This window comes from Paenibacillus sp. CCS19 (assembly GCF_033239625.1).
In the GTDB taxonomy this organism is placed as follows: Bacteria; Bacillota; Bacilli; order Paenibacillales; family Paenibacillaceae; genus Paenibacillus_T.
Map to the genome: position 1 here is coordinate 1 of NZ_BTCK01000033.1, position 57,671 is coordinate 57,671.

The 57,671-nt window shown below is 52.3% G+C and carries 50 protein-coding genes and 1 riboswitch (1 of these 51 running past the window's edge); of the genes, 37 read left to right on the forward strand and 13 right to left on the reverse strand.

The annotated features are described in order from the left end of the window. Nucleotides 1–216 precede the first annotated feature (216 nt). From SBI19_RS20310 to zapA, 4 genes are all read left to right on the forward strand, one after another. Entirely contained in the window at nucleotides 217–861 is a 645-nt protein-coding gene (locus SBI19_RS20310) for a YcnI family copper-binding membrane protein (RefSeq protein ID WP_317971341.1), read from the forward strand. Nucleotides 862–1,276: 415 nt separating this feature from the next. Continuing rightward, nucleotides 1,277–2,311 carry a phenylalanine--tRNA ligase subunit alpha gene (gene pheS / locus SBI19_RS20315; protein WP_317971342.1) on the forward strand — a complete coding sequence of 345 codons (1,035 nt, stop codon included), beginning with the start codon at nucleotides 1,277–1,279 and terminating at the stop codon, nucleotides 2,309–2,311. A 144-nt stretch (nucleotides 2,312–2,455) separates the two neighbouring features. Continuing rightward, nucleotides 2,456–4,897, forward strand: coding sequence for a phenylalanine--tRNA ligase subunit beta (pheT, locus tag SBI19_RS20320; RefSeq protein WP_317971343.1), 2,442 nt, complete (start codon nucleotides 2,456–2,458; stop codon nucleotides 4,895–4,897). 218 nt (nucleotides 4,898–5,115) lie between these two features. Then, entirely contained in the window at nucleotides 5,116–7,881 is a 2,766-nt protein-coding gene (gene zapA, locus SBI19_RS20325; protein ID WP_317971401.1) for a cell division protein ZapA, read from the forward strand. A gap of 164 nt (nucleotides 7,882–8,045) precedes the next feature. On the opposite strand, the gene SBI19_RS20330 is transcribed toward zapA, so the two are convergent. Beyond that, nucleotides 8,046–8,429 carry a cupredoxin domain-containing protein gene (locus tag SBI19_RS20330; RefSeq protein ID WP_317971344.1) on the reverse strand — a complete coding sequence of 128 codons (384 nt, stop codon included), beginning with the start codon at nucleotides 8,427–8,429 and terminating at the stop codon, nucleotides 8,046–8,048. A 251-nt stretch (nucleotides 8,430–8,680) separates the two neighbouring features. Then, nucleotides 8,681–9,046 carry a phage holin family protein gene (locus SBI19_RS20335; protein WP_317971345.1) on the reverse strand — a complete coding sequence of 122 codons (366 nt, stop codon included), beginning with the start codon at nucleotides 9,044–9,046 and terminating at the stop codon, nucleotides 8,681–8,683. A gap of 164 nt (nucleotides 9,047–9,210) precedes the next feature. Between SBI19_RS20335 and SBI19_RS20340 the strand changes: the two genes are divergently transcribed. The 5 genes from SBI19_RS20340 to cysK all read left to right on the forward strand — a co-directional run bounded on the left by SBI19_RS20340 (nucleotide 9,211) and on the right by cysK (nucleotide 14,999). Continuing rightward, nucleotides 9,211–11,580: an endonuclease MutS2 gene (locus SBI19_RS20340; RefSeq protein WP_317971346.1), complete on the forward strand. Its 2,370-nt coding sequence runs from the start codon at nucleotides 9,211–9,213 to the stop codon at nucleotides 11,578–11,580. 13 nt (nucleotides 11,581–11,593) lie between these two features. After that, entirely contained in the window at nucleotides 11,594–12,013 is a 420-nt protein-coding gene (locus tag SBI19_RS20345) for a DUF350 domain-containing protein (RefSeq protein ID WP_317971347.1), read from the forward strand. Nucleotides 12,014–12,128: 115 nt separating this feature from the next. Next, nucleotides 12,129–12,689, forward strand: coding sequence for a hypothetical protein (locus tag SBI19_RS20350; RefSeq protein ID WP_317971348.1), 561 nt, complete (start codon nucleotides 12,129–12,131; stop codon nucleotides 12,687–12,689). 125 nt (nucleotides 12,690–12,814) lie between these two features. Continuing rightward, the gene (locus tag SBI19_RS20355) at nucleotides 12,815–14,188 is read left to right on the forward strand and encodes an MFS transporter (RefSeq protein WP_317971349.1); all 1,374 of its coding nucleotides are present in this window, start codon (nucleotides 12,815–12,817) and stop codon (nucleotides 14,186–14,188) included. Beyond that, complete coding sequence (gene cysK, locus SBI19_RS20360) at nucleotides 14,082–14,999, forward strand: cysteine synthase A (protein ID WP_317971350.1); 918 nt, start codon at nucleotides 14,082–14,084, stop codon at nucleotides 14,997–14,999. Before SBI19_RS20355 ends, cysK begins: the two co-directional genes overlap by 107 nt. A gap of 47 nt (nucleotides 15,000–15,046) precedes the next feature. On the opposite strand, the gene SBI19_RS20365 is transcribed toward cysK, so the two are convergent. Both SBI19_RS20365 and SBI19_RS20370 read right to left on the reverse strand, forming a co-directional pair. Next, nucleotides 15,047–16,138 carry a CotH kinase family protein gene (locus tag SBI19_RS20365; protein WP_317971351.1) on the reverse strand — a complete coding sequence of 364 codons (1,092 nt, stop codon included), beginning with the start codon at nucleotides 16,136–16,138 and terminating at the stop codon, nucleotides 15,047–15,049. A gap of 157 nt (nucleotides 16,139–16,295) precedes the next feature. Further along, nucleotides 16,296–16,439, reverse strand: coding sequence for a hypothetical protein (locus SBI19_RS20370; protein WP_317971352.1), 144 nt, complete (start codon nucleotides 16,437–16,439; stop codon nucleotides 16,296–16,298). A 307-nt stretch (nucleotides 16,440–16,746) separates the two neighbouring features. On the opposite strand from SBI19_RS20370, the gene SBI19_RS20375 reads away from it, so the two are divergent. From SBI19_RS20375 to SBI19_RS20445, 15 genes are all read left to right on the forward strand, one after another. Then, nucleotides 16,747–17,415 carry a hypothetical protein gene (locus SBI19_RS20375; protein ID WP_317971353.1) on the forward strand — a complete coding sequence of 223 codons (669 nt, stop codon included), beginning with the start codon at nucleotides 16,747–16,749 and terminating at the stop codon, nucleotides 17,413–17,415. A 173-nt stretch (nucleotides 17,416–17,588) separates the two neighbouring features. Then, a complete protein-coding gene (locus tag SBI19_RS20380) occupies nucleotides 17,589–18,266 on the forward strand; it encodes a DUF2642 domain-containing protein (RefSeq protein ID WP_317971354.1) in 678 nt (225 codons plus the stop codon). A gap of 129 nt (nucleotides 18,267–18,395) precedes the next feature. Then, a complete protein-coding gene (locus SBI19_RS20385) occupies nucleotides 18,396–18,620 on the forward strand; it encodes a hypothetical protein (RefSeq protein WP_317971355.1) in 225 nt (74 codons plus the stop codon). Nucleotides 18,621–18,651: 31 nt separating this feature from the next. Then, nucleotides 18,652–19,056, forward strand: coding sequence for a spore coat protein (locus SBI19_RS20390; RefSeq protein WP_317971356.1), 405 nt, complete (start codon nucleotides 18,652–18,654; stop codon nucleotides 19,054–19,056). A 131-nt stretch (nucleotides 19,057–19,187) separates the two neighbouring features. Continuing rightward, a complete protein-coding gene (locus tag SBI19_RS20395) occupies nucleotides 19,188–19,679 on the forward strand; it encodes an Lrp/AsnC family transcriptional regulator (protein WP_110042649.1) in 492 nt (163 codons plus the stop codon). Nucleotides 19,680–19,692: 13 nt separating this feature from the next. Beyond that, nucleotides 19,693–20,907 (forward strand): aminotransferase class I/II-fold pyridoxal phosphate-dependent enzyme, encoded by a 1,215-nt coding sequence (locus tag SBI19_RS20400; RefSeq protein ID WP_317971357.1) that lies wholly within the window; start codon nucleotides 19,693–19,695, stop codon nucleotides 20,905–20,907. Nucleotides 20,908–21,032: 125 nt separating this feature from the next. Then, on the forward strand, nucleotides 21,033–21,293 hold the full coding sequence (locus tag SBI19_RS20405) for an aspartyl-phosphate phosphatase Spo0E family protein (protein ID WP_317971358.1): 261 nt from the start codon (nucleotides 21,033–21,035) through the stop codon (nucleotides 21,291–21,293). Nucleotides 21,294–21,414: 121 nt separating this feature from the next. Continuing rightward, the gene (locus tag SBI19_RS20410; RefSeq protein WP_317971359.1) at nucleotides 21,415–21,966 is read left to right on the forward strand and encodes a hypothetical protein; all 552 of its coding nucleotides are present in this window, start codon (nucleotides 21,415–21,417) and stop codon (nucleotides 21,964–21,966) included. Next, nucleotides 21,963–22,541 (forward strand): cob(I)yrinic acid a,c-diamide adenosyltransferase, encoded by a 579-nt coding sequence (locus tag SBI19_RS20415; RefSeq protein WP_317971360.1) that lies wholly within the window; start codon nucleotides 21,963–21,965, stop codon nucleotides 22,539–22,541. The genes SBI19_RS20410 and SBI19_RS20415 overlap by 4 nt, the downstream gene beginning before the upstream one ends. After that, complete coding sequence (locus SBI19_RS20420; RefSeq protein ID WP_317971361.1) at nucleotides 22,538–23,482, forward strand: RluA family pseudouridine synthase; 945 nt, start codon at nucleotides 22,538–22,540, stop codon at nucleotides 23,480–23,482. Before SBI19_RS20415 ends, SBI19_RS20420 begins: the two co-directional genes overlap by 4 nt. 3 nt (nucleotides 23,483–23,485) lie before the next feature. After that, entirely contained in the window at nucleotides 23,486–23,857 is a 372-nt protein-coding gene (locus tag SBI19_RS20425) for an arsenate reductase family protein (RefSeq protein WP_317971362.1), read from the forward strand. Between the two features lie 5 nt (nucleotides 23,858–23,862). Continuing rightward, a complete protein-coding gene (locus SBI19_RS20430; protein WP_317971363.1) occupies nucleotides 23,863–25,077 on the forward strand; it encodes an aminotransferase class I/II-fold pyridoxal phosphate-dependent enzyme in 1,215 nt (404 codons plus the stop codon). A 647-nt stretch (nucleotides 25,078–25,724) separates the two neighbouring features. Further along, a complete protein-coding gene (locus SBI19_RS20435; protein ID WP_317971402.1) occupies nucleotides 25,725–26,579 on the forward strand; it encodes a 5'-3' exonuclease in 855 nt (284 codons plus the stop codon). A 380-nt stretch (nucleotides 26,580–26,959) separates the two neighbouring features. Further along, complete coding sequence (locus SBI19_RS20440; RefSeq protein WP_317971364.1) at nucleotides 26,960–27,265, forward strand: DUF4432 family protein; 306 nt, start codon at nucleotides 26,960–26,962, stop codon at nucleotides 27,263–27,265. A gap of 202 nt (nucleotides 27,266–27,467) precedes the next feature. Then, on the forward strand, nucleotides 27,468–29,897 hold the full coding sequence (locus SBI19_RS20445) for a hypothetical protein (protein WP_317971365.1): 2,430 nt from the start codon (nucleotides 27,468–27,470) through the stop codon (nucleotides 29,895–29,897). Nucleotides 29,898–29,966: 69 nt separating this feature from the next. On the opposite strand, the gene SBI19_RS20450 is transcribed toward SBI19_RS20445, so the two are convergent. After that, the gene (locus SBI19_RS20450) at nucleotides 29,967–30,881 is read right to left on the reverse strand and encodes a helix-turn-helix transcriptional regulator (RefSeq protein WP_317971366.1); all 915 of its coding nucleotides are present in this window, start codon (nucleotides 30,879–30,881) and stop codon (nucleotides 29,967–29,969) included. 489 nt (nucleotides 30,882–31,370) lie between these two features. Between SBI19_RS20450 and SBI19_RS20455 the strand changes: the two genes are divergently transcribed. From SBI19_RS20455 to SBI19_RS20480, 6 genes are all read left to right on the forward strand, one after another. Beyond that, a complete protein-coding gene (locus tag SBI19_RS20455) occupies nucleotides 31,371–32,786 on the forward strand; it encodes an ABC transporter substrate-binding protein (protein ID WP_317971367.1) in 1,416 nt (471 codons plus the stop codon). 69 nt (nucleotides 32,787–32,855) lie between these two features. Continuing rightward, the gene (locus SBI19_RS20460; protein WP_317971368.1) at nucleotides 32,856–33,779 is read left to right on the forward strand and encodes a carbohydrate ABC transporter permease; all 924 of its coding nucleotides are present in this window, start codon (nucleotides 32,856–32,858) and stop codon (nucleotides 33,777–33,779) included. Next, complete coding sequence (locus SBI19_RS20465) at nucleotides 33,776–34,645, forward strand: carbohydrate ABC transporter permease (RefSeq protein ID WP_317971369.1); 870 nt, start codon at nucleotides 33,776–33,778, stop codon at nucleotides 34,643–34,645. The genes SBI19_RS20460 and SBI19_RS20465 overlap by 4 nt, the downstream gene beginning before the upstream one ends. Before the next feature lie 144 nt (nucleotides 34,646–34,789). Then, nucleotides 34,790–34,970, forward strand: a riboswitch (Lysine riboswitch). 150 nt (nucleotides 34,971–35,120) lie between these two features. Then, complete coding sequence (locus SBI19_RS20470; protein WP_317971403.1) at nucleotides 35,121–36,512, forward strand: amino acid permease; 1,392 nt, start codon at nucleotides 35,121–35,123, stop codon at nucleotides 36,510–36,512. An 87-nt stretch (nucleotides 36,513–36,599) separates the two neighbouring features. Then, nucleotides 36,600–37,769, forward strand: a complete 1,170-nt coding sequence (locus tag SBI19_RS20475; RefSeq protein ID WP_317971370.1) for a phosphodiester glycosidase family protein — start codon at nucleotides 36,600–36,602, stop codon at nucleotides 37,767–37,769. Nucleotides 37,770–38,068: 299 nt separating this feature from the next. Further along, nucleotides 38,069–39,049, forward strand: a complete 981-nt coding sequence (locus SBI19_RS20480; RefSeq protein WP_317971371.1) for a Gfo/Idh/MocA family protein — start codon at nucleotides 38,069–38,071, stop codon at nucleotides 39,047–39,049. A 68-nt stretch (nucleotides 39,050–39,117) separates the two neighbouring features. Here SBI19_RS20480 and SBI19_RS20485 read toward each other — a convergent pair whose 3' ends face one another. Continuing rightward, the gene (locus tag SBI19_RS20485) at nucleotides 39,118–39,387 is read right to left on the reverse strand and encodes a hypothetical protein (protein WP_317971372.1); all 270 of its coding nucleotides are present in this window, start codon (nucleotides 39,385–39,387) and stop codon (nucleotides 39,118–39,120) included. 78 nt (nucleotides 39,388–39,465) lie between these two features. Continuing rightward, a complete protein-coding gene (locus tag SBI19_RS20490; RefSeq protein WP_317971373.1) occupies nucleotides 39,466–39,759 on the reverse strand; it encodes a DUF3055 domain-containing protein in 294 nt (97 codons plus the stop codon). Nucleotides 39,760–40,010: 251 nt separating this feature from the next. Here SBI19_RS20490 and SBI19_RS20495 point away from each other — a divergent pair, with 251 nt between their 5' ends. After that, entirely contained in the window at nucleotides 40,011–40,997 is a 987-nt protein-coding gene (locus tag SBI19_RS20495) for an HRDC domain-containing protein (RefSeq protein ID WP_317971374.1), read from the forward strand. A gap of 483 nt (nucleotides 40,998–41,480) precedes the next feature. On the opposite strand, the gene SBI19_RS20500 is transcribed toward SBI19_RS20495, so the two are convergent. Beyond that, a complete protein-coding gene (locus SBI19_RS20500) occupies nucleotides 41,481–42,518 on the reverse strand; it encodes a zinc dependent phospholipase C family protein (RefSeq protein WP_317971375.1) in 1,038 nt (345 codons plus the stop codon). 131 nt (nucleotides 42,519–42,649) lie between these two features. On the opposite strand from SBI19_RS20500, the gene SBI19_RS20505 reads away from it, so the two are divergent. From SBI19_RS20505 to SBI19_RS20520, 4 genes are all read left to right on the forward strand, one after another. Next, nucleotides 42,650–43,108 (forward strand): chemotaxis protein CheX, encoded by a 459-nt coding sequence (locus tag SBI19_RS20505; RefSeq protein WP_317971376.1) that lies wholly within the window; start codon nucleotides 42,650–42,652, stop codon nucleotides 43,106–43,108. Nucleotides 43,109–43,280: 172 nt separating this feature from the next. Next, complete coding sequence (locus SBI19_RS20510) at nucleotides 43,281–44,060, forward strand: SDR family NAD(P)-dependent oxidoreductase (protein WP_317971377.1); 780 nt, start codon at nucleotides 43,281–43,283, stop codon at nucleotides 44,058–44,060. A 51-nt stretch (nucleotides 44,061–44,111) separates the two neighbouring features. Beyond that, nucleotides 44,112–45,716, forward strand: a complete 1,605-nt coding sequence (locus SBI19_RS20515) for a DEAD/DEAH box helicase (RefSeq protein ID WP_317971378.1) — start codon at nucleotides 44,112–44,114, stop codon at nucleotides 45,714–45,716. A gap of 121 nt (nucleotides 45,717–45,837) precedes the next feature. Continuing rightward, entirely contained in the window at nucleotides 45,838–48,183 is a 2,346-nt protein-coding gene (locus SBI19_RS20520) for an S-layer homology domain-containing protein (RefSeq protein WP_317971379.1), read from the forward strand. A 375-nt stretch (nucleotides 48,184–48,558) separates the two neighbouring features. Here the strand turns inward: SBI19_RS20520 and SBI19_RS20525 are convergent, their stop codons facing one another. Beyond that, nucleotides 48,559–52,038 (reverse strand): glycoside hydrolase family 2 TIM barrel-domain containing protein, encoded by a 3,480-nt coding sequence (locus SBI19_RS20525; RefSeq protein ID WP_317971380.1) that lies wholly within the window; start codon nucleotides 52,036–52,038, stop codon nucleotides 48,559–48,561. 268 nt (nucleotides 52,039–52,306) lie between these two features. Here SBI19_RS20525 and SBI19_RS20530 point away from each other — a divergent pair, with 268 nt between their 5' ends. Then, nucleotides 52,307–53,113, forward strand: coding sequence for an ABC transporter ATP-binding protein (locus SBI19_RS20530; protein WP_317971381.1), 807 nt, complete (start codon nucleotides 52,307–52,309; stop codon nucleotides 53,111–53,113). Beyond that, on the forward strand, nucleotides 53,103–54,422 hold the full coding sequence (locus SBI19_RS20535; protein ID WP_317971382.1) for an ABC transporter permease: 1,320 nt from the start codon (nucleotides 53,103–53,105) through the stop codon (nucleotides 54,420–54,422). The genes SBI19_RS20530 and SBI19_RS20535 overlap by 11 nt, the downstream gene beginning before the upstream one ends. Before the next feature lie 35 nt (nucleotides 54,423–54,457). Here the strand turns inward: SBI19_RS20535 and SBI19_RS20540 are convergent, their stop codons facing one another. The 4 genes from SBI19_RS20540 to SBI19_RS20555 form a co-directional block, all read right to left on the reverse strand. After that, nucleotides 54,458–56,140, reverse strand: a complete 1,683-nt coding sequence (locus tag SBI19_RS20540; protein ID WP_317971383.1) for an ABC1 kinase family protein — start codon at nucleotides 56,138–56,140, stop codon at nucleotides 54,458–54,460. After that, nucleotides 56,137–56,526: a phasin family protein gene (locus tag SBI19_RS20545; protein ID WP_317971384.1), complete on the reverse strand. Its 390-nt coding sequence runs from the start codon at nucleotides 56,524–56,526 to the stop codon at nucleotides 56,137–56,139. Before SBI19_RS20545 ends, SBI19_RS20540 begins: the two co-directional genes overlap by 4 nt. 190 nt (nucleotides 56,527–56,716) lie before the next feature. Continuing rightward, nucleotides 56,717–57,535 (reverse strand): DUF817 domain-containing protein, encoded by an 819-nt coding sequence (locus tag SBI19_RS20550; protein ID WP_317971385.1) that lies wholly within the window; start codon nucleotides 57,533–57,535, stop codon nucleotides 56,717–56,719. Between the two features lie 72 nt (nucleotides 57,536–57,607). Further along, nucleotides 57,608–57,671, reverse strand: the end of a protein-coding gene (locus SBI19_RS20555; RefSeq protein WP_317971386.1) for a GNAT family N-acetyltransferase. Its footprint extends 338 nt past the window's final position; only the last 64 of its 402 coding nucleotides appear in the window; the start codon falls outside the window, past its right edge; its stop codon occupies nucleotides 57,608–57,610.

Genomic DNA, 57,671 nt, shown 5'->3' on the forward strand with positions numbered 1-57,671 from the left:
GGGGTTTGGGTGGGTAGAAAATCTTCAGTTAGGTTTTTAATTTTTTGAATTAGGTATTTAATTAGGTTTTTATAAAAACAGCGGGTCAAAAGGGGCGCAGCCCCTATTTCACGATGTTGACACATTCCATAGCTCTTTCGAGTCATGTCGACTAGTCGAGCGGAACGGTATACTTAGCCTCATAAGAGCAAATCGAAACGGATAAGAAGGATGGCGATGAAGATGAAGAAACAATCGATGAAGAAATTCGCAGTAGCAGCAACGATGGCGGTGAGCATGCTTGCATTCTCGGGTATTGCAAGTGCTCACGTAACGGTCCAACCAACGCAGGTGCAAGCAGGTACATACCAAGTGTTGGCCGTGCGTGTACCGAGTGAAGAGAAGGACATCAATACGGTTAAAATTAAAGTGAACGTGCCAGCGGAAATCAACGTCAGCCGCGTTGAGCCGAAGCCGGGCTGGAAATATGAGCTGGAGCGCAGCGCAGACAACGTCATTACGTCCATCATTTGGACGGCTGAAGGCAGCGGTCTTGCTGCAACGGAATTTACCGATTTTCGCGTAAGCGGCAAAGTGGCTGAAGATGCAACGCAGCTTGTCTGGAAAGCTTACCAAACTTACAGCGACGGCCAAGTAGTTGAATGGGTTGGCGGAGATGGCGCGGATAAGCCTGCGTCGGTAACGACCGTAACGCCTGCAGCAGAAGGCGGCGACGCGCACGGCGACAGCCATGGTGCTGGAACAGCTGCAACGACGGAGTCGGACGACAGCGACAGCAAGACTCCGCTTATCTTGTCCATCGTAGCCGTCGCGCTTGGCGCAGCATCGCTGCTCCTGTCGCTTACTCGCAAGAAACGTTAGGCTTGCTAAGATCCGCAAGAGTTGGTTATAATAACGGGTAATAGATGGATTGCAATGACGGAGAAGAGTAAGCTTATCTGTTCGGACAGGGAGAAGACGCCATAGATTGAGAGCGTCTTTGCGAAGACAGTCTGCTGAAGTTCGCTCCCGAGCAGACTTTTGAACGCGGACCGATATCGGTGCGTATGTAGGAAGTCCGGCGCCGGCCGTTACCCGGTAAGAGAAGCCGAACGGTTTTGACTCTCAGCAGTCGGATCAGACGTTTGCAGCATCATGCAGCGCGGCTTGAAATAGGGTGGTACCACGGTCCTTTCGTCCCTAACGGGGAGGAAGGGCCTTTTTTGCGTCCATTCAAGAGAGGAAGTTCAAGCAGAATGGAACAATTAGGCTGGACATTTGATGGAGGGATACAGGCATGAAAGAACGGTTGGAGGCGCTGCGCGTTGAAGCGCTGCAAGAGCTTCAGCAAGTTGCAGGACAGCAGCAATTGAACGATTTGCGTGTTAAGTATTTGGGCAAGAAAGGCGCGCTGACGGAAATTCTCCGCGGCATGGGCGGCCTGAGCGCAGAAGAGCGTCCGATTATCGGTCAAGTCGGTAATGAAGTGCGCGCTGCGATTGAAGCGGTTATCGAAGAGAAGCAAGAAGCTTACCGTCAAGAAGAGACGGCTGCGCGCCTGCGCGAAGAGAAGATTGACGTCTCGCTGCCAGGCCGTGCGCTGCCAACAGGCGCAGTGCACCCGCTGAACAAAGTCGTGACGGAGATCGAGGATATTTTCATCGGCCTCGGCTACTCGGTTGCAGAAGGTCCAGAGGTTGAGACGGATTACTTCAACTTCGAAGCGCTTAATCTGCCGAAGAATCACCCTGCGCGCGACATGCAGGATTCGTTCTACATTACCGATGAAATTCTGATGCGTACGCAGACGTCGCCGGTTCAGATCCGCACGATGAAAGCTGCGAACGGCAAATCGCCGATCAAAGTCATCTGCCCGGGCAAAGTATACCGCCGCGATGACGACGATGCGACGCACTCGTTCCAATTCAATCAGATCGAAGGTCTGGTCGTAGGCCCGAACATTCGGATGAGTGACCTCAAGGGCACGCTGCTTCAATTCGTTCAATTGATGTTCGGCAGCCAAGCCCAAATCCGTCTTCGTCCAAGCTTCTTTCCATTCACAGAGCCAAGCGCTGAAGTAGACGTAACTTGCTCGCAGTGCGGCGGCCACGGCTGCCGGATGTGCAAGCATACGGGCTGGCTCGAAATTCTCGGCTGCGGCATGGTTCATCCGCGCGTTCTCGAGATGGGCGGCTACGATCCGAACGAAGTGAGCGGCTTCGCTTTCGGTATGGGAGTTGAGCGGATCGCGCTGCTGAAATACGGCATTGACGATATTCGCCACTTCTACACGAACGACCAGCGATTCTTGAATCAGTTCGCGCGAATGTGATAAGGCGGCAGTCCATAAGTGCGAGTTCAAAAAGTCGGGTATTCAGTACCGCCTCTTGAATGACTTCGTGATCAATAGTCGACTTTTAGAACAACCTCTACAAGGAAGCTGCAATATACGGGATAGAAGGGAACGTAGAACAAAATGAATGTATCGTATAAATGGTTGAACGACTATATAGATGTTTCGGATCTCACTGCGAAGGAGATCGCGGAGCAAATGACGCGCGGCGGCATCGAGATCGATGTCATCGAGTCGCGTAACAAAGGCGTATCCGGCGTTGTTGTCGGTTATGTCGTGTCCAAAGAAAAGCACCCGGACGCCGATAAGCTGAACGTCTGTCAAGTTGACGTAGGCACGGGAGAGAATCTGCAAATCGTTTGCGGCGCACGTAACGTGGACGCTGGCCAGAAGGTGCCGGTTGCAACGGTTGGCGCGAAGCTGCCGGGCGATCTGAACATTAAACGCGCGAAGCTGCGCGGCGTGGAGTCGCAAGGCATGATCTGCTCCGCGAAGGAGCTTGGCATTAACGAGAAGCTGCTGCCGAAGGAGCAGCAGGAAGGCATTCTCGTACTGCCTGCGGATACGCCAATCGGTCAGCCGATCGGCAAGACGCTCGCGATCGATGATGAGGTGCTCGAACTCGACCTGACGCCGAACCGTTCGGACTGCTTGAGCATGCTGGGTGCTGCTTATGAAGTTGCAGCATTGACGGGACGCGAAGTGAAGCTGCCAAGCACGGCAATCATGGATTCGCCAGAGGTAGCATCCGACTACATTAAGGTTTCGATTGAAGCTAAGGATCTGTGCTCGCACTATACGGCACGCTACATTCGCGGTGTAACAATCGCGCCGTCGCCGCTCTGGCTGGCGAACCGTCTGATGGCGGCAGGCATTCGTCCGATCAACAACGTCGTAGACGTAACGAACTACGTTATGCTTGAGTATGGTCAGCCGCTTCATGCATTCGACGCTTCTAAGGTAGCTGGCGGCCGCATCGTCGTTCGCCTTGCTCAAGAGGGAGAAACGCTTACGACGCTGGACGACCAAGAGCGCAAGCTTGAGCCGCAAATGCTCGTCATCGCCGACAGCGAGAAAGCTATCGCGCTTGCTGGCGTTATGGGCGGCGCGAACAGTGAAGTAACGGCAGATACTACGGATATTATTCTTGAATCGGCTCGTTTCGATGGCAGTACGGTTCGCCGTACGTCGCGTCAGCTTGGACTTCGTTCGGAGTCGAGCGCACGCTTCGAGAAGGAAGTTGATCCAGGCCGCGTCATCCCTGCTCTTGACCGTGCGGCATCGCTGCTCGAGCAGATCTCAGGCGGACATGTCGCAGAAGGCTTCGTCGAAGCTGTCGCTTCTACGATCGAGCCGGCCGTTGTCCAAGTAACGCTTAACAAAATCAACACGTACCTCGGCACAACGCTGTCGAAGCTTGAAGTGGAAGCGATCTTCACGCGCCTCGGCTTCCAAGGCGACATCGATGCACACGGTACGTTCACAATTACGGTGCCTACGCGCCGCGGAGACATTACGCGCGACGTAGATCTTATTGAAGAGGTCGCTCGTCTGTACGGCTACGATAACATTCCGACGACGCCAATCGAAGGAAGCACGACGCCAGGCGCGCTGACGAAGCCGCAGGCGATTCGCCGCGAGCTGCGCAAGCGTCTGACGGACTCCGGCCTGAACGAAGTGATCAGCTACTCTTTCACAGGTCCAGAGCGTACGGCATTGTTCCCTGCACTGACGGGCGATGCGCGTCCGATTCGTCTGGCGATGCCGATGAGCGAAGAGCGCAGCGTGCTTCGCACGTCGCTTCTTGCTCAACTGCTCGACATGACGGTTTATAACCGCAACCGCAAGAATGACAACATTGCTGTATTCGAGCTAGGCAGCGTCTACCATACGGAGGAAGAGACGTTGACTCGGCTTCCGCACGAGAAACATCGCTTTGGCCTGCTGCTGACTGGCAATGCGGTCTCGGCATCGTGGAATCAGAAGGCCGTCGCTTATGATTTCTATCATGCCAAAGGCATTGTCGAGACGATTATGCAGACGCTTGGCGTAAGCGGCCGCGTTCGTTACGAAGCAGCTGCTCCGGAAGGGTTCCATCCGGGCCGCACGGCAGCAGTGACGCTGCATACCGAAGCGGGTGCAATCACGCTCGGTTATGTCGGTCAGCTGCATCCGCAGCTGCAGCAGCAGTTGGATCTGTCAGACACGTATGCAGCAGAGCTGGAGCTGGCTCCGCTTTACGAATACGCGAACGACGCGATCGTCTATCAGACGCTGCCCCGTTATCCTGCAATGGAGCGCGACATCGCCGTTGTTGTTGATTCGGCTATTGAAGCGGGCCGCTTGCTAGAGACGGCACGCGAGACAGCAGCAGGTCTCTTGGAGTCGATTCGCGTGTTCGACGTCTACACGGGAGAGAAGCTTGGCGCAGGCAAGAAGAGCGTTGCGTTGTCGCTGGTGTACCGCCATGCAGAGCGCACATTGACGGATGAAGAGGTAACGGAGCTGCATGGCGCTGTCGTTACAGCAATTGAGCAAACTTTTGGTGCAGAATTGCGTAAGTAGGCAGGAAACATTCCAAGCCACATCGAAATAGTTCCGAAAGGAACAGCGATGTGGCTTTTTTACGTATTTGGGGTAATGGTTAAAGAGACGATACCGCGCTTAGTGGATAAGCCTATTTCCAAAGGAGTCGCTCCCTCATAACGCCTTTGTGAATCATTCACGGGCAAGCTTGCAGCACGAAACGCGACTTTAATTACAACTAGGAGGAAATTGCTTTGATGGATGCCGATCGGACACGCGTAACGGTTGACATATACGGATATCAGTATAAGCTGACAGGCCGGTCCAGCACCGATTATATCAAGCGGGTAGCGGCGCTGGTCGACGAGAATATGCATAAGCTGGCCAAGGGTTATCCAAGGCTCGATATGCCGAAGATCGCTGTGCTTGCAGCGGTACATATGGCGGAAGATGTTATGCGTCTGCAGCGGGAGACGGATCGTCTGCTCGTAGAGGAAGCGCGCAATGGCGTGCTTGCCGAAGAGCTGGAGCGTATCCGGACAGAAGCGGCGCAATGGCAGGACATGCTGGCAGAGGCCGAGCAGCGCATTGCTGCGGCGGAGCAGGCTGGCGTGGAAGCTTGCCAACGTGTGGAACGTGAGCAAGCGGAGAAGGCGGAAGCGTTAGTGGCTGAGCTGCGTTTGCAGTTAGAGCAAGCCGAACAAGCAGCGAGCAAGCAGCTCGAGGATGCGCTGCAGGCGCACGAGCAGCGAGCTGCCGAGCTTGAAGCCGAGGCACAGCAGAAGCTGGAGCAGGCGGCTGAAGAGCATGCGAAGGCGCTTGCTGCACAACGAGAAGAGCTTGGCCGTCAATCGGGCGCTGCCCGTGCGGATGCCGAGCGTAAGCTGCAAGAGCAGCGTGCTGCAGCAGACCGTCTGTTGGCGGAACAGCGCAACGCGGCCGAGAAGAAGCTGCAGGAGCTGCGTAATGAGTATGATCGCAAGCTCGTGGCACGCGGCGAGACAGCAGACCGCGAGCGGGAGAAGTTAAGCGCCGAGCTAGAGACGCTTCGGAAGAATGAGGAGCAGCTTAACACAGAACTCGAAGTACTGCGTACAAGCGGCGAGCAAGCAGCGGCAGAGCTCGATGCGCTTCGCCAGAACGGCGAGAAGCTGCAAGCCGAGCTGGTCCAAGTCCGCACCGATGAGGAACAACTGCTTGAGGAGCTTGCAGCTGCTCAAGCGGAAGCGGAACAACATGCTGCAGAATACGCAGCAGCATTGGAACGCATCCAAGCTGAACATGCAGCTGTGTTGGAGCGTGCCGAGAGTGAGCATGCCGCAGTATTGGAGCTTGCAATTGCAGAACGCAACGAGCAGTTGGAAGAAACGAAGCGTGAGCTGGAGCGTTTGGCTGCGCAGCATCAGAACGAGCTTGCTCGTATCGAAGCGGATCGAACAGCCGAACTGACGCAGTCGAATGCAGAACATAGAGCGATTGTTGAACGAATGAATGCAGAGCATAACGAAGTACTGGAGCTAGCGATTGCCGAGCATGCTGCTCAGCTGGAACGTCTAGCAGCGGATCATCTTGCTGAGCTGGAACAATTGAGTGCCAAGCATCAAGCGGAGCAGGCGCGCGTCCATGAGGAGCATCAGGCCGAACTGGAACGTGTCATGGTTGAGCAGCAAGCGGCAGCGGCGGAGCAGATCAGAGCGAAGTCTGCCGCGTTCGAAGACGAATTAACGGGATATGTGGAAGAGCTCGAAAGCCAGCATCAAGAGCTGATTGATCGAATGGCGAAGAAGCATCAAGCCGAGCTGGATGAAGCGGCCCGCCGATACGAAGAGAAGTTTGCAGCAGTTGGCCACGAACATGAACAACAACTGTCTGTCACGTATCGCGAGTATGAAGAACAGCTTGCAGCACTTAAGCTTGAGCATCAAGAACAGCTGGCTGCGGAGAACAGCCGTTATGAGGAACGTCTTGCAGCAGCCCATCGCGCGAATGATGAGCAGCTGGAAGCGGTTGAGCAGCGCTGCCAAGAACAGCTGAACACGCTTGAGCTGCAATGCATTGAGCATGTTGAACGTCTGGAGACGCAGCATCGCGATGCGATGGCGGAGCTTCGTGAACAGTACGGTGCAATGGCGGAAGAGCAGGCTCGTCAGTTGGAGCAGCAAGCCGCAGAGCAGCAAGGGCTGCTTGCTGAAGCGGTCGAAGAACAGCGAAATTTGCGCAAGCAGCTGGAAGAGCAGGGCGAGTCTTTCCAAGCCCAAATGGATCAAGCGCGCAAATATTGGGATCGCCAAGCGACGGAATCCGATGAGCAGCTTATGGCTGCATTGGAACAGGAAGAAGCGCTTCGTGGTGAGATTAGCCGCCTAGGAGATCTGCTTCAAGAGCGGGAGCAGACATTCGCTTCCGAGATCTCGGAGCTGATGCAGAAGCAGCAATGGATGGAGAAGCAGCTTCATGCGAAGCAAGATGAGCTCGAAGCACAGCAGACTGAGCTTGCCGCGAAGCAAGCCGAACTAGCAAGGGCAGTTCAAGTCAGCGAGCAGCTCGCAGATAAGTCGGACGCGCTTGAGCAGGAGCTGAAGCTTGTAGGGGAACATCTGGAGCAGCAGATAGAGCATGCAGCTGCGGCATCGCGATTGTTAGCCATTCAACAAGAGGAGCACAGTCGTTTGTCGTCGCGTATTGCCGAGCTGGAGCGAGCTGCACAACAGTCGAATGACGCAACGTCCAACATGCAGGCGCAAGCGCAGGAGCGTGCATCGAAGCTGGAGGCGCAGGTGAAGCTGTACGACGAGCATCTTGAAGCGCTGCAGGCTGAACTTGATCAATACCGGCAAGCAGCTGCAGCCGAGGCGCAGCAGTCTTCCGAACTTGGCGCACAACTTCAGACGTTGGAGGATGCGCGCATCGAATTTGAACGTGAGACGAATATGCTGCGCACGGAGCTGAGCAAGCTTCAACAGGAATACGCGAAGCTGCAGACCGAGTACAATGAGTGGATCGAACTGATCGAGTCCAGCTGACCGGCATAGAGCGTTCATGAAAGACAAAAAAGGACAGGCACTCACGGATGGCGGTACGATTTGTTCCGCAACGTGATGTGACTGTCCTTTTTATGTATTCATTTTATAATATCAAGCGGTGCCCTATATGGTACCCAATCTAGGGGAATAAGGGGTGGAGCCCCTTATTCCACAATAATCTTCGCTTTCATGCGCGTATGGCCTGTGCCGCACGCAATATTGCAATAGATGTCGTAAGTGCCTGCTACATCGAACGACAGAATTTTGGACTCGTTCGACTTAATGTCGAAGCTCGTGTCTTTGATCTTCACGCCGTGGAAGCCGGAATCGGATTCAACCGCGATTTTGACGGCCTCGCCCTTCTTCACACGGTATTCTTCTTTATCGAATTCCCAGTTTCTTGCATGGATCACAAGCTCTGCCGCTGCTTCGGAAGGTTCCGAAATATTCGCATTCATCGTCGTGGAGCTCGATCCGCAGGCGCTGAGCGCCAGCGTGAACATAATGGCCAACGCGCTTGCTGCGATGGCTTTCTTCAAATTCATCATTGGATTAGACTCCCTTCATCGTATTCTATCGCTTGCCTCTGCCATTCGGCGGGCACGGCATGTCCTTCCTATTGTATACGAAAGCGGCAACAACCGCAGTTACAAAATCGTGAAGCTTTACTCCGCTTTCTTCGTATAAGAGGGAACAGGCCAATATCCCCTTGCCCACGGAGCAAGGGGACCTCGGCGATTGATCAAGTCCTTGGTTTAATCAATAACCAAGGAACTGGCTGATCCATTCATGGTTATGCTTAATCGCGATGCCGCTCGCTTCGTCCTGCTTCGAACGGCGTGCTGATGGGAATGAATAGATCCACGATACCGATGACCAGAGCGGCAAGGATGGCTCCGAGCCATGTAACGGTAACGCCTCCCACGATGAACTGCGCAACCCATATGACGATGGCACTGGCGATAAAGCCGACGATGCCACGCCCGAATGGCGTCACCCTCGTACCGAAGATGCCTTCAACAATCCAGCCCAAAGCGGCGATGACTAGCGCAAGGAACAAGGCGCTCCAAAATCCGCCTACGCTGAATTGAGGAACGATAAAACCAACAAGCATAAGCACAAGCGCCGCGACGATAAATCGAACGACATGGCCGAGAAAATGCATGATGGATCCTCCTCCTTAGTGTGTCTCATATCCGAGCTTCTAAATGTCGGGTACGATACTGAATATAATCCCCACATGCGCCTGTCGCATGTATGGAAGGTTACGTCATAGCATCCAGTTCACGCATCGGCTATAATGAACGTTGAGAGGAGCTGTTTGAAGCCTTGGATCACAAAATTTTGCATACAATGGATTATAATAAAATCATTCATAAACTTTCGGCTCATGCTGCGACGCCGCTTGGCAAAGCGGTTATCGAACAACTGAAGCCGAGCCCCGATCTGGATATCGTCAAGCATTCACTGCAGGCGACGGATGAGGCGTACAAGGCGGACCGGCTTAAAGGTTCGCCGCCTTTTCGCGGAATCGCAAATATTGAGATGTCGCTCAAGCGCGCTCGCATCGGCGGCACGCTGAATCCGGCGGAGCTGCTCGAGATCGCGGAGACGATTCGCGCGGGCCGCAGAGTGAAGAAGCATGTGCTGCAGCTGCATGACGCGGATCCGATTCCGCTGCTCGCGGACATTGCTGAGCCGCTGTCTGAGCATAAGCCGACAGAAGATGCGATTCTGGCATGCATCGACGAGAATGCGGAAGTGCTGGACCATGCGAGTCCTGAGCTGGCGGCGGTCAGACGGGAGCTGCGCAACGGCGAGTCCCGCATTCGCGAGAAGCTGGAGCAGATGATTCGTTCGAGCTCCGTTCAGAAAATGCTCCAAGACGCCATTATTACACTGCGCAATGACCGCTATGTTATCCCTGTCAAATCCGAGTACCGCTCGAACTTTGGCGGTATCGTTCATGACCAGTCGAGCTCCGGCGCAACGATGTTCATCGAGCCCGAAGTGATCGTCTCCATGAATAACAAGCTGCGCGAGCTGCGTGCCAATGAAGAGCGCGAGATCGAGAAGGTGCTGCAGAAGCTGACGGCGCTTACGGCTGATGTAAGCGAAGACCTGCTGTTTGACGCGGAAGGACTCGGTGCGCTCGACTTCGCATTCGCGAAGGCGCGTCTTGCGCACGAGATGCGCGCATCGCTGCCGCGAATGAACGACCGCGGCTTCCTGAAGCTGAAGCGCGGACGCCATCCGCTGCTTGCGGCAGAAGCGGTTGTGCCGATCGATGTCGAGCTCGGCAACTCCTTCTCGGCGATCATCGTCACCGGTCCGAATACGGGCGGTAAGACGGTATCGCTCAAGACAGTTGGCCTGCTCAGCCTGATGGCGATGTCCGGCTTGTTCATCCCGGCTGAGGACGGCAGTCAGATGTGCGTCTTCGACGCGATCTATGCGGATATCGGCGATGAGCAGAGCATCGAGCAGAACTTAAGTACATTCTCCAGCCATTTGACGAACATTATTCGGATTCTGAAAGCGATGACGCCGAAGAGCTTGGTGCTGCTTGACGAGCTAGGCGCCGGTACGGACCCGGCGGAAGGTTCAGCGCTTGCTATCGCCATACTGGAGCATATCCATAAGCTCGACTCCCGCATCATTGCGACGACGCACTATAGCGAGCTGAAGGCTTATGCATACAATCGCAAAGGCGTCATTAACGCCAGCATGGAATTCGATGTAGCGACGCTCAGCCCGACCTACCGCTTGCTCGTTGGCGTACCAGGCCGAAGCAACGCATTCGCGATCGCGGAGCGCTTAGGTTTGCCGAAGGCGATCATCGAACACGCGCGCGGTGAAGTCAGCGAAGAGGATACACGCGTCGAGAATATGATCGCATCGCTCGAAGAGGACCGTCTTGGCGCCGAGAATGAGCGCAATACGGCCGAAGCGCTGCGTCGCGAGCTCGAAGAGCTTCGTGCCAAGCATGAGGCGGAACGCGAGCGGTTCGAAGAGCAGCGCGATAAGCTGCTTCGCAAGGCGCAGGACGATGCACGCGAAGCGGTGCGTAAGGCGAAGGCGGAAGCCGAGCAGATCATTGCCGATCTGCGCAAGCTGGCGCTGGAGGAAGGCGCATCCGTTAAGGAGCATAAGCTGATCGAGGCGCGGCGCAGGCTGGATGATGCAACGCCGGAGCTTCATCGGCCGAAGCCTGCAGGCGGCAATCGAGGATCGAAGCCGGTTCGAATCGAACCAGGCGATGAGGTTCGCGTATACAGCCTGAATCAGAAGGGCAGCGTCATTGAACTGGCGGGCTCGGAAGCGTTAGTTCAGCTTGGCATTATGAAGATGAAGGTTTCGCTTGACGATCTGGAACTGCTGAAGTCCAGCGAAGCGACAGCGAAGCAGCAGCAGCCGAAACAAGCGGCAAGCTTGAAGCGTACGCGGGACGAGAACGCAACGATGGAGCTTGATCTGCGCGGGGCATCGCTGGACGAAGCATTGATCGAGGCCGACCGCTTCCTAGACGAAGCGTTCTTGGCAGGATTCGGACGCGTTCATTTGATTCACGGCAAAGGAACCGGCGTACTGCGCACGGGCATTCAAGATTTTCTGCGACGGCATAAGCATGTGAAGTCGTACCGGCTTGGACAGTATGGGGAAGGCGGAGCCGGAGTAACGGTTGCCGAGCTCAACTGACGGGAGGAAACAGATGGAACGCGAACTCGATCGATTTCTTGACAACCCGCTTGTCGCCTCAATGGCCTATGTATCGGTTGCCGTGCTCGCGCTCATTGTCGTGTTATACTTGTTTGAGCTGGTTACCTCGTATTCATGCTGGGAAGAAATCAAGAAGGGCAACTTGGCAGTAGCGATGGCCACGGGTGGCAAAATGCTTGGCATCTGCAACATTTTCCGCTTCGCCATCGCTGCGGACCAATCGATCTATGAATGCATCGGATGGGCGGCCTTCGGCTGTGCAATTCTGCTTGCCGCGTACATCCTATTCGAATTCGTTACACCTGTATTCCGTATTGACCACGAAATTGAGAAGGACAATCGCGCAGTTGGATTAATTGCTATGGTCATTTCCGTAGCGCTGTCTTATGTCATCGGCGCGACCATCAACTAATCGCACGGGGGACGATTATTACGTGAAGTATTTGTGGGGAACGTTGTTTGCCCTCGCGTTCGTATTCGTAGCGCTGGGCGTATATTATTTATCCAAAAACTAGAGGTGACGCAAGATGAGCAATAACGAACATCAGCACAATGGGACGATCTGTCCATGGTGCCATTCCGAAATCGTATGGGACGAAGAGATCGGTCCAGAGGAGTTCTGTCCGCATTGCGAGAACGAGCTATCGGGCTATCGGACGATGCAGATCGGCATCGATCAGGAATCGGATGATTCCGATAAAGAGCTGGAGCATGGCAGCGACCATGAAGAGGAAGAAGACTGGTCGGATGATTCCGAATGGACGGAATCCGCTAAGGCAGGCGACGGCTTCCGTCAGGCGCGCCGTTCAAGCTTCGCAGTCGAAGAAAAGATCGAGCGCGTGTTGGACGAACAGCTTGAAGTGCCGGAATGTCCTTCTTGCCGGGGCTACATGCTGGAGATTGGTTCGAACCAAGTAACGCGGGACACCTTCAAACCTGCAGTACCGCCAGCACTTGGACAACCACTGCTAGCGGCACCGTTCGAAACGGTATTGTATGTATGTCCGAGCTGCTTCGAGACGTCAACGAAGCTATCGTTCGAAGCACGTCAGCACCTGACTGAGTTATTGGAGAAGTCATCCAAATAACAAGTCAGCAAGCATGCACCTCCTTGGTTTTGGACACCATAAAGTGCGTGTTCAAAAAGTGAACAAAAGCGGACTTTTTGAACTTCCTCTTATGTAGGATGTCTTGGATCGGGAGGTTATGCTAATTGGCTGCAGAAGCCGCAAGTAAGCGTACGTCAGGAAGGCTGGATGGACAATCCCGCCGGCTCATTGCCGTTCACGGCATGTATGCAGCTGCCAGTGCATTGTCAGGAACGTTCATACCGGTGTATCTGTGGAAGGCCAAGGAATCATTCGAGAGTATCGGCTGGTTCTGCATAAGCCAATATATCGTCAGCGGATTGTTGTTCTGGATCGCAGGCAAGTGGGTCAAGGAGCATAATAAAATGATCGTATTTCGGCTCGGCATTGTGCTGTCGGGCTGCTTTTATTTTACGGTGCTTATGCTGGGGCCTTCCGCTCATAGCTGGGTTGTGCCGATCGGTATATTGGATGGCCTTGCGCTCGGCTTGTTCTGGCTTTCGTACAACATCATTTACTTTGAAGTGACGGAGGCGGACAACCGCGACCGCTATAACGGCATTGCGGGTCTGCTTGGATCGGCTGCTGGCATTATTGCCCCGTGGCTCTCAGGCCTCATTATTACGACTTCTCGAGATGAGGTCGGGTATCGGATCATATTCACGGCTTCGTTGGTTGTTCTGGCAGGCGCGGTCATCGGTTCACTCGGACTGAAGAATCGGGAAACGGAAGGTCGCTATGATTGGACGCATGCGTTCAAACAATTGAAGGTGCGAGGGAATCCATGGCGCCGGTTCACGCTCGCCATTATGACGCAGGGCATACGCGACAGCGTCTTTATGTTTCTAGTCGGCTTGACCGTCTATATTGCGACACATAATGAACAAAAGCTAGGCAACTACGCCTTAATTACGTCATCCGTAGCACTCGTCAGCTTCTGGCTTGTCGGACGCAGAATGCGAATGAACCGTCGAAGCAGAGCCATGCTTGTTGGAGTCATTGCGCTGTCGGCTGTTATTACACCGTTGTTCTTCGGCATCAGCTATCCGCTGCTGCTCGTCTTCGGGATCGGTACAGCCTTGCTTACGCCGCTGTATATGATTCCGATGACATCGACTGTCTTTGATCTTATCGGTCAGAGCGAAGAGTCGGTGAAGCAGCGTGAGGAATTTATCGTCCTGCGGGAGCTTGCCCTCACATTCGGCAGAGCGATTGGCATGACAGCTTACCTGCTTGTGTTGACGCGAACGCATTCGCCCGCTGCTATTACATGGCTGCTGTTCGGCGTCGGCAGTATGCCGATCATCGGATGGATCGCCATTAGACATTTATTGAACAGAACGGCTGAAGGAGGAAGCATCTCCGAAGCCGTACATGGAAAGGAGGGCGCGCATGCCACGAATCGTGCAATCGATAACGGACCTCATTGGGGACACGCCAGCGATACGACTAAGAAGGCTGGTAACCGATCAGGACGCCGAGGTGCTGGTCAAGCTTGAGAAGCTTAATCCAAGCGGGAGCGTCAAGGATCGGGCTGCATCTGCGCTCATTGCAGACGCTGAGCGAAGAGGTATGATCGCAGTAGGCGGCACCATCATTGAACCAACCAGCGGGAATACGGGGATTGGTCTGGCGATGAATGCTGCGGCCAAAGGATACCGGCTCATTCTCGTCATGCCGGATAATATGTCGGTGGAACGGATCAAAATGCTTCAAGCCTATGGCGCGGAAGTGGTTCTGACGCCAGCATCAGAACGGATGCCAGGCGCCATCGCCAAAGCTTTAGAACTGCAGAAGGACATTCCGAACAGCTTTATTCCGAACCAATTCGAGAATCATGCGAACCCCGATGTGCACCGGACCACAACGGCGCTTGAAATTATGGAGCAGACAGAAGGACGTCTTGATGCGTTCGTGGCGACGGCAGGTACGGGCGGCACGATTACAGGCACGGGCGAGGCGCTGAAGGAGCGGCTGCCGAACTTGTATGTGGCGGTCGTCGAGCCGCAGGGCTCGCCTGTATTGTCAGGCGGCAGCCCTGGACCCCATAAGCTTGTTGGAACGAGCCCGGGTTTCGTACCTTCTATTCTGAATACAACCATCTATAATGAAATCATTCAAGTTTCGGACGAGCATGCGATCGATACGATGCGCCGATTGGCGCGGCTTGAAGGCATCTTGGTCGGACCGTCCTCCGGTGCATCGGTATGGGCGGCGCTGAACATCGCCAAGCGGCTGGGTCCAGGCAAGCGAGTGTTGTGCATTGCACCGGATACAGGTGAACGCTACCTAAGCATGGATATTTTCTAACCAGTCCGCTTTAAACCGAACTTTCTGAACACACATTTAAAGAAGCATTAGTCCGGCCAATTCTCCGTCAGTTCCTTGTATACGATATCGCGCCGCTCAGCAATGTAGCGGCGCATAATGTATGGCTCGGAAGCAAATACCGAGAACGGATGCTTACGACTATAATCCCGGCTGATCGCATCAGCGATGGAGCCATGCATGCTCTCGATCGCAGGCGTCAACGCATCGAGCGTAAATTGATTGTCTAGAAACTCAAGCAGTAACTTCTTGTACTCGGACCGATAGTCGCTGAAAGTGAAAATTTTTTCCGTTAACGCGTTATACCCTTTCACATCCACGATGTCGCTCTCACACACGCGGCCGTAGCAGTTTCTTCCCCACGTTCCTTCATAATCCCAAGGCAGAATCCGATACTTCCCGTTACTGCTTCTTTCATATAATGCATAGTTTTGTTCGAAGCCATCATAATTTCCTGTCAGCACCGCACCTGCCAGCCACTTTAAGTAGAAGGTTGTATCCAGTCGATTCGATAATACTTTGGCAAGACTGCTTCCATCCAGTTGATTAATTTTACTTATAAACGTTATTAGGCGGGACTTCGTATAGTCATCGCCGAGCTGCTTTTCATATCCTTCGAATAGCGACTCTTTCTCCTCGTACGTATAGGGATCATACAAGCTGAAATTGGCGCTGTCGTTGCTTGCATAAACAAGCGATTTCCAGCCTAAGCCGCGATTTTTGAAAAAATAACGGTCTACCGCTTCAATCTCCAAATATACCCCCTGCGTCTCACCGTTCAAATCAAGCTCAATATGTTTCGTTCTTGGCGAATAGACGCCGAGCGTGTTCAAGAAATGAAACGAGAATGCATTGCGCATCATGGAAGGGTCATCGTATTCTGCGTTCCAATGCAGCGTGCGGATGCCGCTGCTGTTGCTTCGATTATATCGGATCTCGTAAGATTTCTTAGCATAGCGGATCGTATGTCCTCCGCGATGACGAAGACCTGCATCGATCGTCTTGCCGTCCATCGTCAGCTTAATCTGCACAAAGTCTTTGCTGCGAGGATTCTCCTGCAGCTTCTCCCATTCCGATTGCTCGATAGTGATCGATCTAGGCGAAACCGACTGCTGCGACATTCGTGCACCTCCGGGGCCAAAGTAAAAAGCCTATCGGTATCGATAGGCTTTTGTGCTATTTACTCTATGCGTGAGGCGCTTGTCACGTCACTGGTTGTCGAATGAAGGGGGTTGTCCGATTCGATTACAATCCGCCGGATCGTCCGCCGGAACCTCCCTATCCGCCGGAACGACCGCCCGATCCGCCCGAATGTCCGCCCGATCCGCCCGAATGACCGCCCGATCCGCCCGAACGACCGTCAGTGCCTTGGTTCACTTCACCCCAAGAGCCCCAATCTCTCTTGCCTGCTTTGTATGCCATGAGCAATTCCTCCTTTAGTTGGACATGTTGTAATCTATGAACCGAATCTATTAATCGCGACAGGAAGTTCGTCCAATCTACTAAAAATGGATATTAATCTAGTACCGCTACCATACGAGATACATATAAATATATTATAAATCGTCACTAAGGATAGATGAACCTAAGACGGTAATGGAGGGATGCAGAACTAACAGACTTGTAGGTGCAAGCGAGCAGTTGATCGTAATGCAAGGTTAAGTCGGTTGCTCTTAGTTGGTTCGTCTGGTTTCTATCTATCTAACAATTTTCTGGAGGGAATTATCCTATGATGTACTGGAACTACTATAACAACTGCAACAAAGGCCATCACCCACATCATCCACATCGTTCCCATCGTTCGCAAAGAACGCAAGGCAGCGAGAATTTCCTGGAAGCTCTCGTCGGCGAGCAAGTGAAAATCAATCGTGGCGGTCCTAATGCAATCTTCGGCAAGCTTCTGGCAGTGAAAAGCGACTACCTCGTGGTATGGACAAGAGAAGGCGTTGTCTATGTCAAAAAGAACCATATCAAATCGATCACGGATCTTGATGGCAGCCATGGCACGCACGGTTCCCGTACAGGCGGTCGTACAGACGGCCGTACAGGCGGAGCCAAAGACAAAGACTTCATCAAAGCCGATAACTTCCGCGGTGTACTGAAGGCGCTGAACCAAAAGTTCGTTCAAGTAAACTGGGGCGGTCCTGAGAAAGTCGTTGGCTTCCTCGCTGAAGTAACGAAAGATCACATCCTTGTCGTATCCGATCACAAAAAAGTGGAAATCTTCATCGACCACATCCAATCGATCAAGAAAGAGATGAAAAAACGTCACGGCAGCGGTACAGACGGCAGCACAGGCGGCGGCACAGCCGGAGCAGCTAACGCACCAGCAACTGCAAAAGCGCAAGCTCTTAAACCAGTAGTGAAGAAAGCCCTCAAACGGCGCATCAGCCGTTAACTCGGCTAAGTGCCGGTGAATGTAAGCCGGGCCGGATGGGTAACCGTTCCGACTCGGCTTTTCCGGGATGAAACGCACTGCGCTGTCGTAAGACGGCGGCAGGCGTTTCACTCGCTTCACAGCACTCCTCATAGGCGTACGACTATTGAGAGTGAAAGGAGGGGCAGTATTCGATGAAGCAGCAGCATCCGTTAATGAATAGTCTGATCGACCTCGATATATCGGGAAAACCGGCGACCTTACGGGGCAAACTCGTTGACATGGGGCAGGATATTCTTGTTGTCCACAACGGCCAGCAGTTTGTATATGTACCAATCATACATCTGCAGCAGATGAGGCCGGCTAATTTGCAGGACAGCAATAATGCTATTGTGTTCGAGGTACCCGAAACGCCATTCGAGCAAGCGAATGATCCAATTTCTTACCGCAAGACGCTTATGAATGCCAAGGGCATGTTCTCTGAGCTTTACATTACCGGCAATCAATCGATTCACGGATATTTGACGAGTGTGATGAACGATTTCTTCGTGTTCTATTCACCTGTCTATCACTCCGTCATTGTTTCGCTAACGCATCTGAAGTATCTGATTCCATATAGTCCGAATGTGACGCCATATACGTTGACCCCGGAGCAGTTTCCATTGAAGCCGTCGCCGCTGACGTTAGCACGTACATTCGACCAGCAGCTTCGTAAGCTGGTTGGCGAGTTTGTAATCTTGGATCTGGGTGAAAATCCGAACAAAATCGGCGTTCTGAAGAATGTGGATCAGAACATGGTGGAGCTTGCCACTGCCGGAGGAAGCTCGGTTTATCTACATCTGGATCATGTGAAGACGATTCATCTTCCATAAGGCATCGCTGAAAGCTTGCTCCGCTGCGGAGGAAGCTTTCTTCCTGTATGCGGGCAGTAAATTACATATTAGGGAAACCGTCGGGACACAATACAGTAGGTGGCAAAATAAGCAAGGGAGGCAAAGCATATGGCACAGCCGATTACGGCCAAGGAATTAGAGTATATTGCAGACTCGATGTCGAATGAGGACTTGCTGCTGAAGCAGAATGCAGTTCTCGCTTCCTCGAGCTCGAACCAAGCATTCGTGCAAGTCGCACAGCAGTTCATCGCAACGCATCAACAGCATTATCAAACGCTGCTGCAGACGCTGCATCAGCATTCCAGTGTCGCACCGACACAGCCTCAGCAATAATTAACCGCAAGGAATGGGAGGAATCCAACAGATGCAGCAGCACCATCAATCGATTTTACCAGATGAGGATCTAGCAAGTGTCATTCTATCCGATCTGAAGCGGGTCGTTCGGGAGTATGCGACAGCGGCGACGGAGTCAACCTGTCCCGAGATCCGGAAGTTGTTCACGGATTTGCTGAACAGCACGCTTAGCATGCAAGGACAGCTGTTCACCGTTATGCAAAGTCAGCAAATGTACAACACGTCATCGCCAGCGCTTCGCCAGGAGATTGACAAACAAGGCAAGCAATACGATCAAACGCTACAGAAAACGAATCAATTCGTTTCGCAGAAGCTCAGCGGCATTGCACAGCAATCGGTCTATTACACGAGTCAGCCGAATATGGCGCATATCCCGCAGCAGCAAGCGCAGCAACCGCCTAGATACTACAGTTAACCGGTGCAGCAGTCTCTTCTCGTCTTACGTTACAGACGCTGGGGACTGCTGTTTTTTGTTTTGCAGTCGGAACGGATTCATTGTAATATTAATTTTATATATCGGAAGAAAGGTTTGAAGGAGCTGTGACGATGAGCGATTTGAAGATGAAAATATTGGACTTGCTGAAGGAAGACGCCCGTCGGGACGCAGAGCTGATCGCGACGATGCTTGATGTTCAAGTCGACGTCGTAAAGCGTGAGATCGCTGAGATGGAGAATGATCATCTGATCGTGAAATATGCAGCCGTTGTGAACTGGAGCAAGGTGCACGACGAAACCGTAACCGCATTGATCGAGGTGCAGATTACGCCAGAGCGAGGCCGCGGCTTCGAAGGAATTGCGGAGCGCATCTATTTGTATCCGGAAGTGAAATCGGTCTACCTCATGTCCGGCGCTTATGATCTCCTCGTGGAGGTTGAGGGCAAGACGCTGAAGGAAGTCGCTTCTTTCGTATCCAACAAGCTGTCGCCGATCGATTTGGTGCTTTCCACGAAAACATTTTTCATTCTTAAAAAATACAAGCAGGACGGCATCATCTTCGACGAATCCGTTGGTGACCAGCGCTTGATGATTTCGCCATAAAGGGTGATAAGGCATGATTAACGAACAGCAGACTGCGCCGGTCAATCGGCGCGCATCATTTGCCGATTATTTGGCGCCGCAAGCACGTTCGCTGAAGCCATCCGGCATTCGGCGCTTTTTTGATTTAGTTAGCGGACGCAAGGACGTCATTACGCTCGGCGTCGGCGAGCCGGATTTTGTCACGCCTTGGCATGTGCGTGACGCTTGCGTTGCTTCGCTGGAGAACGGCAAGACGCAGTATACGTCCAATGCCGGTATGCCGGAGCTGCGCGAGGCGATCGGCAGCTATCTGGACAGCCGCTTCAAGGTGACTTATAACCCGGCGGATGAAATTCTCGTTACGGTCGGCGGCAGCGAAGCGATCGACTTGGCTTTGCGTGCACTCATCGCCCCAGGCGATGAAATTCTGATCCCTGAGCCGTGTTATATCTCGTATTCGCCGATTACGACGCTGAGCGGCGGTGTAGCGGTTGGCATCGAGACGTTCGCAGACGATGCCTTCAAGCTTCGCGCTGAACAATTGAAGGCTGTTATTACGCCGCGTTCCAAAGTACTTATTCTGTGCTACCCGAGCAACCCGACAGGCGGCGTTATGACGTATGACGATTGGCTGCCGATCGCGAAGCTCGTGGAAGAGCATGATTTAATCGTAATATCCGACGAGATCTATGCCGAGCTGTCCTATGGACAGAAGCATGTGAGCTTCGCGGCTATGCCAGGCATGCGCGACCGTACCATTCTCGTCAGCGGCTTCTCCAAGGCGTTCGCGATGACGGGCTGGCGGATGGGTTATGCTTGCGGTCATCCGGAGATTATTGCCGCAATGCTTCGCATCCACCAATACACCGTCATGTGCGCTCCGATTATGGGTCAGGTTGCTGCGCTCGAAGCGTTAACGAACGGTATGGAAGAGATGGAGCGGATGATTGAATCGTACAATCAACGCCGCCGTCTCGTCGTGAAGGGCTTCCGCGAGATCGGCCTGGAATGTCACGAGCCGCAAGGCGCTTTCTATGCGTTCCCATCCATCAAGTCGACAGGGCTGTCATCGGAACTATTCGCCGAGCGTCTGCTTACGGAAGGTAATGTCGCAGCTGTACCGGGCAATGTGTTCGGACTTGGCGGCGAAGGCCATCTGCGCTGCTCGTACGCAACGAGCGTTGCGCAACTTAACGAGGCGATTGAGCGCATTGGCAAATTCGTTGAGCGCGTTCGAAATGAAGGTTAGTGGTTAACAGAAACCTTATAAATAACATAAATGTTGACTATCCATCCGATGATCTCTTTGATATAATTTAACAGTGGCTTTACAAATGCCTGTCAGATTATATTAGAGCCAAAGGAGGGAAAGCATTGACAGTAGCGGAGAAAGAGCTCTTGCAGTCAGATACGATGCTGATGCAATCCAGTCAACGCAGTCTACATTCGACGCGAAAGCTGCCCCTGACCTTACAGGTTCTAGAACAAGAGATATTGATACTGCGTAACGCGATGGAACGTATGTACAGGGAGCAGGCAACCTTTCAATCGGAGCTTGTGATCGATTTGAGCCGACAGCTCGATGTGAAGATCAATGAGTATATGCATTATTACTCGTGTAATTCAAGAGCTTAAGGTGTTACGGTTAGGCCTATATTTTTCGAATAATCGCCCCTTTTAGGGGCGTTTCTTTTTTTGGGGAGATAAAGGTTTATGGTATAGTATAGACAGTCTGACTTGGAGGGGAAACGAGTTGTTGAGAATGAAATGGATGACTAAATGGGGCGCAGCGCTTTCGACGATGCTGCTGACAGCTGTATTGCTGACTGGATGTGGGGACAAGGCGGATTTGTCCGTATTCTTGATTCCGGAGACGGGGATGCCGGATTCTGTGACACAAGCGATTAAGACGGATCTGCAGCAGAAGATGGGCGAGAAAACGGTTGAAGTATTCGGCAGCCCTATCTATAACGCGCAGAAGCTGATTGTTGAATATATTGCAGGAGAACACGGATTGCTCGTCATTCCGAAGAATGATTTTATCTCGATGATCGGCGAGGGCGGCGGACAACCGCTTGATGATTTGTTCAAGGCGGAAGATTATCCGGATGGCGTCATTACGGGTACGGTGCTCAAAGAAAACGATGAAGAAGTGCAGGAGAAGCATCTGTACGGCATTCCGGTTAAACAGGCGGCAATGTTCCAGAAGGCGGGTTTCGTGCCGGAAGACCTATTCATTATCATTCCGACGAATGCGCCAGATCTGACATTGTCTAAGCAAGCGATGAAAGGGATGGTCAATCCGTGAAGCTGTATACAAGAACAGGCGACAGCGGTTTAACGTCACTCAAGGGTGGCAGAGTACAAAAGGATGACCCGCATGTGGAAGCGTACGGGACGGTCGATGAGCTGAACAGCTTCGTTGGTATCGCGGCTGCGCAGGCGGCTGCGGCAGCCGCAACGCAAGCGCTTGCGGCTGAGCTTGTCGAAATTCAGCAGGAGCTGTTCGACTGCGGTTCTGATCTAGCATTTGCGGTTCCGGCGGAGCAGCACTATAAAGTAACGGCGGAGATGACGGAGCGGCTGGAGCAGTGGATCGATGCACATACGGATGCTGCGCCGCCGATTCAGCGATTTATTTTGCCAGGGGGAAGCGAACTGTCGGCTACGCTGCATGTGTGCCGGACGGTATGCAGACGTGCAGAGCGCCGCATTGTGACACTGTCTTCCGAGCATCCTATTCCTGCCGAGGCGCTGAAGTATATCAATCGTTTGTCCGACTATTTCTTCGCGGCTGCTCGTTCGGCTAATGCGCTGCTCGGCGTGCCGGATACCGAATATGTTCGCAGTGCGAACGTATTCAAGACGCGCGACAAATCATGAGCGAGCTCGATTATTACAAACCGCTGTCCGTAACGGCGACAGAACGAGAAGATGGGATGCAGGTGCGGACGATTCTCGAGCGCAAGCTGGGGGTCTCGCGCAAGCTGCTGTCTCGACTTAAGCTGACGGAGCTTGGCCTAACCGTTAATGGAGAACGCGTATATACCTCCGATCGTGTGCATACGGGCGATATCGTGACGATTCGGATGGAGAAAGAGCGATCCGACGATATTTTGCCCGAGCCGATGCCGCTTGATATCGTGTTCGAGGATGACGATCTATTGATCGTCAACAAGCCTGCTGGACTTATCGTACATCCAACGCATGGTCATTATACGGGGACGCTGGCGAACGGCGTCGTTCATTATTGGGCGGAGCGGGGCGAGATCGTTCGGTTTCGCCCGATTCACCGTCTGGACGAGCATACGTCTGGATTGGTCGTCATCGCGAAGACGCCGTATGTGCACCAGCAGCTGTCTGAGCAGCTGCAGGCCGATGAGATTGAGAAACGGTATTTGGCTTTCGTGCATAACAAGCCGGAACCGAATACCGGGACGGTCAACGGACCGATCGACCGGGATCCGGAGCGACCGCATCTCCGTATCGTAACGCCAGACGGATATGCCTCAGTGACTCATTATGAGACTGCGGCTGTGTATGGAGATGGGAAGGCATCTTGTGTTCGGCTTAAGCTGGAGACGGGTCGGACGCATCAAATTCGAGTACATATGAAGCATATCGGCTGTCCGCTCATTGGCGATGAAATGTATGGGCCCGATGGAGGGCTTGGCGAGGCGGACGAGGTGGCAGGCAGACAGGCGCTTCATGCCGAGTCGATCGCATTCACGCATCCGATTACGAGAGAGCGGATGAAATGGACAGCAGCGCTGCCGGACGATCTGCGGCGGCTTGAACTTTACCTTCAGGAAGGAAAGAGATAACGAATGAGTACGCGCGGTAAGCTTAAAATCTATATGTATGCCAAATGCGGCACATGCCGCTCGGCGATCAAATCGCTGCAGGCGAAAGGCTGGGAGCTTGATCAGCATGATCTGTTCGAGCAGGCTCCCGATCTGGAAGAGCTGCGGACAGTCATTGAGCGCAGCGGATTAGAGCTGAAGAAGTTCTTCAATACGTCTGGCGAAGTGTATAAGGAGCTTGGACTGAAGGATAAGCTGCCTGCAATGTCTGCGGAGGAGCAGCTGAAGCTTCTCGCGTCGAACGGACGGCTCGTGAAACGCCCGATCGTCACGGACGGTAAACGTGTGACGGTCGGCTTCAAGGAAGAGACGTATGAGCAGGAGTGGGGAGCGTAGGAGCGATGGCATATAAAAGCTGGCGATCCAGCAAGCTTGAACGGCTTGGCTCATCGATTTTCGCAGAGGTAGCGGCGTGGAAGGAAGAGGCTGCCCGCGGCGGGATGACCGTCATCGACCTAGGCATCGGCAGCCCTGACAGCCCGCCGACTGAAGCGGTACGCAAGGCACTGTCGGAAGCCGTGTTGAAGACGGACCGGTACGCGTATCCATCCTCGCAAGGAAGTTTGGCATTTCGCCAGCAAGCGGCACGATGGATGGATTGGCGGTTCGGCGTAACCGTTGATCCGCAAGATGAGATCGTAACGCTGATGGGTTCACAGGACGGGCTCGCCCATCTAGCGCTCGCGCTATGTGATGCTGGCGATCAAGTCGTCGTGCCAGACCCCGGCTACCCGATTTATTCGGCTGCTTTAGCGCTTGCAGGCGTAGAGCCGATATTGCTGCCGCTTCGAGCGGAGAACGGATTTATGCCGGATCTCGATGCTGTTCCCGTGCCGGTCTGGGAGAACGTGAAGTTCGTGCTGCTCGGCTATCCAGCTAATCCGATTACAGCGACGGCAGATGCGAGCTTCTTCGAGAAGATGGTCGCATTGGCGAAGCAGCATGGATTCCTGCTCGTGCATGATCTCGCCTATTCGGAGATGGGCTTCGATGGCGTGAAATCGATGAGCGTGCTGCAGATTGATGGCGCGAAAGACGTTGCGGTGGAGTTCCACTCCTTGTCCAAGAGCTTCAACATGGCGGGCTGCCGCATTGGATTCTTGGTCGGCAATTCGACTGCGGTCGGAGCGCTTCGCGAGCTGAAGGCGAATATCGACTACGGCGTATTCGGCGCTGTACAAGAAGCCGGTATTGTTGCGCTGGAAGAAGGTATGTCAGGTTCGATGGAGCCTGTCGGCAAGCTGTATGAACAGCGTCGTGATCGGTTCATTGAAGCGCTGGCAGCCGAGGGCTGGCACATCGAGAAGCCGAAGGCAACGATGTTCGTCTGGGCACCGCTGCCGCAGATGGACTGGTCGCTGGAAGATGGTGCGACTTGGGATTCACGTCGAATTTCCCGGGAAATGTTAATTCGTGTCGGCGTAGCGGTTATTCCTGGCGATGCGTTCGGCAGCGAAGGCGAAGGCTTCGTGCGCATTGCGCTCGTCGAGGAAGAGTCGAAGCTGCTCGAGGCGGCGCGACGGATCGGCGCGTTCATTCGCGGGGAGCAGATTTAGGTAATCCAGCTATTATTGCTTAATACAATTCTCTGATATACGATGGACATCAACTGAACCGGATAGAAACAAGCTTGAGCAAGCGGCGTAACAGACTTATGTAATCTCGTCGTAACGGACCACAGAAACCTTATGTGCTCTCGATGAAGATACGTATCGATGTAACGGACACAGTAGACCTTATTTGCCCAGTAGTAGTGCTGCAGCGTCATAGTCGGATTCAATAGCGTCGCTGTGGTCCGTTCGCGCGCAATGGTTAGACGTTACAGGGGAATAGCGTCATCAGAGTCTGTTAGCACATAATGCGAATGGATGGATTGCGAGCGAGGTGCAATAGATTACAATACAGACCAATTACATGATCGAGTGATGTCTCCTTTCTGACCCTCGAATAGTAAATATTGAAATATAGGCTTTGTCTTGACCCATTCGGTTGAGATAGAGCCTATTTGTTTTGCACAGCGTATCAATAGATTCAAACACAGGAAGTTGGTGAGTAATTCTCGGTTATTCTCGCCAATAGCAATTATTGCTTTCCTATCATCTTGGGGGACTTATAAATTGTAATGTGATAGAATATCGTTATAGAGGTAGTTCAAACAACGGAATGGAGAGGAAACGCATTGCAAACTGCGAATAAAGTGCTCATGGTCGACGGAATGGCCGTGTTGTTCCGTGCTTTCTACGCAACATCGTATACGGGTTATATTCGGAAGACGAGTGCTGGATTGCCAACGAATGCTGTGTACGGCTTCATCCAATATTTATTTGATGCAATCGATACATTCAAACCTACACATGTCGTGTGCTGCTGGGATATGGGAAGCAAAACTTTCCGGACGGAGCAGTACCCTGAATATAAAGGCAACCGCGGCGAACCGCCAGAGGAATTGATTCCGCAGTTCGATCTCGTGAAAGAGGTCGTGGCGGAAATGGGCATCCCGAACATCGGGCTCGTCGGCTATGAAGCGGACGATTGCATTGGCACGCTCGCAACGCGCCTTGGCGTAGAGCCGGATGTGGAAGTGCTGATTTTGACAGGTGACCATGATATGCTGCAGCTCGTAAGCGAGACGGTGAAGGTCGTCATCATGAAGAAGGGCAAGCTGAACTATGCGGTTTACGATCTTGCGCTGCTGCTTGAAGAGCGGCAGATCACGCCATTGCAGGTTATTGATATGAAAGGCTTCATGGGGGATACGAGCGATAACTACCCGGGCGTCAAAGGCATTGGCGAGAAATCGGCGCTTAAGCTCCTGCTCGAGTACGAATCGATTGAAGGCGTATTGAACAACTTGGAGAAGCTGCCGAAGGGCATTCGGACAAAGATCGAAACCGACATCGACATGCTGCATTTGTCGCGTGAACTCGCAACGATTCGTCTTGACGTTCCAGTCGCATGCGCGCTGGAGGAATGCGCTTGGGACTTGCAAATCGAATCCGCTACGCGCAAGTTCGAGGAGCTGGAATTCGGGTCGCTGGTGAAGCTGCTGCAGGCATAATATATATAATTGATGCGCTGAACGTAGGGGTTGAACTGCTAGTTAAGCAGTTCAACCCCTATTTTTTACGAATGATTAGGCCTGATTAGCGAATTACCTCCATTACCTCCTCCCGTCCAAGCTCCCTAGTGAACAATTCACGCAGATTGAAACGAACGCCTCCATTTATACCCTATTGGTTATTGTATCCTCCAATTCTATCGTCATATAATTGGTTTAATCGTTTAACAATTTCATAAGCTTTATTTGTTGTAAATTCAACGGGAGGGAACATAGTGGCGGCAGACAAGTGGAATCTTGAAAGCGGCGATTAAATCGTAAGGCTTCCGAATGGCAGATCGTTAGTTAAGCGGCGTTTTCTTGATCCAAGAGGCATTCCAATGACGGCAATCGAGTTGTCGAATGGGAGATTGTCATTTCATGTTCTACCTGAACGTGGGATGGACGTAGGTGAGATATCGTTAGAATCGGAGAGAATGAGTTGGGAACGAAGCGAAGATTACCTGCTGCATCCATCCAACGTTGATCTTCAAGCAGCAGGAGGAACAGGGTGGTTGAATGGTTTCTATGGAGCGGTTGCATCGATAGGGCCAGAACTGTTCGGTACGCCAGGAGAAGGGTTTACATTGCACAGGTCAGGCTCTTATTCTCTCCGTGCATCGAAGGTATTATTCGATCTGCTGTAAAGGTGAGAATCAATAAGTAATACATGAGAATTCATGATGAATATGTATATTAATCCAATAGTAATGATAGATGTCGTAATGTCTCGTCCAACTATCACGGTTTGTGCCAAATGATAGAAAATGCTTGATGGTTATTCTTTTACTGTGATAAGATGGAAGAATATAATCTAAACGTTTAGATCATTTTTGTAGGAGTGGGGAAATGAACATTTTACGTAATGATGAGTTTGAATTGCAGATTTCCTCTAACGGTACGTTGGAATCATTAGTCATGTCAGCCGATCCGGTCAAGATGAATTGGGTGATCGATGAGAACTACGTAAAGGAAGCGGGCTATGCCGAACAAGATAAACGTTTTGGCGAGTGGTTCGCTCATGTTGACGGTGAAATAATTGAAAGCGCTAACCTTAAAGCGAACATTGAACTTAACGACGATAGTTCTGCGACTGTAACGTATCAACACCAACGTTTCACTGTTCAATGCACGTATTCATTGACTCGGAATGGACAATGGGAGTGGATCATCGAATGCTCGAATCCGCAAGACCAATCCATTGCGGTAACGGGTTTCCACAGCTGGTTCTCCCTCTCCTATATCATGTTCAGAGATCAAGACGTGCTGCGTAATATGCAGCATTCATGTGCCTTATTTCCGCATATAGGAGGCGATTTCGCCAAGTTTGCTGCCATGCGGAGAAGCAATGTAGCACCGCATCTCGGTGTCTATTGTACTGGCGAATCCATTGCTGCGCTGGGTACCTATTGCAGCTACTTGAATCGTTTTCTTGAACAGGTGTCGCCTTCGTTGGATGGGATCCTGTACCATCGGATTTCATTCATTGAAGACGGAAGTTCACTTGAACAATCCGCAGTTCATGATTGGATCTATAGAGACGGGTATTCGTCGGTCACGATTCTTCCCGGAGAGGTAAAGCGATGGTCGTTTGTATTTGCAGCATTCAAGGATCAGGCGGATTTTTATAGGAAAAGCATTCAATATGGTCACCCGAACTGGACGTATTCGCCTGTCATTACGACGGAAGGGCAGTTCGTTGCAGAGGTTGAGCTGCCGGCTGGAACGGAATTAGAGTCGGTTCGGATGCTGACGTGGTCGTCGGAAGAGAATACGGTCGAAGACAATGACATTAGCGCGAGCTTCCAAGCCGCTTCGAGTGATAAGCCCAATGTATGGCAAGCGGTGCTGCCCATGCACACTGCCGGAGAGTATAAACTGGTCGCCAGTCTTACTAATGGGAGAACCGATTTGTTGGTAGGTAATGTCCTGGAGCCGATCAAGAATATGCTCGAAGCTAGAGCTGCGTGGCTTTGTGACAATTTCGCAGTCGATAATGATTCCCCAAGACCGTTCGCTTTCTTGCCTTTATCCAATCAAGGTGAGTCATTAGGGAAATTGACGTTTATTCTGATGAAAAATCTGTTGTCGCCTCCTAATCAAGAACAAGTAGCGAAGGTGGAATTATCCGCTGTTGCAGATGTAAGGGAGCATTGGTTTGTCGATTGTAATTTGATGCGTCCCAAACCGCTGTATGGATCGTTTTATCGCATCTATGATTTTGATTATGTCGGGCATCTGTTTTATTTGCTGTCTCGCATGGATGATTCACTATTAAAAATGTACAAATCGGAAACGTATCTGACATGGGCGGCAGAAGTGATGTGCATGAGATTGAATCCTGACTGTCATATGGAGCAGCGGGAGAAAGAAGAGTCTCAGCTTGTCGGTGTATTCATCTTGTATATCCAAGACTTGTTATCGGATCTGCAAGAGCGGGGAATGGCCCAATGGCATAAACAGCTTCACCGGTTGTGGCTTCAATTTACGGAAGGATTAGCTCAAGGCTCGCAAGGGTACCAAGGTGCAGTCACGGAGCATTTCTATGACAATGCCGGGTTCGGACCTACCTGTCAGGCCTTATGCTTGGCGGGGTTGAAAGAAGAGGCGCAGCCTTACAGTGAACTTATTGCAGCTAATATTGGATTCAGCAATGATTACAGAGCCAATGCACCTGATCGCTGGTGGGAAGCCTTATCCTTCATGACGCATTCCTTATGGGGCGGGTTGGTAGCAGGAGCAGCTAGAGCCTCTTACGAATCGCTTGGCGATCCAAGATTGCTCGAGGCAGGCTATCGCGCAACGATGGCTGTATTTAATTGCTATGATTGGCATGTTCGTTCAACGGCACGTCGGCTTCTTCCAGGAGAAGCTGCGTCGACCTACAGCATTGCTGCTCCCAATCTCAACATGCCGGAGCTATCGAGAAACCGATTCGGCCAATCGATCTTTAAGAAATTAGACGATCCTTTGTTTAACAGCCTGTTTGCCAGCATTGACAGAGATGACTGGGATATGGGCGAAGAACTAGTTGCTTACCTCCTAGGATTCGGTACGACCACTTATCTTTACACAGACGATAAAGGTCGACTGCGGTGTGTGAACGGATTGCTGGAGCCTCAGGGTGACGGGTGGAAGGTAACCAGTTATGCAGCTTACCCAACTAGATTCGTCATGGTTGAGAAGGGGCTTGCGATCCGTGCGAATAAAGGAAAGCTCATGAAAAGTGTCCTGTTCGTGAGAGGACAATTCGTGCCAATCGATGTTTCCGTCAAATAAAGAAAGAAATAAAAACGCCGACTTGCATGCTGCTTAAGTCGGCGTTTTTAACGAAGCCAATCATTTCAACTACTGCGGCAGCGTTCTAGCCAATTCTTCTTGAACGACTAATTTGTTGCGGAAGCTAGTGGGAGAGAGCCCTTGTTTGTTGGTGAAGACAGACGAGAAATAAGGCGGATTGTTGAATCCAACCGCTTCAGCGATACGGGAAACGGACCAATCCGTCTGGAGAAGAAGTCTCTTGGCTTGCTCAATCCGATACTGCTGCAAGTAATCGATCGGGGTTAGACCATAAACTTTAAGCATGCATTTGGCCAAATAGTTGGGATGATAGTTGAAGGTAGCTTGAAGCATTGCATTCGTAATCTTAGAAGTGTAATTGTGGCGGATAAACAGCTCGATCTTCTCCGCAAGCCGAGTAGCCGTAGAATCGGACGATTGCTCCGCTTCATGAGCGATGCGCTGCAAGAATTGTTGGAATGCGGTTTGTTTCTTCCAATTACGCAAGGAGCGAGGATCGTGATCGAATGAGTTGAAGGAGATAAGATCGTCCATTGATTTGTCGGACAGTTTGAATTTCTTAGGGATGAAGATGGAGCAAGTCTCACAATGGTTAAGATAAGCTTCTTGTTTATGCTTCTCGAATAATTCGTTCTGATTATCCAAACATTCGTCCAGGCAAGCACGTTCATCCCACGCGCCAAAGGTTTGGAAGTGGATCCATGTGATATCCGTTTCTTCTTCGCAAGCAGCGGTACCGTAATGGTATCCATCCGGACGTAATATGATTGCCTCTCCGTCGTGCACGACCCACTCGTTGTCATTCTCGCCGATGTGGAGCCTTCCGCGATTAACGACGATAATATCGAATACGTTAATAGAAAATCGACTGACATGCCTTTCGCCGGGCAAAAACTTGTGTTTCCCACTGTCGATGAAATAAGGGATAGGGGGAGTTACAAAATGCAGTATCAGAGATGACATGATTTTGTTCCTCGCTTTGATTGGAATTTGATTAGGTAGGGTTAGATTCCGAGAGGTAGTACCTACATTATAGCATGTTCGACCTCAAAGAAATATTAGTAAGGCGGGGGAAATTTAGGGCGCAGAGGAAACGATAGATTGCTGATTCACTTGAGGGGAAAGACCACTCGATTTTTTTAAACGTTTTGCATTCTTTTCGTGCCAGAAGCTACATATTTATCATTAGGACTTCATGCCGTGGATAAAAATGCTTCAAGGAACTAGACGAAATGCCAGAAAAGGTTGAAATTCTTTATAATTAGGTTGGGATCTTATATTTGTTTTGGAGGAAACTCGTGGCAAAATGAAATTAAAGCGCTTTCCTAGACGACGAACGATTCAGACGACCAATGCTAAGGGGCTTTCATGGTTTTGGTGTTAAACGTTTAACTCGTAACGAGTCAAACGGTTGCATATAAACTAAGGTAATTTTGAAGGGAGAGCGGGTCAATGAATACAGGAAAGAAAATCGGGGCAGGTCTTCTCTCAGCCGCACTGGTACTCGGTGTTGTCGGCTGCGGGAACAACGAAGACAAAGAGACAAATACAACATCTAAGGGAACAGATGCGACTGCTAACACAACAACCGAAACGTCGTCTTCCAAGACAGAGAAGGTCAAAATCACTTATTCGATGTGGGGAAGCGCGGAAGAAGGCAGCGTAACGCAGGCGGTAGCGGATAAGTTCAATGCCTCCCAAGACAAAATCGAAGTAGAGGTCGTTGCGATTCCTTGGGAAACGTACATGACGAAGCTGAATACGCAGGCAACCGGCGGTCAATTGCCGGATACGGGCATGTTGAAAGAGGATGGCGTCATCCAGTGGTCCTCCGAAGGCATGTTGAATGATGTAAGCGCTATGTATGAAGGAAGCGACAGCAAACCATTGGACAGCTTGGCTTACAAATATCAAGGCAAAACGGTAGCCTATGCGGCCGCTAACGAAATCCTCCTTCTCTATTACAACAAAGACATGTTCGATAAAGCAGGCGTGGCTTATCCGCCATCCGTGCTGGATAAAGCTTGGACATGGGACGAATTCGTAGAAGCGGCTAAGAAGCTGACGAATGATAAGAACGGCAAGCATCCGGGCGAAGATGGCTTCGATTCTAACGGTATCGTTCAGTACGGCGCATCCGTGGAGAACCTGCCATGGCAGCTTGAAACTTGGACGCTCAGCAATGGCGGTGGTTTCTATTCCGCAGACGGTGCAGATGTGAGAGTCGGCGAAGATGCAAGCATCGAAGCGATTCAGAAGGTCGCGGATCTGTACCTGAAAGATCATGTCGCTCCGTTGTCCGTCGGCCAAACCGATGACGGCATTCAACGCACGATCATCGCAGGAACGGTTGCGATGGCGACCAATGGCGCGTGGAACGTGGGCACCAGCTTGAACACGGCCAAAGAAGAAGGTCTGAACTACGGCGTTGCCGTGCTGCCTTATATGAAAGAGAAAGTTACCCTCAATACAGGCGGCGCGAACGTAGTATTCTCCCAAACCAAGCACCCGAAAGAAGCAATGGAATGGCTGAAATGGTACAACTCCGAAGAAAACAACTGGGGACTCATCAGTTCGGGTATTTGGATGCCGACGCTGCAGAAGTGGTATACGGACGAAACGCTTACTCGCAAGTGGGTCGAAAATCCGAACTTCCCTCCGTACGAGGAATATAAGTCCGCAGTAGTCGATTACGCACAGTCTTCCGCTGCGAGACCTGCTTCCTGGTTCTTCACGAACTATACGACGGACTTCAACACCTTACTCGGATCTGTACTCGGCGATGTATGGACCGGCAAGACGACTGCGAAGGACGCGATTACGAAGAACCTCGACGCCTTGAAAGCGGCTCATACAGGCAACAAGTAAAAAGATAGGAAGGATGACCGCCGACCTTGAGGTGGCGGTCATCCTTTACACGTGAGGTGGGAGCGAGTAATGGAAACCATTAACAAACCGATGAAACGCCGTTCCCGTTACAATTCAAGCGAGGCACGCGTTGCTTATATTTGTTTGATTCCTGCTTTTCTTGGATTGTTTTTTCTGACGTACGCGCCGCTTGTCGGGGTACTAGGAATCAGCTTGACGAACTGGACGGGGTTGAAAAGCCCTGAATTCATCGGTTTCGATAATTATGTTCAGCTATTCACGAAAGATCCGTATATTAAGGACTCCATCATCGCGACGATCTACTTTGCCTTCCTATCCGTCATCGGAAGTATGGTGTATTCGTTCTTCGTCGCCATGCTGCTCAACCGGAAAATCCCTGCGAGAGGTTTGTTGAGAGCGATATTTTATGTACCGTTTGTTCTGCCAGCCGCTGCGATTTACGTTGGATGGTCTTGGCTGTATGAAGCGAATTTTGGATTCTTCAACTATCTCCTCTCCAAAGTCGGTTTGGACAAAGTGCTCTTCATCGCCGATTCCAGTTACGTTGTTCCTTCTCTCTCGTTAATTTCAGTCTGGCTGTCCGGTAACTTGATCGTCATTTTCTTGGCGGGGCTTCAGAACGTGCCGAGCGTCTACCACGAAGCAGCCGAAATGGACGGCGCAGGCGGATGGAAACGGTTCATCCATATTACGCTGCCCTCCATGTCGCCGATTATTTTCTACAACTTGCTTATGAGCTTGATCGCCAACCTTCAAGTCGTTACGCCAGCGCTTGCACTGACAAACGGTGGTCCTGGCAACTCCTCCCGATTCTTGACGTATCTGATGTACGATCAGGCATTTGTGAATTATAAGTTGGGCTACGCATGCGCGACTACCTTCGTTATTTTCGCTATACTGGCCGCCTTTACCGCCGTACTGTTCAAGACGTCCAATCGATGGATTTACAATGAAGGAGGCGACGACAAATGAGCGTAGTTGCATACGGCAGGCTTAGAAGCAGGAAACGTAAGGAACTAACGATGAACATCGTAACGTTTGTCGTCGTCGTTGTTTGCGCCGCCCTGGTACTCTTCCCGATCTGGTGGATATTCCGTACGTCGCTTATGACGAATGCCGAGATCTATCGTTATCCGCCATCCCTGACACCGGATAACTGGCTGTTCTCCAACTATGAGAAAACGCTGCAAGTGTTTAAGTTCTGGAAGTATTTGTGGAACACGATGCTTATTATCGTTCCCTCTTGTTTGGCGGGAACATTCACGGCTACATTGTGCGGATACGCCTTTGCGCGTTTGCGTTTTCGGGGGAAAAATTTGATCTGGGCACTCTGCGTCGGTTCGATGCTGCTTCCTGCCATGGTTACGCTCATTCCGTTGTACATCGGTTGGACGCGGGGCCTCGGTATCCATGACAGCTATCTGCCATTGATCCTTCCGTACTTTTGCGGCGGCGGCGCTTTCAATATCTTCCTCATCCGACAGTTCATGATGTCGATACCACGAGAACTCGATCAAGCGGCTACGATTGATGGCGCAGGTTACTTCCGCATTTTGTTCAGTATCATCATGCCTGCGATCAGACCTGCCATGATTGTCGTTGCGTTGTTTATCTTCATTGGTCTATGGAATGATTTGCTCCAACAAATGATTTACATAAACTCGTCCGATAAATACACGATTGCGCTCGGCTTAACGAATTTCCGGGGGCAATTAAAGAGTGACTGGTCGCTGACGATGGCCGCTACGTGTTTATCCTTTGCTCCAGGCGTTCTATTCTACTTAATCGGACAAAGGTATTTCGTAGAGGGAATTACGCTGACCGGCATGAAAGGGTAGTCCATAACGCTTATGAACAACAAGCACGCGATCCATGAAGATCGCGTGCTTGTTGTGATTCCAACCATTGCTATTGCATTCATGTTGGCAACTATTTAATATGGTTAATTGTTAACATAATTGAATATAAAACCTCATCATCCTTGATGGGGTAGAGGTCGCGATGTTGATGAGTATGTCGGAGAAGGTCCAGTATAGGCCGTTGATTCCGAAGGAAGGGCACCATCGCCGAAGCTGCACGGTTTACTGACCGCTGCTTGCTGGGGTCGTTCTCGAAAGAGACGGAACTGTCACGCCATAATCGGCGTGTTGCGCTATCTGTACAAGGAACTAGGGGAGTTATGGCTGCCTTGCCTGTTGTCCGAAGCGAGGCGGCTTTTTTGTGTTCACGGAAGTCATACTAATGAAAAATAAAGACAGGAGCGTTATCCACTTGAAAGAAAATAAACTTCGCAGAGGATTGAAGTCGCGACATATGTCGATGATCGCGCTTGGCGGCTCCATCGGAACGGGTCTGTTCCTCGCCAGCGGCGGCGCGATTCATTCCGCCGGTCCGGGCGGCGCTTTGCTGGCCTATGCGATTATTGGCATTATGGTCTATTTCTTAGTAACAAGCTTAGGGGAAATGGCGACGTATATGCCGGTGTCCGGTACGTTCAGCACCTACGCTTCTCGGTTCGTCGATCCATCGCTTGGGTTCGCGCTTGGCTGGAACTATTGGTATAACTGGGCGATTACGATTGCCGCCGAGCTGTCGGCGGCGACGTTGATCGTGAAGTTCTGGCTGCCGGACAGTCCATCTTTCTTATGGAGTGCATTATTTCTACTATTGATGGTTGGTCTTAACGTCTTGTCGGTCAAAGGATTCGGTGAATCGGAATATTGGTTCGCGATGATTAAGATCGTTACCGTGATCGTGTTTATCGGTATCGGTCTGCTCATGATTATCGGAATCTGGAACGGCAAGGCGACGGGGTTCAGCAACTTCACGACAGGCGATGCGCCAATCGCTGGCGGCTGGCTGGCTGTCCTTGGCGTCTGCATGGCAGCAGGCTTCTCTTTCCAAGGGACAGAGCTTGTAGGCATTGCTGCCGGCGAATCAGAGGATCCGAAGAAAAGCATTCCCCGTGCGATCCGCAGTGTATTCTGGCGCATCCTATTGTTCTACATCGTCGCTATTTTCGTCGTCGGGATGCTCATTCCGTATACGACCGATACGCTGGCTAGCGACAGCGTAGCTGCAAGTCCGTTTACGATTATTTTCGAGAGAGCGGGTCTTAGCATCGCAGCATCCGTTATGAACGCCGTTATTCTAAGCTCGGTGCTGTCTGCCGGCAACTCGGGCATGTATGCTTCTACCCGCATGTTGTGGGTGTTGGCGAAGGAAGGCAAGGCGCCGAAGGTGTTCGCTAAGCTGAACCGTAGAGGAATCCCCATCTATGCCCTCCTTGCCACAGCAGCGCTCGGCATGATTGCCTTCTTAGCTTCCTTCTTCGGTGAAGGACAGGTTTACATTTGGCTGCTTAACGCATCCGGCATGTCCGGATTTATCGCTTGGCTTGGCATCGCAATCAGCCATTATCGGTTCCGTCTAGCGTACGTCGCGCAGGGCAAACGCATCGAGGATCTGCCTTATCGTTCGTTATGGTTCCCATTCGGTCCGATTCTGGCGGGCATCATGTGTATCATCGTCATTCTTGGTCAGAGCATCAGCGCGTATTCGGATGGTCAAGTGGATTGGATGTTTATTCTCGCTTCCTACGTTGGCATTCCATTATTCCTCGCGTTGTGGCTGGGGTACAAGTGGAAGTATCGGACGAAGGTTATTAAGCTGGAGCATTGCGATCTGAGCACGTCGCAGGATTAATTGAGGAGTCATGCTCTTCATTATCGACTTCGCCTATCCGATTACAGATACGTACAGTTTCTGGATAGGATTAGGGAGATGAGAGAGATGTTGAACAAGAACGATTGGAAGCGAAGCGCCTTGCTACTGCTCGCTGCAGCGGTAGTAGCCGTTAGCGGCAATGGCGTTGCAGTGCGCGTGAATGCGGAAGCAGCGGCTGTCGATGGGACAAGTTCAGCACCGGCAGCGGCGAAGACGAATGACGACAGCGAGTCGAAGCTGAAAGTGTCATACGCTTCCGAGAAGCAGAAGGTGAAAGCTGGAGCACGCGTGTTTCTACGCGATAAAATAGCGGTAACCCAGCCTGCAATATTGTCTTATGCGATCGGCAATCCAACGATTGCCCGAGTGGAAACGAACGGTCTGGTGACGGGATTGAAACCAGGCACAACGAAGGTGACGATTACGGCGGAATCGCGGAGCGAGACGGTTCGCATAATGGTACCGATTGAAGTGACGGCTGCCGCGGCAGTCGCTGCTCCTAAGTATGCTGCGGTGAAAGTCATGGTCTCCGGGAACACCTATAACGTCCAGACCGTAACGGTTCCGAAGGGGACGCCGGTCACGGCAGGGCTGGCCAACAAGACGGTCGGACAAGTCCAGACGCTTCGCGGTATAGCGGCGGCATATCGCGCGGACGTTGCGGTGAACGGAACCTTTTTCTCCGCATACAGCGATCCGCCAGTTCCTTATGGCAACATTATCTCGAATGGCCGTGTGGCGCATATTAGCAACTTGGGGACGACGATCGGATTTCGCGCGGATGGCACAGCCGTGATGGATACGCTGCGCATTCGAACGACGACGAAGCTTATCGCTGGCAAAGAAGAGATTAGTCACGTGATGACGAACGATCAGGGCGAGCCGCTTAATTGGAGCGACGTCCATACGGCGATTGGGGCGGGGCCGCGACTTGTCGTTAACGGCGAAGTGAAGATCGATGCAGAGACGGAAGGCTTCCGCGATCCCAAAATATTAACCGGCGGCGGTGCCCGCAGCGGCATCGGCATTAAGAAAGACGGTTCGATTATCATTGCGACGATTCCTGGCGCAACGATGAAACAATGGGCCGCCGTCATGCTGAAGCTCGGCGCCTACCAAGCGATGAACCTTGATGGCGGGGCCTCATCGGGTCTGCTGTTGAAGGACAAGACGATAACGGCAGAAGGACGCCTGCTAAGCAATGCGCTCCTGTTCGGCAGCGGGCTGAAGTACTAAGATGCTCAGATTTTATCAATAGAATAATGCTAAAATACAAACGGTATTTCGCCTTGGAGCGGGATACCGTTTTGTTATTGCGGCAACGACGTTCGGAAGAGCTGCGTGGGAAGGCGAAATGATCAAGCCGATTACTATGAAAGAGATGCTGCGCGAGACATTGCCAGCTGCGGCTGCAGATTGTACGATTAGTTCAGGTTCCAGGCGAGAGTGCCAGGGGTTATGCTGCTTGGTCGGTGGCGCATGATATATTGGCGCAAATGCAATGAAGGATTGCACGACAGAAAGGTTGGATTTCAATGACGCTGCAGATAGGTTTAGTAGGTACAGGCTGGTTTGGCCGGATGCATGCAGAGAAGCTTGCTGCAATGGAGGGTGTTCAAGTCCGTGCATTTTGCGGTTCGAGCATCGAGAAGGCGGAGCAGGCCGCAAGATCTTATCGCGATGCTCGAAGCTATGATGCCATTACGAATATGCTGGATGACAACAAGCTGGATGCCGTCTATATTTGTACGCCTCCCTTCGCACACGGCGAGATTGAATTGGCGCTTGTCGAGCGAGGCATACCATTCTTGGTGGAGAAGCCGATCGGGATTGACGAAGAGACGCCTAACCGGATTCGTATAGAGATTGCTCGCAAGCAATTGATTACATCTGTCGGGTATCACTTCCGCTATATGGAAAGCACAGGCCGCGCGAAGGCGATGCTCGCAGACCGTACGCCGGTTATGGCGCAGGGACAATGGATGGGCGGGATGCCTGGCGTTTATTGGTGGCGTAACATGGCAACGTCCGGCGGACAGTTCGTCGAGCAGACGACGCATATTGTTGATATGATGCGCTATCTGCTCGGCGACGTTCATGAAGTGTATGCGGCATATGGCAATGTGCTCGCGGCGCAGCGCGAGGAAGGCGTTACGGTTCCGGACGTAGGAGCGGTTACAATGAAGCTCGCGAGCGGAGCGATAGCGACGATCAGCAATACGTGCGCCATCCGCGGCGGGGACCGTTCCGGTCTGCAAATTTACACCGATAAGGGCATGTTGGAAGTGACCGGCGAGGCGTTGATCGATTTCGAGGAAGGCAAACGAACGGAATACAAATCGCGCAGCAATCCTTATCAGTCGGAGAACGAAGCGTTCCTGCACGCGGTGCGGACAGGTGATACGTCTCGCATCTTATCTGACTATGAGGACGCATGGAAGACGCATCGCGTGACGATGGCTGCGAATGAATCCGCGAGGTCCGGTCTGCCGGTTAAGCTTCACGTAAGTCAGTAATAGGTGCGAAAAAACGGCATTCCGTCTCGCTGCGGAATGCCGTTAGTGTTTGGTGTGTAATGGCGCGTTTAAGGTTCGTCTTGAACTTCCGGAATCGATGGCTGCTGTTTGAAATCGCCGGGATAACCGCGTTCCATGCCCGCGTGAAGCGAACGATTCTCATAGCCGTACGGGTTGATTGACCGCTGCTCCAGCCGCCACGGCTTGCTCTTGCCCAGCGATTCCGACTCGAGATCGGCCCCGTAAGGACCATCCGGGAATTCCTCGGACGTCAGATCGTTGCGAGACGATTCGACGACTGCGAAGTCGGTGTAATTCTCATCGTTGTTACGGTTCATGACACACCCCTCTTATAAGCATGGCTAGGAAGCGTTACTACGGGTCGGTTATATGACCCACAGATCATTGTGCCCGAATCAGTCGGTAAAATTCACCGTTCCAACGACAAGCTGCAAAAACTGGTTTAATTCTTCCGCTTCCTCTTCCGTCAACTTAAAGACATGCTCCAGATAGCCTTCTTCCTCCAGGTCATCCGAGCCGATAATAGCCGTTCGTCCAGCCTGCAGATCGGTCACAAGCTTCTTGCCATAGAAGCGGTTCGTCGTCGTGACGGCGAGATCGAATCGTTTCAGACTCGGCGTTATGAATGTTACGAATCGCGTTGATGTTTCTTCGGTTGTATCCGACATAAAATCAAAATCATGCAGCATGATGAAGCCTCCGTTTCTTCCTTATTTCAATGCACACATCATATCATCGCCTGGAGTGCGGGGGCAAACCGGTCATGGATTAGTTCTTGTACGATATGGAAATAGATGCTATATTAAGGGTAACTGAATCAAGGACATGAGGAGGCACCTCTACCGTATCGGCGGAGATGCCTCTTTTTTGTCGTATACGGGGATCGGGAGGTACTGTCCGCTGTCCTTATTCGGAATTCGAATAACGGGGATGGATGACGATGCAGGTAGTATTCATGAACACTTTCGATCGCGTGGACGGAGACAGAACAGTCATGGGGGCTAAAGTATCGATCTGCGAAAATGATGGCAAGTGGCTTGTGCTCTGGACGGAAGGTTCGGAGGAGACGGCAACTTGGTATGAGGGCTTATCGTGGGAAGAGATGCTGGCGGCTTTCCGGCACGGCGTCGCCTTGAAGATGGGCGAAGGCTTCCAGCCTGTCATCGACGGCATGTTGGATGAGCGCAAGACGTCGCCGGGAAGCATCATTATGATGATGCAATGTTATGGCGAGCTTCATGCCGACACCGCGCTGTTCGAGGAACTGCGGGAATGGCGTCGCAAGACAGCTGCGCAGCAGCGCAAGTCGGCCTACATGATCGCAACGAACCGCGTGCTGAATATGATCAGCGCGTTCAAACCGCACACCGAGCAGGAGCTTGCACAAATTCCGGGTTGGGGCGAATCGAAGATGAAAGCCCATGCCGAGCAAGTGCTTGCGATTACGATGCAGCATGCGCGCGAGACATCCTTCCCGCTCGACTGGGTGGTGTCCATGTTGGATACGAAGCAATATTGGCAATGGTCTTATCGCCAGAAGGAGCTCAAGTACAAAAGCCAGATGGAACGCCATCAGGAGAAACGGCTTATCCTCGATGCGATCTCGCATGGACGTACGCTCAGCGAACTGCAGGTCGAGCTTGTCATGACAAGACGCAATTTGCTGGATCGGATCGAGCAGCTTGAGACGGAAGGCTACGACATGGAGCCGATCGTCGAGACAGAGCTTGCCGAAATGCCAGTCGAAGAGCGGCAAGCCGTACTCGAGGCGTTCGATGCGGTCGGCGACAAATACTTAAAGCCAGTCATGCAGCACGTATACGGCATCGAAGGCGCAGCAGACAAATCGCTCGACCTCGTCTACGATCGCCTCCGCATGCTGCGCCTCACCTATCGCCGCAACAAAAAACAACACGAGGCCGTCTAATCTCCTCGTGTTGCAAAATCAAGGTGTGAAAGTATCTGTAGAAGGGTAATGACTATGTAAGGAAAGTAACGGGTAAACGAAACAATTCGAGGACAACATTGATCGTAAGAAACACCACCAGCGAGTGATCTTTCATGCTGCACACATACGGCGAAGCTACTCGGCTATGTAGTGTCTTTAAAGACTATGCGAGCTATATATGAAAGCGAGCAACCAAATCTCACAAGCGAGGCGTGGAGAGCTGCCGTCATGCTTACGAACGGAGCAGGTGTGTGCTTCTGAAGAAGCAGCTTATGCTTTCGAAGTAGCTTTTCTCCGAAAAGCTTTTAGCGTTCGCCTTTGTCACTCGGATTGTTACCACTTCTGAATTTATATAATCAGAACAATCCGAGGACAACAGCGATCGTATGAAGTACCGCCTGCGCAGTGAGTCTGCATGACCAAGCCAACGCGAAGCGAGCCCATCCCTGCATCCCTGCAATCTCATCCCGCACTCTCAGCAACTTCCGCCACCTTCACACCGCCGTCCGGCCAGATCGGGTCAGCATATCGAATCATCTCGCCACTATCACAGGACAATCCCGTCTCATATGACCGGCTGCCTAGCAGCTCCTCAACCGCCGAGCGCAGCTCGAAAGAGCGGTTCAACTCCAGCTCTGCCGTCACAGTCCGAGCTTCGCCCGCAATATTCGTCTCACGTATCATCGCCAGTGCGGCTGGCGTGACTGCGAGCGCATCTTCGACCGCCTGATCCCACAGCGTCCATGCGCTGATCGTATGCAGCGTCTTGCCATCTACCGGATCGAGCCAAGGCAGCTCCTGCTCGTTCATCCAATCGTAATCCGGCAAGTTCTTCCGATAAGACAGCGGCTCGATCTTGCCGAACGTCAGCAATCGACGAATGCCGGTCGGGTCGTAGAACAGCCGCTGCGCGCTAATCATGTCGCGCATGGCTTCATTCCAATATTCGCTCTTAATCGCGGATGCCAAGTGAGGGTAACGAACGGCCGCGATGTTCTCGAACGCTTCGCGAAGCGTGCCAGGCAGCGGTTGGCTTGGCGATATTTCTTTCCATACCGGTGTCTTCCACGTCTCGATTCCGAACAGACGCGAGGCGACAATCGTATCCATCGCCGTTTCAAACCGTTGATGGTCCCACTTGCGGAAGCCGGAACGGCTGAATACGTATGGATGCATATTGCGATCCAATACGTGATGAAGCACGAAGCCAAGCCCGTACGCGGCGGAATATCGGCCTTCCTTCGAAGACAAACGGCCGCTGACCGCATCAAGCAGATCCATTAAGACAGGGCCGCATTCGTAATTGTGCATGTCGGAGCCGAGCTGATTCATGATCGTATTTTTATGCCACGGGAGGAACCGGTGATAGAATAGAAAGTCTGGGCCTTGGCAGCCCAGGTTGAACCACTTGCGAGTCTCCTCGTCCGAGATCCACTCCTGCTCTCCAAGGCGCTCTATGATGGTGTGGCCGAATAGGAAATGTGCCCATACGTTAGGCATGTTGTTCCTCCCTTTGTTGGGTATAAAGTACCAAACTTTAAATATATAGTATACTTGTCCTAGCGAATTCAGTATAATGGATTCAATTAGCGGAAGCTCGCGAACGCTGTCGAAAAGGAGAACTGTCCTCCATGAAAGCAGAGTACATAAACCCGTTTTTAGAATCCGCCAAAAATGTTATTGAGCAAGTCGTACAGATTAAACCGGCTACCGGGCAACCGGGGTTGAAGCCATTTGCGATTGTTGATAATTATATATTTATTCAAATTGGTATCAATGGTCAAATGCAAGGTCGTGTTGTATTTGGCATCAGTGTACCCGTCGCTCTCAAAATGATATCTGCGATGATGGGCGGATTCATCATTTCGGAAATCGATGAGATCGGCAAGAGCGCAATCTCAGAGCTTGGCAACATGATCAGCGGCAATGCAAGCACGATTCTTTACAATCAGGGCGTTCATGTTGATATTACTCCGCCTATCTTTATTAGTACACATGATTCTGGAATTGCAGCAACGAAAGCTTTGACCATTCCATTGATCATGGAAGGTATTGGCGAAATGGATATTCAAGTGTTAATTGCGTCGTAAGCATCGTAACACGAAACGGGCTCCCAGGGGAGCCTTTTTCCTTACTGTATGAGAAATGATTAATGTTTGACAGCAGACGATCCTCTCGCATCCGCTTTGGAGGCAGCAGGATCGTCTTTCTATTTTGCGTCCAATCATTGGATGAAGTACACTAGAGGCAGGTGATGCGAAGATGCTGAAAGGGAAGAAAATTGTCATAACGGGCGCTTCCAGCGGACTAGGTCTAATGACGGCAATTCAGCTTGTACAGCAGGGGGCTAGAGTCGCGATAACGGGACGGAATGAGTCGAAGCTCCGCGCTGCTGTGCAATCCGTCCCGAATGCAGACCGCATATCCAGCTACGTGCTGGATGTGACGAATGCAGAAGCTGCCGCAGCAGTGCTTGATCGGATTTGGCGCGAGATGGACGGCGTGGACGTGTTGGTGAACAATGCAGGGTTTGGCTACTTCGAACGATTCGTTGACGCGCCGCTCACGCATTTTGAACAGATGATGGATACGAACTATATGGGGGCTGTCCGCTGCACGAAGGCGATACTGCCGCAGATGCTGCGACGAGGCAGCGGCCAGATCGTCAATATCGCTTCGATCGCTGGCAAGCTCGGAACGCCGAAGTCGACAGGTTACGCTGCATCGAAGCATGCCATGCTCGGGTTTACGAACGCGCTGCGCCAAGAGCTGCGAGGAACGGGCATCCTCGTATCGGCTGTTAATCCTGGCCCGTTCGAATCCCCATTCTTCGAGACGGCTGATCCGGGCGGCACTTATGTGAGCAGCGTACAATCGCTTATGATGAAGCCGGACCGTGTTGCGAATGCTGTCGTGAGAGCAATCGATAAAGGCAAGGCCGAGATCGATCTGCCTGGCTGGGCGGCGCTCGGCGTGAAGCTGTATCATCTGTTCCCGCGGCTGTCGGACCGGATTGCAGGCGGCATGTTGAATAAGAAGTAAGCTTAATGACCTGTCCCAATTGGGGCGGATAACGGAAAGAGGAATATAGGAATGACGAACAAATGGACTGACATCGGCGTTGCAGAGAAGCTGGCCGATACACTAGTGTCCGAGGGGCTGCTCGAGCCGACACCTGTGCAGTGCGATACGATCGGGGTGCTGCTGGAGGGTGCGGACGTTACGGCAAGATCGCAGACAGGCAGCGGCAAGACGCTTGCGTTCCTGCTGCCTGCGTTGCAGCGCATTAATAGCGAGAGCAGCAGTGTTCAGGCTGTCGTGCTTGCGCCGACGCAAGAGCTGGCGATGCAGATTACACGCGTTGCGCAGACGTACGGTGCGCCTGCCGGCGTGCGCGTAGTGCCGCTGATCGGCGGTGCGGCTGTCCAGAGACAGATCGATAGTTTGAAGAAAAATAAACCGCAGCTCATCGTCGGCACACCAGGCCGTATACATGAGTTGTTTAAGGCGCGCAGGCTAAAACTGAGCGAAGTGAAGTTCCTCGTCATCGATGAAGCCGACCAAGTATTCAACCTCGGCTCTGTGCGCGAGGTTGATGCCATTCTGAAGAGCACGCCGCGCGACCGCCAGCTTGCTTTCTTCTCGGCAACCCGGCCAGAAGAGATGGCCGGCATGGAGAACAAGTGGATGCGCGAGCCGAAGCTGATCGATCTCGCCGGCAAACAGCGCGTTGCCGAGACGATCGAGCATTATTACATCGTCGTTGATAAGCGCGATAAGGTGGATGCTGCCCGCAGACTCGTCCGGCTGATCAACCCGACGTCGGCATTGTTGTTCTTGAACGATACGGACAATATCGCGCAATGGGAATCGAAACTGCGTTATGAAGGCTTCTCCGTCGATATGCTGTACGGCGACGCGAACAAGCAGCGCCGTTCGTCTACTCTCGATAAGTTCCGCGGCGGCAGCTGCAAAATATTGCTCGCAACGGATATCGCTGCGCGGGGCATCGATATTTCCGGCCTGCCGCTCGTGCTGAATCTGGATCCGCCGATTGATGCGGATCATTATGTACATCGTGCAGGACGGACGGGCCGCATGGGCAATAAGGGTATGGTCATCACGATCATTACGCATCAGGAACGGTTCATTATGGACAAGTTCTCGAAGCGGCTCGGCATCGTGTTGGAGGAGCGGGTAATGGCTCGCGGCAAGCTGGTAACGCCGCAAGAGGCGCGTCGACTAGGCGGTCCAGCCCAGTCGGGCAGCAGCAGTTCCTCGTTCGGAAGAGTGGCTGCATCAGATAGAGATCGCGAGCAAAGCCGCGAACAACGACCACAGCAACGACCGGATCAACGGCCAGAACAGCGGCCATTCGTACGCCAAGAAGGTGCTCGTACCGCTTCGGTCAGCAGCGCGGATTCGTTCCGCCGGCCATCGGCTGAGCAGCGGCCCGTATCCCGTAAGCCTGCAGATGCCGAGCGTCCGAATTCCCGCACGGACAAGCCGGCGGCAGCTTCGTCGGAATCGCAGCCGCGAGTTCGTTCGAATGGTAATAGGCCGCAAGGCACCCAAGAACGCCCGCAGGGTGCCAAGAGCAAAGCCCAAGCGGAGCGTCAGCGCCAGAAGGACAAGAAGGATAAAGGCGCGCCGAAGTGGCTGAAGGAGAAACGCAACGCCGCGAAAGAACAAGACTAAAGTATTATTTTATTAAGCCACCCCCCAAAAGCGAATTCCTGATCCCGAACGATATGGGCGAAGGGAAAAAACGGTAGCAATGGACCGTAATTACGCATATTAGGAGAGGTGGCTTTTTATTATGCAAATTTCTACATTCAAAAAATTCGCAATTAGTACGATGGCGGCAGCGGTTCTGCTGAGCGGTGCTTCATCCGCATTCGCAAGAGGAAACGACGACCACGATAACGATAAGAAAGACAAGGACGACAAGAAGAACTCGAGCAATATCACAATCAACGTAAACTTCAAGGACGAAGACGATATGAAGTGGGCGCAGGAATATATTATTCGCCTGGCGTCCAAAGGTGTTCTGAACGGTTATGGGGATGGCACGTTCAAGCCGAACCAGAAGATCAGCCGAATCGAGACGATCGTAGCAGCCGTTCGCCTGATGGGACTTCGCGAACAGGCTGAATCCGCAGCAGAGATGAGCAGCAACCTGAACTTTAAGGATGCGGACCAGCTGAAGAAGAAATATCCATGGGCAGTCGGCTATGTGGCAGTAGCGCTTGAGAACGATCTGTTCTCGGAAACAGAGGATTCGATTCAACCAGAGAAACCGGCGACTCGCCTGTGGTCGGCAACGATTCTCGTGAAGGCGCTCAAGCTCGAAGCGGAAGCGAAGGCGGCAAGCAATACGAAGCTGACGTTCAAAGATGCGAAGCAGATTCCTGCCGGCTCTGTAGGTTATGTAGCGGTTGCGCTTCAAAAAGGTATCATTACGGGTTATAACGACAATACATTCCGTCCGAATCAACAGGTAACGCGTGCCGAGCTCGCTGCGCTGCTCGATCGCACAGACAGCCAGCTGCCGGATCAAGACAATACGGCAGTTACGGGTACGCTGAAAGCAGCCGTATCGAATAACAGCATCACGGTCGTACAGGCTGACAAGTCAGAGAAAACACTGGCGATTGATCCGAGCGTGTTTGTTTTCCGCGATAATAAGAAAGCTGCGCTGACGGACCTGAAAGCTGGCGACGAAGTTCTGGTTCGCACGTATAACGGCAACGTTATCTTCATCGAGGTAACGAAGCTGGCACAAGAAGCGCCGACATCCGAAACGATTTCGGGTACGCTCAAAGCATCGGCATCGAACAACAGCATCGTTGTTGTGAAGGCAGATAAAACAGAGAGCACGCTGACGATTGATTCGAAAGCAATCATTTTGCGCAATAACAAGAAAGCTGCACTCGCTGATCTGAAAGCAGGCGACGAGGTGCTGGTTCGTACTAACAACGGTAAAGTCATCTACATTGAAGTGACGAAACCTGCACAGGAAGCGCCAACATCCGAAACGATTACGGGTACGCTCAAAGCATCGGCATCGAACAACAGCATCGTTGTTGTGAAGGCTGATAAAACGGAGAGTACGCTGACGATTGATTCGAAGGTCATCGTTTTGCGCGATAACAAGAAAGCAGCGCTTAAGGACCTGAAAGCTGGCGACGAAGTGACTGTGCGTACGTACAACGGTAATGTCATCTACATCGAGGTGACGAAACTTGCACAGGAAGCGCCGACGACAGAAACGATTAACGGCACGCTGAAAGCTGCAGTATCGAACAACAGCATCGTTATCGTGAAGGCTGATAAAACAGAGAGTACGTTGCCGATTGATCCTACTGTAATTGTTCTCCGCGACAACAAGAAAGCAGCGCTCACGGACTTGAAAGCAGGCGACGAGGCAGTTGTGCGTACGTTCAACGGAAAAGTCATCTTCATTGAAGTGAAGAAGAATGCTGCGACAACGCCGACATCAGAAACGATTAATGGCACGCTGAAAGCAGCGGTAGCGAACAATAGCGTCGTTGTCGTGAAGGCTGATAAATCAGAGAGCACGCTGACGATTGATCCGACTGTCATTGTTCTGCGTGACAACAAGAAAGCAGCGCTCACGGACCTGAAGGCAGGCGACGAGGTGGTTGTGCGTACGCTCAACGGTAATGTCATCTACATCGAAGTGACGAAACTTGCACAGCCAACGCCGGCGACAGATACGGTTACGGGTACGCTGAAAGCAGCGGTATCGAACAACAGCATCGTTGTAGTTGAGGCTAATAATACAGAGTATACGCTGGCGATTGATCCGAGCGTCATTGTTTTCCGCGAGGATAAAAAAGCGGCGCTGACAGATCTGAAGGCAGGCGACGAGGTGATTGTACGTACGTTAAACAATAAAGTCATCTTCGTCGAGGTGACGAAACTGGCTTCCGTCGTTGTGGGCGCAGTGGACTCTGTATCGTTGAACGCGCAAGGCAAAACGACAATCTCCATTACGGGCACGGTTAATGGCGCGTTGCAGGCATATGTGATCAACGTCGCGGATGTTGTCATCTCCGGTGATGCTTCCAAGCTCGTAAAAGGGCAAGCGGTCGAACTGACGCTTATCAATGGTGTTGTTAAGATCATTACGATTAAATAGTTTTTCTATAAATATTGCTCCAAACAGAAAGAAGCGCTGCTCAGCAGCGCTTCTTTCTGTTTGTTCTAGGTGGTTAAAAATACGTTCGAACAGAAGTTGTGCCCGCAGGGCACGCGACTCCCACACGCAGTATCTTACACACGTCTTTTAATAAGCTCGAACAGAAGTTGTGCCCGTAGGGCACACGACTCCCAGCACGCAGTATTGCACGCACGCTCAAGTTCCGCTACCGACCCCATCCGGGGTCCCGGGGTCGGAGACCCCGGGGGTCCTCCCTAGCAGGGAGGATTTAGGTGGGTAGAAAATTTGGTTTTATTGTTTATAACAAATAGATTCAGTTAGTAGATAGTGGGGTCATAGGGGCGACAGCCCCTATCACGTTTCAAACTGAAACCAATGGAAGTTAAACTGACTGCCCGGCAAGAACACAAACGTCACCGTTTGTTTCCCCGTAATTCGCTCCAGCGCATATTCCCGCTCGCAGCTGTCTTCGGAATAGCCGAACTCAACGAGCTGCTTCGACTCGCCTTGCTCGCCTGCGAATTGAATATGGATCGTATTGTTATCGATCGGCGAGCGTCCGCAGATGATCAGCCTCGTACTGCCTTCCTCGCCAAAGTCCATATCCTCAAAGACGAGCGAGACATTGTTGCCGATATGATCAATCGAATCATCCGTCAGCGTGAACGTATCGCCGTAGATATGATTGTTGTCCAGAGCGGCCAGACGCGCGAACGCCTTCTCGGCGCGTATGAACTGGAAGCCTTTGAGATGGATTTTGCGCCGCAGCACGAACGTAATGGACCTTACCCCGGTCAATCTTCTAGGGAGCTTGTAGGTTTCCTCTTGATACACATTCCAGCGGGTAGGCTTCTGGTACGTAAGTTGCGTCAGCAGCATGGCGTTAGCTTCCCCAGGTATGCCATCCCACATATCGATCGTGAATGGCTCGTTGTCGAGCGAGAAGATCGGCATCGTCACCTCGTCCGAACCATAGCTGCCGAAGTCGATGTTCTCGAAGCAGATCCAGCTCTCTCCGTCACGCGACGAAGCCATGCCGCGCTCGTTGCCGTTCGTCAGATTGCGGCTGGCGGAGCTGCAATAACCAGCCGATACGAATTCATACGGATTCATGAAGGCTTGGCCAAGACCGCTGATCTGACATTGCATGAGCGAGTACTGACGAATCGAATCGGCGCCGTTCGTTGTACCGCATCGAACGTAGAAATCGCCGTCTCCAAGAGCCGTAATGACCGCTTGTTGTCCGTCTGTTGCAAGCGTTGCGAAGCTGCAATCGATTCCGCCTGCATTCGTAATCCGCCACTGCACCTCTTGGTAAGTCGCATTACTCGGATGAAGGACGACCTGAAGCGGCAGAGAGCGGTTGTCGGCCGTCAATTGATTGCCCTGCGGGCAGACGATTTCCAGCTTGCGCACGGGCACTTCATCGTCTTCCAGCGAAACTGGACCTCGAACGCCAACTTCCGCATGAGCAGAAGCATAGGCATAAAGCGTCCGAGTGTTCGATGCCTCTGCCATCTCCACTGGGGCAGATGCCTCCAATGTAATAACCTTGGAAACCAAACCTCTAGATTCCGCTCGCACCGTTATCGTACCGCTCTCGAGCGTGCTCGCGACAACAGCAAGCAGCTTGCCGCTGAACAACCTCCGGTTACTGCCTTTATATTGGTCGTAGTCGGTGCTGTCGCCATTGTCGAGTCCAACTAGACGGCCAGCGCCTTCTACCGTTACATGAATGCGGTTGTTTGCATTCTGAACTGGAATGCCGTCCGAATCCAATGCCGAGATCTCGATAAACACGAGATCGGAGCCGTCAGACGTCAATGTTGTCTTATCTGCAGTCAGTGCGATGGAAGCCGCGTCGCCGAACGACGATTGAATATCAGTTGCGATCGGCGTTCCGTTCTCATCGTAAGCAACGGCGCGCAGTACGCCTGCGGTATAAGGAATCTGCCAGTTGCCGACCAGCTGCTTGCCATGCTTATGATCAATATCGAACGTTCCTTGCGACACGTCATTGAAGAACAGTTCGATCTTCGGCGCATTGGAGCATACACGAACATCGATCAACTGACCTTCGGAGAAGTCCCAATATGGGAAAATATGAACCATCGGCTTGCGCTTATAATCGGTCCATTCCGCTTGATAGACGTAGAACGCGTCCTTCTTGAAGCCTGCAGTGTCGATCTGTCCGAAATAAGAGTTCTTCGTATGGTAGGGCGTCGGCTCTCCGATATAGTCGAAGCCTGTCCATAGAAACTGACCAAGCGAGTAGGCCGCATCGCGATCGGAGATGATGCAGGCCTCCGTGCTTCTTGCGCCCCAGCTTGTCGAGCTGTTGCCGAGCGAGGAGCACTGCTCATCGTCGTCGGCCAGCATCGATTGCGCAAGCGGGAAGTGATAAATGCCGCGGCTTTGAACGGTGGAGCAAGTCTCGCTGCCATATATAATCCAGTCCGGATGCTGCTCGTGATGGGCGTCGTAATATTTCTCCCCGTAGTTGTAGCCCGCGAACTTGACGATGTCCGCACAATGCTGAGCGTTCTCCCATGGCATATAGTTAGAGCCGATCGTAACGACTGCATTGCCGCGCGGATCATGGAGCAGCACCTCGTCCATCAGCTCCCGCGTCAACGTTTGGCCGCGTTCGTCTGCATGCGTATCGTAGATCTCATTGCCAATGCTCCACATGAGCATGCTCGGATGGTTGCGGTCTCTGCGCACCCAGCTGGCGATGTCTTTCTTCCACCATTCGGGATAAAATCTCGCGTAATCGTACGTCGTTTTCTTGCGTTCCCACATATCGAACGCTTCCGATACGATCAGCACGCCCATCTCATCGGCTAATTCCATCAGCTCGACGGCAGGCATATTGTGAGCGGAACGGATCGCGTTAACGCCCATTTCTTGCAGCAGCTCGATCTGCCTTCTCAGCGCCGTGCGATTCACCGCAGCGCCTAAGCATCCGAGGTCGTGATGTTGGCATACGCCGTTCAGCTTCAGATGCCGGCCATTAAGGAAGAAGCCTTGCTGGCTGTCGAAGCCGAACGTACGGAAACCGAAGCTGTGAATCTGTGAATCGACCACAGTCTCGTCGACGATCAGCTCGGTCTGCAGCTTGTACACATAGGGGTTATCGATATCCCACAGGGCAGGGCTCGAGTAGACAAAGCTGCTAGCGGTTACGACTACCGCTTCAGAAGCATCAGCTTGAACCGACGTTACTTCCTCATGTACGAGCGTGCCTGATGCATCCAGCATCCGATGGCGAAGCTTAATAGATGCGGCCGAATCGAGCCCTTCCGAAATAATCGTTTCCGTACTAACGTCTACGGTCCAACTGCCGTCTTGCTGCACTGCGCTAATATAGACGCCATCCGCCGCAATATGGCGTTCGGCGTACGTTTTGAGCCACACGGAACGATAAATGCCAGCCCCCGAATACCAACGCGAGTTCGGGGACTCATGGGTCACTTGAACATGAATGTCGTTGATGCCAGGCTGGATGAACGGCGTTATGTCGATTTCGAAGGTCGAGTAGCCGTATTTCCAAGTACCGGCGAAGCGGCCATTCACATAATAATTCGAGTCCATATATACGCCTTCGAACCGAAGCGTCATCGTATGAAGCGGATTCAGGTCATCGATCGTAAACGTTTTGTTATACCAACCGTCTCCGTTCGCATACAGGTTATTCGCATCGAAGATGAGCCAATCATGAGGCAGCGTAACGTTCTCCCATTCGAAACCGCCAGCGTTAATCGTGTCCAGCGTCGTTCCAACGGGATGAAGCGAGAAGCGCCAGTCGTGGTTGAATTTGATATCCTTACTCATTCCTATCAAGCTCCTTTATTCGTTGTGAAGATAGGCGATTAGCGGATTAAACAATGTAAAGAGTATGTATCTTATTGATCATCGCATCGCATAGGTCAAAATGCAATACAACGTTGGTATCAAGTAAAGAATTAGCGCATGCTTCCACGATCGAGAATGTCTAATAGATAAGTTTGATTCCATGCTTTCAGACGATAGCGAATAGCGCCCGTTTCCGTTTGCTCCCTATTTTCAGGTATAATAAGGTCAGTTGACAGGGGGAGATCGGATGAATCAGGATGCGAAGCAAATCAATCGTATAGGAGACGGTCCGGCGCTTGAAGTAACGGATCTCGTTGGCGGCTACAGCCCAAGACGACCTGTGCTGCATAACCTCACTTTCGATGTTCGTCCAGGCGAGATCGTAGGACTGATCGGATTGAATGGTGCGGGCAAAAGCACGGCAATCAAACATATTCTAGGCTTAATGCAGCCGCATGCCGGCGAAGTGAAAGTGAACGGCACGAAGCTGGATGCCGATCCGCAGCGCTACCGGGGCTCCATTGCCTATGTGCCGGAGTCTCCGGTACTGTTCGATGAGCTGACGGTGGATGAGCATCTCCGCCTGACGGGAATGGCATATGGCGTAGATGCGAATGCCTATAACAGCAGAATGGAGAATCTGTTGGACGAGTTCCATATGCGGGCGAAACGAAGCGCCTTCGCCGAACATCTATCCAAGGGCATGAAACAGAAAGTAATGATCATGAACGCGCTGCTGGCGGATCCGCCGCTCTTTATTATTGACGAGCCATTCCTTGGATTGGATCCGCTTGGCATTCGTTCCTTGCTGGACCGTCTCGTCGAAGTGAAGAAGGCCGGCGCTGCCGTGCTCATGAGCTCGCATATTCTGTCCACCGTCGAGACGTATTGCGATCGATATATCGTGCTGCATCATGGACGTATCGCTGCGCAAGGCAAGCTCGATGATGTGCTTCGAGCGGCTGGCATGACAAGCGGAACGCTGGACGAAGCATTCTTCCGACTCGTGTCGGAGACGGCGAGTGGCGGCGGAGGGATCAGCAATGGCCGATAGGACGGAAAGGACGACGACGGGCAGCTCGCATCGCGAGCAGCAGCGGGTTACGCAGCCGTATGTGAACCGGTTCGAGCCGGATCAGCTCTGGTCCACGCGGGCAGCTGCGTTCCGCAATGAGCTGAAGCCATATGTCGGCTATATGGCGCAAAGCGGCTTTCCTGGCGTGGTGCTGCTGCTGCTGATCGTCGCTACGATCGGGTATGCGGCGCTGGTGCGAGATTTGCCCGAGCATTTTCCCATTACGACATTCGGCGTTGTGCTCGTTATCGGGTTCACCTGCTGGAGTCCGCTGCGGACGTGGCTGAAGCCGGCGGATACCGTCTTCCTGCTCCCGCGAGAGCTGGAGATGCATCAATACTTGCGCCGCTCGTTCCGGTACACAGGCATCCCGACTTTGATCGGCGTCTGGTTCACGCTGCTGGCCTATTGGCCGCTGTACAAGCTGGGCGATGGAACCGCGAATGCTCTTATCCTTGCGATTGCGCTTGCTGCTCTGAAAGCTGGGAATATAGCCGGTGCGTGGCAGGAGCGGAGAACAGCGGAAGCGGGGATGAGACGATCGCTTCGATTGATCCGATGGGTGTTAACCGGGGTAACGTTGGCTGCACTGTTCCGGCTTGCACCGTGGAAGGCAGTGCTGTTCGGGCTGCTGGTTGCTGCGTTAATGGCGGTCGTCTATCGGCTGCCGAGGAAGCATGCGCTGCCGTGGGATACGCTTATTCGAGAAGAGGGACGTACACGGCGCAGATATTATCGGTTTCTTGCTCTCTTCATCGATGTGCCGACCCAGGCGCCTCGTATTGCGAGAAGAGGTTACGCAGCATGGATCGGGAAGACGATCCGATTCGCGCAGCGGGACACGTATGTATATCTATACACGATGACGCTGCTTCGGACAGAGCTTGGCGGCATGCTGATCAGACTGACGCTGCTCGGCATGCTCGTCCTGTACTGGCTTGGCGATGCGGTATGGCTGAGCGGCTGGGGAGCGACCATTGTGTTCGTTCTGGCAGCGGGAATTATCGGATTGCAGCTCGGATCGCTGCGACAGTCGCATAAGTATGCGGTGTGGGGGCATCTGTATCCGCTGCCGGCTCAGCGGCGGATTGATTCATTAGCATCTGTTGATCGGATGGCATACATCATCTGCACGCTGCTCATGTGGCTGCCTGGCGGCATCGCGCTCGTCATTCATGACAGCGTGCTGCAGGCAGTTGCTGCACCTGCAGCAGCACTGTTGCATGGCGTGCTGCGACGGCCGAGCGCCGTTCGCCGCAAAGCGTTGAAGGATGATGAAGAAGACTGATGAGGAGCGGAACTTAGGCAGAGAGGCGAGCATCATTAGAACCGCCCCGAGCGGAAGATCGCGAATAATAGAAACAGGAACATGAAGGCTGCGATGCCGAAGCCGATCTCGATGACCGGGAAATGCCAGATAATCGACGATTGGCGTCCAAGCGACGAGCCGATGATAAGCCCTACCATAATAATGCTGAAAGACAGCAGCACAATACTGAACGTGAGGCGGTTGCCGACACGATCGATTTTGCGCAGGAACGTTTCCAGCTCCGGTATCGACATTTCGGTCCGGAGCTTTCCTTTGCGCACAAGACTCGATACATCGCGCAGCGTCTCCGGCAGATCGGCCAGCAGGTCGGCATATTCGCTTACATGCTCGACGGCGTTCTCGGCGAATGAGCGAGGGTTCAGCCGGTCGAGAAACAGCCGGCGTCCGAACGGTTCGGCGACGCTGATGATGCTGAAGTCAGGATCAAGCGACGACACGACGCCTTCGAGCGTCAGCATCGTTTTGCCCAGCAGCATAAAGTCAGAAGGGATTCGGATGCGGTGCGTATAAGCGACGGAGAATAGTTCGCTGACCGATTCGCCGAGGCTGATACGGCTGAGCGGCACGTCGTAATATTTGTCCCGCAGCAGATCGATGTCATCCCGCAGCCTTCGCATATCGATATCGACGGGCAGCACGCCAAGCGCCTCGATTGCGCGAATGATTCCGCTCGTGCTGTTGCGCCGCATGGCGATAAGGAGCGAGCCGAAGTTCGTCTTCATGGTCGGCGTCATCCGGCCAACCATGCCGAAGTCGAGCAGACCGATGGCGCCATTGGGCTCGACGAGCAGATTGCCGGGATGAGGATCGGCATGAAACAACCCTTCCTCGAAAATCTGATGGAACATCGCACTCGTAATGCGCTCCGCAATCCGTTTGTTCGTAATACCCATCGCTTGCAACGCCTCGTGATCGGTGATCTTCACCCCGTTGATCAGCTCCATCGTCAGTACACGGCGGCTGGAGTAGTCCCAATAAATCGTCGGTATATGGATCGAAGGGTCGCGTTCGAATGATTTGGCCATTCGCTCGGCGTTGCGGCCCTCAACTGTGTAGTCAAGCTCGGCCCGCAGCGACTGGGCTAGTTCCGATATACGCTCGCGAAGCTGATAGTTGGCTGCCCATTCAAGACGATGCTCGGCGATGCGGGACAAATTGTCGAGAATTTCGAGATCGGTCTCGATCTGTTCTTGAATGTTGGGGCGTTGAATCTTCACGGCGACGGCGCGGCCGTCCGGCAGTCTAGCCAGATGCACCTGACCAATCGACGCTGCTGCTACAGGCGTTTCATCGAAGCGGGCGAACAACTCGTCAATCGGGGCGCCAAGCTCGGCTTCCAGCACGGCAGCAGCAGCGTGATATGGAATTGGCGGAACGCTGTCCTGCAGCTTGACGAGCTCAGCGATAATGTCGGCTGGAAGCAGGTCCGGCCGGGTGCTTGCAATCTGCCCGAACTTGACGAAGGTCGGACCAAGCTCTTCTAGAAATAAGCGAATGCGCTCGCCGGTAGATTTGAATTTATGCTCCCGGTCATCTTCGGAGCGGAAGGACGATAGAGGGAATCGGTCCGCAAGTCCCAGCTCCTTCACAAGGAAGCCGAAGCCGTTGCGGACGAAGGCCTTCGCAATATCGCGATACCGCTGCAGATGACGGATGCGGCGGTTAATGCCGATCATTCGTAGGTTGGAGGCGCTGCAGGGTCGATATCTTCAGAGCAGGTTTTAGCTTCGGATTTAGATTCGGATTTGGAATCGGTTGAAGATTCCAGAGCTTCTACCCGGCGTTCCAGCTCGCTGATCCGCTCCTTCAACGCGACATATTCATCGCGTGTCGTCAGATTGGCATCATGCAGTGCGGCGCGTACGTAGGTTTTGATCCGAGCATCGATCGAAGCTTGCCATTCTTGACCTTTGCGAATGAGATCATCGACCAGCTGCTTCGACTCCGATTGATTGACCTCGCCTTTCTTCACGAGATCGTCGACGAACTTCTCTGCCTGCTCTTTGGTTGCAATTGCTGCCCCAAGACCGAGTGAAACGGCTTTATTGATCCAATCCATCATACTTGCCAGCCTCCTTAGATTCATTAATCCTTGTCCGGTGCGACAGCCGACTTAAGAGGTAGATTTTGAAGAGGTAAATTTAGGTTGATTTTAGCACAACCGTCTATTCATCACCAAATGACGAGCGGCACTTGCGTAAGATAACATAGGACCGGGCGAGCTGCCTCAGTCCTAGTTTTCCCAATAAGATTCAACTGATGATATCGGATCGTTTGCCTGAGCCGTTCAACGTTTCCTTGAGCCGTTTCAGTTCAACGACGATGATGACCGAGATAATGATGAGCAGAAACCAAGAGCCGATTTTGCCCCAGTGGACGACGTGCCAAGCGGCTTCCTGATTCGGGTACTTCCACACTTTGAGATAGGTGGAGATGTTCTCCGCGATCCAGATGAAGAAGCCGATCAACAGATAGGAGACGATCATCGGCATTGCGTAGGTACGACTTCCGACTGTGAAACGAACGACCGCCCGGCCGAATACAGGCAGCAGCGCGAGCATCAGGAAGTAGCGGATGTCGTAAACATAATGGTTGGTGAAAAAGTTCAAATAAATCGCCGCGGACAGCGCGACCGACACAATGGGCGGCGGCCAGCCTGAGATCGTAAGGTGGAATCGGCGCCAAGCCTGACAGACGTAGCTCGCCACGCTCGCATACATGAAGCCGCTGTAGATCGGAACGCCGCCGAATTTGAGCCAGCCTTCCGCAGGATACGACCACGACCCGATATGTACCTTATACAGCTCCAAGGCGAGACCGATCAAGTGGAACACGATAATGACCTTCAGCTCATCGATCGTCTCCAGCTTCGTCCGGATAAGAATCCACTGCATCGCAATACAGACAAGCAGCAGAAAGTCATACCGCGGGATGAACGGCACCTCGATGAAATGCGTGAATGCCATCGCCGCGAAAATAACGACAGCGAACATGCACGACAGCGCCTGACCCCAACCGAATCGGATGAGCTGGAGGAGCATAAACTTGCTTTTATTTGCGATGGTTTGCATAGAAGCCGCCCCTCATTAGGAGTAAATGAACGCGCGATGGTCCGCGTTAGCACTCTATGCTTTCTATCACCACTATTTGACTCGCGGAATCACATAAGCTTTGTCCGACAATGTAAAGCCGATCTTCGGATAGTAG

Bases quoted from the DNA above. Each gene is read 5' to 3' on its own strand.
- SBI19_RS20425 (WP_317971362.1), top strand. From the start codon at position 23,486: ATGAGTACGCGCGGTAAGCTTAAAATCTATATGTATGCCAAATGCGGC.
- cysK (WP_317971350.1), top strand. From the start codon at position 14,082: ATGCCACGAATCGTGCAATCGATAACGGACCTCATTGGGGACACGCCA.
- SBI19_RS20420 (WP_317971361.1), top strand. From the start codon at position 22,538: ATGAGCGAGCTCGATTATTACAAACCGCTGTCCGTAACGGCGACAGAA.
- SBI19_RS20490 (WP_317971373.1), bottom strand. From the start codon at position 39,759: ATGCTGCATGATTTTGATTTTATGTCGGATACAACCGAAGAAACATCA.
- SBI19_RS20455 (WP_317971367.1), top strand. From the start codon at position 31,371: ATGAATACAGGAAAGAAAATCGGGGCAGGTCTTCTCTCAGCCGCACTG.
- SBI19_RS20465 (WP_317971369.1), top strand. From the start codon at position 33,776: ATGAGCGTAGTTGCATACGGCAGGCTTAGAAGCAGGAAACGTAAGGAA.
- SBI19_RS20350 (WP_317971348.1), top strand. From the start codon at position 12,129: ATGAGCAATAACGAACATCAGCACAATGGGACGATCTGTCCATGGTGC.
- pheT (WP_317971343.1), top strand. From the start codon at position 2,456: ATGAATGTATCGTATAAATGGTTGAACGACTATATAGATGTTTCGGAT.
- pheS (WP_317971342.1), top strand. From the start codon at position 1,277: ATGAAAGAACGGTTGGAGGCGCTGCGCGTTGAAGCGCTGCAAGAGCTT.
- SBI19_RS20330 (WP_317971344.1), bottom strand. From the start codon at position 8,429: ATGATGAATTTGAAGAAAGCCATCGCAGCAAGCGCGTTGGCCATTATG.
- SBI19_RS20550 (WP_317971385.1), bottom strand. From the start codon at position 57,535: ATGCAAACCATCGCAAATAAAAGCAAGTTTATGCTCCTCCAGCTCATC.
- SBI19_RS20375 (WP_317971353.1), top strand. From the start codon at position 16,747: ATGATGTACTGGAACTACTATAACAACTGCAACAAAGGCCATCACCCA.
- SBI19_RS20395 (WP_110042649.1), top strand. From the start codon at position 19,188: ATGAGCGATTTGAAGATGAAAATATTGGACTTGCTGAAGGAAGACGCC.
- SBI19_RS20535 (WP_317971382.1), top strand. From the start codon at position 53,103: ATGGCCGATAGGACGGAAAGGACGACGACGGGCAGCTCGCATCGCGAG.
- SBI19_RS20530 (WP_317971381.1), top strand. From the start codon at position 52,307: ATGAATCAGGATGCGAAGCAAATCAATCGTATAGGAGACGGTCCGGCG.
- SBI19_RS20480 (WP_317971371.1), top strand. From the start codon at position 38,069: ATGACGCTGCAGATAGGTTTAGTAGGTACAGGCTGGTTTGGCCGGATG.
- SBI19_RS20485 (WP_317971372.1), bottom strand. From the start codon at position 39,387: ATGAACCGTAACAACGATGAGAATTACACCGACTTCGCAGTCGTCGAA.
- SBI19_RS20390 (WP_317971356.1), top strand. From the start codon at position 18,652: ATGCAGCAGCACCATCAATCGATTTTACCAGATGAGGATCTAGCAAGT.
- SBI19_RS20515 (WP_317971378.1), top strand. From the start codon at position 44,112: ATGACGAACAAATGGACTGACATCGGCGTTGCAGAGAAGCTGGCCGAT.
- zapA (WP_317971401.1), top strand. From the start codon at position 5,116: ATGGATGCCGATCGGACACGCGTAACGGTTGACATATACGGATATCAG.
- SBI19_RS20385 (WP_317971355.1), top strand. From the start codon at position 18,396: ATGGCACAGCCGATTACGGCCAAGGAATTAGAGTATATTGCAGACTCG.
- SBI19_RS20365 (WP_317971351.1), bottom strand. From the start codon at position 16,138: ATGTCGCAGCAGTCGGTTTCGCCTAGATCGATCACTATCGAGCAATCG.
- SBI19_RS20435 (WP_317971402.1), top strand. From the start codon at position 25,725: ATGGTCGACGGAATGGCCGTGTTGTTCCGTGCTTTCTACGCAACATCG.
- SBI19_RS20520 (WP_317971379.1), top strand. From the start codon at position 45,838: ATGCAAATTTCTACATTCAAAAAATTCGCAATTAGTACGATGGCGGCA.
- SBI19_RS20450 (WP_317971366.1), bottom strand. From the start codon at position 30,881: ATGTCATCTCTGATACTGCATTTTGTAACTCCCCCTATCCCTTATTTC.
- SBI19_RS20460 (WP_317971368.1), top strand. From the start codon at position 32,856: ATGGAAACCATTAACAAACCGATGAAACGCCGTTCCCGTTACAATTCA.
- SBI19_RS20525 (WP_317971380.1), bottom strand. From the start codon at position 52,038: ATGAGTAAGGATATCAAATTCAACCACGACTGGCGCTTCTCGCTTCAT.
- SBI19_RS20345 (WP_317971347.1), top strand. From the start codon at position 11,594: ATGGAACGCGAACTCGATCGATTTCTTGACAACCCGCTTGTCGCCTCA.
- SBI19_RS20310 (WP_317971341.1), top strand. From the start codon at position 217: ATGAAGATGAAGAAACAATCGATGAAGAAATTCGCAGTAGCAGCAACG.
- SBI19_RS20545 (WP_317971384.1), bottom strand. From the start codon at position 56,526: ATGATGGATTGGATCAATAAAGCCGTTTCACTCGGTCTTGGGGCAGCA.
- SBI19_RS20430 (WP_317971363.1), top strand. From the start codon at position 23,863: ATGGCATATAAAAGCTGGCGATCCAGCAAGCTTGAACGGCTTGGCTCA.
- SBI19_RS20475 (WP_317971370.1), top strand. From the start codon at position 36,600: ATGTTGAACAAGAACGATTGGAAGCGAAGCGCCTTGCTACTGCTCGCT.
- SBI19_RS20510 (WP_317971377.1), top strand. From the start codon at position 43,281: ATGCTGAAAGGGAAGAAAATTGTCATAACGGGCGCTTCCAGCGGACTA.
- SBI19_RS20495 (WP_317971374.1), top strand. From the start codon at position 40,011: ATGCAGGTAGTATTCATGAACACTTTCGATCGCGTGGACGGAGACAGA.
- SBI19_RS20335 (WP_317971345.1), bottom strand. From the start codon at position 9,046: ATGCATTTTCTCGGCCATGTCGTTCGATTTATCGTCGCGGCGCTTGTG.
- SBI19_RS20500 (WP_317971375.1), bottom strand. From the start codon at position 42,518: ATGCCTAACGTATGGGCACATTTCCTATTCGGCCACACCATCATAGAG.
- SBI19_RS20380 (WP_317971354.1), top strand. From the start codon at position 17,589: ATGAAGCAGCAGCATCCGTTAATGAATAGTCTGATCGACCTCGATATA.
- SBI19_RS20440 (WP_317971364.1), top strand. From the start codon at position 26,960: ATGACGGCAATCGAGTTGTCGAATGGGAGATTGTCATTTCATGTTCTA.
- SBI19_RS20445 (WP_317971365.1), top strand. From the start codon at position 27,468: ATGAACATTTTACGTAATGATGAGTTTGAATTGCAGATTTCCTCTAAC.
- SBI19_RS20370 (WP_317971352.1), bottom strand. From the start codon at position 16,439: ATGGCATACAAAGCAGGCAAGAGAGATTGGGGCTCTTGGGGTGAAGTG.
- SBI19_RS20540 (WP_317971383.1), bottom strand. From the start codon at position 56,140: ATGATCGGCATTAACCGCCGCATCCGTCATCTGCAGCGGTATCGCGAT.
- SBI19_RS20470 (WP_317971403.1), top strand. From the start codon at position 35,121: ATGTCGATGATCGCGCTTGGCGGCTCCATCGGAACGGGTCTGTTCCTC.
- SBI19_RS20400 (WP_317971357.1), top strand. From the start codon at position 19,693: ATGATTAACGAACAGCAGACTGCGCCGGTCAATCGGCGCGCATCATTT.
- SBI19_RS20505 (WP_317971376.1), top strand. From the start codon at position 42,650: ATGAAAGCAGAGTACATAAACCCGTTTTTAGAATCCGCCAAAAATGTT.